Raw genomic sequence first — 57671 nt, forward strand, 5'->3', positions numbered from 1 at the left:
CCAGGCGATGGACCGTCAGGGCTTCGCGCGGGACCAGCACCACGAGCGACCGTCCTGCACCGCAAGAGTCCACAAGCGCACGGGTACCGAAAGGGGGGGCCTTGAGTTCAAGGACCGTGCAGCTGATGACCCATCCCCTGGCGTTCACGGGGCTGGTTCGGCCCCACTGTGCGGTGATCTCACCTCGACGCTGGCGTCTGAGGCTTCGACGTCGGGCACCACTGACCGGCCGACCGTGCGGTCATTGGTGGGGCTCGGGGAGGAGATGACCGTATGGGGAGGCCGGGCGGACAGCGAGGTCAGGCGCGCCCCAACGAGGGCATGAGGTGCAGCGCGTTGGCGCGGTTGATGCCGCGACGTCGGCGGTCCGTCAGGACGGGGTCGGTCTCGATGGCCGGCACTGTGAAGGCGGTGATGATGTCGGCGGAGGCAGCCGGCCAGTCGGTGCCGAAGAGGATCCGGTCGGCACCCGCGGTGGACACCAGAGTGCCTGCGGGGGCCATCGGGCCCGCCGTGTCGTAGTAGAAGCGGTGGAGATAGTCCTGCACACGGGCAGCATCGAGGGGTGGGGTACAGAAGTCGCCGAAAGCCTTCACCCGGGTGGCGATCTGGGGGAGGAAGCCGCCGGCGTGCGGCAGGACGACCGACAGATGCGGGTAGCGGTCGAGGGTCTTGCTACGGATCAGATTGACAGCGGCACGCGTAGTATCCAGCAGGAAATCGCACATGAAGTTCGGAATTCCGGGGACCGTGGGACTGCCGGGTGGTCCGCTCGGGAGGTCGAGCGGGTGCGTGAAGAGGACCGTGGCGCGTTCGTCGAGTTGCGCGAAGAGGCTGTCGTATGAGGGATCACCGAGATAGACACCGTTGTAGTTCGCCTTCACACTCACCCCAACGGCGCCGAGCTCGTCAAAGGCGTGTCGGAGAGCCCACGTGGTCACTTCGGGATGGTCCAGGACGGCAGGGCCGAGGACAGCGAAACGTCCCGGGTGTGCGGCGATCAAATCTGACAGCGCCTCGAAGACAACGGTGAGGCCTTCTCTGGCCTGCGCCGCGGAGCGGTATCGGTCCTGCATGGTCGGGTTGAGTACCGCGGTTGCGATTCCCACCCGGTCCATCAGCGCCAGGGTGGAGTCCAGATCCCAACGTGCCCACCACGGCAACTCCTTGCGCACCACGAGGCCCTCGCGCTCGGCCCAGTCCACCCATGCCGGAGCGGTGAAATGGTGGTGGACGTCAATCCTCGCCCGGCTGGCATCATCACCGCTCCATCCGCCCTGCACCGCCGATTCCTCACGGGCCAGAGCACTGGACCCGCTCGTGGCAGCGGCGGCCGTCGCTGCTCCACCGGCGATGAGCAGGCCGCGCCGGGTCATCGCCTGGTTCGATACCGACATCTGCGTACTCCATCCGTAACGCGAACGAGTTCTCCGTCCCACGATGGCCCGGCTGCGGGCCCAAGATCACCACGGCGTGCCCTGTCGGGGGTTGTTTCCCTCCGACGGACGCAGTCCGGACGGAGGGCCTCGCCAGTGCCTCCGGCGTCCGGTTTCGCGGGAAAGGAGGCCGGCAGCCCAGATCTCGTGGCCGTCATCGCGGAGGTCGAGCAGGTCGCGTCGCTTGCCGGCAGGCCGTCCTCCTCGTCGAAGACATGTCCAAGGGCTGTCCCGCAATGGGGACGCCTGCTCGACGTAAGGTCTGCGCGACGGCGCACTCAGCGCCGCTGCCTCGGCCACAGGGAGTGCCTCGTCGGACCCAGACCCACCTGTTGTTTCTGCTACCTGATCATCGATTTTGATCAGATGGTCCGAAGTCGCCGATGAGCGGCCTGTCCCCCTGTCCGTCGATTCTCTTGAGCGTTCGCTCAAACACGGGATAGGGTGCCGTTTGAGCGAACGCTCAAACAGCCAGGGGAGCGGATATCGGCTTGTACGTGGAAACAGTGATCGACGCCGATATGGACGTTCTCTGGGAGCGGACCCAGAATCCGGCGCGGCACCAGTCCTGGGACCTGAGGTTCACATCGATCTCCTACCTGCCGCGCACCGAAGGGGAGCCGCAGCGCTTCCGCTACGCGACCCGGCTGCTGCCCCTCCTGTGGATCGCCGGCACGGGAGTCAGCGCGGGCGAGCGGCAACGGCCCGACGGCACGCGCGTTTCGGCGCTGCGCTTCGCTTCGGGTCACCCGCTCTCGCTGCTGGCCGAGGGCAGCGGCTACTGGCGCTACGTCCCCGGCCCTACCGGGGTCCGCTTCCTGACCGGCTACGACTACCGCCCGCGCTGGGGCCGTTGTGGTGCCCTCGCCGATCGGCTGGTCTTCCGTCCGCTCATGGGCTGGGCCACCGCCTGGTCGTTCGACCGGCTGCGGCTGTGGTGCGAACGCGGGATCCACCCGCGCGCCGCCCTCGGCCGCGCCCTCGGGGAGTGCGCCGCGCGCCTGGCCCTGCCCCTCGCCGCCCTGGTCGCCTCTCCCGCCGCCCTGGTCGCCTCTCCCGCCGCCCCGCTCGCCCTCGCGGCGGGCATCGCAGTACTCGCAGTCCTGCTGCCCCCGCTGCCCGGCACTCCCGCCGCACGCCGTTGCCGGCGCACCCCGTCCGGGCGCGTCGGCCCACCCCGACTGCTCACCACCCTGGAGCCCTCGTGCCCTCGATCTTCCACACGCACATGGGAGCCGACTTCGGTCGTCTGCACCCCGAGATCCGGCGCCGCTTCTCCGTCGGGCTCGACAACGGCGAAGCCTGTGTCGGGCGCGGAACGATGGAGCGGATCCGCCACGGGGCCCTCTTCGTGAAGCCCTTCCTCCGGCTCGGCGGGACGCGCAACATCCTCGTCCCGCGCGAAGGGCGCGACGTGCCCTTCGTCATCGAGAACTTTCCCTACGCGGACTCCTTCGGCCGCGAAACCGTCACCTTCGTGCGAACCTTCCAGCTGCCTGACGGCCCCCACCGCTTCGACGCCACGATGGTCCTCAGCCCCGAACGCGACTGCGTTCTCGACTACCTCGGCACCCACCAGCACCTCGCCAGCGACCTCCGCATGAGCGCCGAATCCGACGGCTCGCTCCTCATCCGCTCCGGCGAGCACCGCTTCCGTGAGGGCCCCGTCGATGTCCGCGTCCCGTCCCTGATCGGAGGCGAAGCCGAAGTCCGCGAGTCGTTCGACGAGAGCACCGGCAGCTTCCGTATCCGGGTGCGGGTGACCAACCGGCACTTCGGCTTCCTCTTCGGCTACGAGGGCTCCTTCACCGCCGAGTACGTCGACGTGGGCGGGCGCGAACCCCGCGCCGACCTGCGGCCCGTCCGCGAGGAGGCTCGTGCGTGAGTGCGTCCGGCGGGGCCACCCGCCTCAAACTCCTCGACGGAGCCTTGCGCACCCTGGTCGAACAGGGCATTGCCAAGACCTCGGCCCGCTCCATCGCGACCACTGCAGGGGTCAACCAGGCGCTGATCTTCTACCACTTCGGTTCCGTCGACGAGCTCCTTGCCGCCGCCTGCGTCCACGGCGCCGAACAGCGCGTCTCCCGCTACCGTGAGAGGCTCGCCACCCTGGACTCCCTCACGGAGCTCCTGGCCTTCGCCCGCGCGATGCACGCCGAGGAACGAGCGGCCGGACAGGTGGCAGTCCTTGGCCAGCTGTTGGCCGCCGGTCAGACCACGCCCGCTCTCGCGGCCGCGACCTCAGCAGGGCTCGCGCTGTGGATCGACGAACTGGAGGCTGTTCTGACCCGGCTGCTCGTCGCGACCCCCCTGGCCGCCTTCGCGGACCCTGCCGGGCTGGCCCGTGCCGCGGCCGCTTCCTTCGTCGGCATCGAACTGTACGAGGGCGTCGACCCCGAGGGTGCCGGCCGTGCCCTGGATTCCCTCGAGCAGCTCGCCGTCCTCGCCCAGTCCCTGCAAGAACTCGGCCCCCTGTCCCAACGGGCCATCACCTACGGACTGCGCCACCACACCCGAGGCTGAGACCGCAGGACATGACGCCGGCGGGCTCTGGCCATTGTTCGGATTGGGTGAGTGGGCCCGGACCGGATCTCAACCCCGGTTTTCAAGGCCGAAGCCCTCAGCATCGCGGGGGTCAGGAGACCTCACTGCGATCCGGGAGGCGGCTCACGCCCTACGGGGCGAGCCGCCGGACCGGGTTCGGATCAGGATGCCGGTGCAGCCGCCAGAAGGTCGGCGGGGATGCCGGCCTTGTCAGGGGCGTAGAAGTTCCTGATCTCGGCTTCCCAGGCATCCACGCCGATCCGGTCGGCGTCATCGGGACGGAGTGCCTCGAAGAGGGCTTGGATGTTCGGCAGGTCGAAGCCGACCCCCCGCAGCATCCCGGTGAACACCGGCCGGGTGACGCTCCCGCTGCCGTCCAGGTCACCGAGACGGGCGAAGCCGGCTGCGAACTGGTCGATCGCCCCGCTGAAGCGCTCCGGTGACAGGACACACGCCTGGTATTCGGCGTAGGTGATCCGGCCGTCCTGATCGGTGTCGAGCTCACCGGCCAGCGTGTCCCAGTAGCGCGTGAAGCCGGCTCGCATGGCCTGCTTCGGTGCTTCGTCGGCTCCGGGCACGGCTGCGGCGACCCGGCTGCTCATCAGATCGAAGTCGTCGGATTCCAGGACCCCGTTGCCGTCGGCGTCGAACAGGGTGAACACGAGTTTCACACGGTTGACCGCTTCGTTGCGCATGGGCTCATACCTTTCGTCAGTTCGGGAGACGGGGCGGCCGTGCCGGTCGCGTCGTACGGCGTGCGACGCGACCGGCGACATACCGGTGAGTCGCCGACAGGTGCGGCGAACACCGTGCGGGACGGGGATGTCGCGTCTGCGGTGGGCCGGTCGCACGGCTTTCGAGCTGTCACTCTGCGGGCTGCGGGATCCGAAGTCCTGGGTAGGGCCAGCCGGTCAGCAGAAAGAGTGAACATGATGCCGATCCGGCATGAACGGACCTTCTCACCGCGCAGCGGGCGTGTCGTCCCGCGCCTCTTCGAGAAGGTCGGCGGCCCTTCTCGGGGTGCCGGCCCGGACTGCTGGAGACCACGCGTACCGCGCTGCCCGGCCCGCCACGCCCCACACATCGCGCGGGGCAAGGGCGGGAGCCCATGGATCCGGCGTGCACGGCGCACTGGACACACCAACAGCACCCCGTTCGGTCTCCGCGCGCCCTACCGGTGGTCACGAGGCGCCCTCAATGATGAGCAGACCGCAAGTCATCCAAGCGACTCCGCACACCTGCTCACGGACAGGCGGATGTGTGGGGGAAGGAGTGCGCGTTGTTGCTTCTCATCTCCCCGGACGGCGTCGAGGAAGCCCTCGACTGTGCGAAGGCGGCGGAGCACCTTGACATCGTGGACGTCAAGAAGCCCGACGAGGGCTCGCTCGGTGCGAACTTCCCCTGGGTCATCAGGGAGATCCGCGACGCGGTCCCGGCGGACAAACCGGTGTCCGCGACCGTCGGAGACGTGCCGTACAAGCCCGGCACAGTGGCCCAGGCGGCACTCGGCGCCGCTGTCTCCGGAGCCACCTACATCAAGGTCGGCCTCTACGGATGCACGACGCCCGACCAGGCCATCGACGTCATGCGAGCGGTCGTCCGGGCAGTGAAGGACCATCGGCCGGACGCCTTCGTCGTCGCCTCGGGGTATGCCGATGCCCACCGGGTCGGCTGCGTCAACCCGCTCGCACTGCCCGACATCGCCCTGCGCTCCGGCTCCGACGCGGCCATGCTCGACACCGCGGTCAAGGACGGGACACGGTTGTTCGACCACGTTCCGCCGGAGGTCTGCGCGGAGTTCGTGCGGCGCTCCCACGACGCCGGTCTCCTCGCCGCCCTCGCGGGCAGCGTCAAGGCGGAAGACCTCGGTGTGCTGACGCGTATCGGCACGGACATCGTGGGGGTGCGGGGGGCGGTCTGCGAAGGCGGTGACCGCAACACCGGAAGGATTCAGCCGGAGCTGGTCGCCGCCTTCCGGGCAGAGATGGACCGGCACGCCCGAGAACACACCGCCGCCGCCCCGGCTGCGGGCTGACCGTCGGCATGGCCACGCATCAGCCCGGGCACGTCCGACAGCACACGGGCACACCCGTGATCCCAGGTGGGCGTTTCGCCGTCCTCGATCCGGCAACCGGCGAGGCCTTCGGCGAGGCTCCCGACCAGCGTCCGGACGAGCTGGACGCCATCGTCGGCCGTGCCCAGGAGGCATGGCGCCACTGGCGGGCCGACCCCGCCGCCCGCACCACCGCACTGCTCGCGGCAGCCGACGCCGTGGAGGCGGCCGGGGCGGACATCGCCCCTCTGCTCACCCGTGAACAGGGCAAACCGCTGGCCGAGTCGCACCAGGAGATCGCCCGCACGGCGGCCCGCCTCCGCTACTTCGCCGAGACGGCCCCGCAGCCGGAGCCCATCACCGACGGCAGGCCGGTACACAGCGAGGTCCGCTGGCGCCCCCTCGGGCCCGTGGCCGCGATCGTCCCGTGGAACTTCCCCCTCCAACTCGCGTCCGCCAAGTTCGCGCCCGCGCTCGCCGCGGGCAACACGATGGTGCTCAAGCCGTCCCCCTTCACCCCCCTCGCCACACGGCTGCTGGGATCCGTCCTCTCCGCTGCCCTTCCCGAGGACGTACTGACGATCGTCACCGGTCATGAGCCCCTCGGCGCCCGCCTCGCATCCCATCCGGGGATCCGACACGTGACCTTCACCGGTTCGATTTCCACCGGACGGGCCGTCGCGGAGGGCGCGGCGGCCTCACTCGCGCGCGTCACCCTGGAGCTGGGCGGCAACGACGCCGCCATCCTGCTGGACGACGTGGACGTGGAAGAGATCGCCGACCGGCTGTTCTGGGCGGCGTTCCGCAACTGCGGGCAGGTCTGCATGGCGGTCAAGCGTGTCTACGCACCGGCCCGCCTCTACTCCCAGGTGGTCGAGGCCCTCGCGCAGCGTGCGAAGGCCGCCGTCGTCGGAGCCGGCCTCGACCCCGGCACGCAGCTGGGTCCCGTCAACAACGCCCCCCAACTGGCCAGGGTGGAGCGCTACACCGCCCAGGCACTGGCAGACGGCGCCCGAGCCGTGGCCGGGGGGCACCGGCTGGACCGGCCGGGCTACTTCTTCGCCCCGACGATCCTGGCGGATGTCCCCGCCCGGAGCCCGGTGGTGACACAGGAACAGTTCGGCCCCGTCCTGCCGGTGCTGCCGTACGGCCACCTCGACGAAGCCGTCGAGGCAGCCAACGACACCGGCTTCGGACTGGGCGGCTCGGTGTGGGGGACCGACCTCGACCGGGCCGGGGAGGTGGCCGACCGGCTGGAGTGCGGAACGGCATGGATCAACCACCACGCCGAACTGTCCCTCGCCCAGCCCTTCGCCGGCGCCAAGGACAGCGGGGTCGGCGTCGCGGGCGGGCCATGGGGGCTCTACGGCAACCTCAGACCCTTCGTCGTGCACCGCCCGCAGGAGGTGTGACGATGAGATTCGGCGCAGCGGTACTGCGTTCGTACGAAGGCCGGTTCGCCCTGGAGGAGGTCCTCCTGCACACAGGACCGGCCGACGGCGAGATCCTGGTCAGGATCGCAGGCTGCGGGGTGTGCCGGACCGATCTCGCGGTCCGGCACTCTGCGGGGCGCTCCCCGCTGCCGGCGGTCCTCGGGCACGAAGGCGCCGGTGTCGTGGTGGAGACGGGCGACCCGCACACCGGCCTCAGCAGGGGTGACCACGTCGTGCTGAGCTTCGACTCCTGCGGCCACTGCCGGAACTGCCTGGCCGCGGCCCCCGGCTACTGCGACTCCTTCGCCTCGCTCAACCTCTTCGGAGGGCGTACGGAGAACGCCGCGCGGCTGACCGACCTGGCCGGCGACGAACTGGCCCCCCGGTGGTTCGCCCAGTCCTCGTTCGCCGAGTACGCGCTCGTCCCCGCCCGCAACGCCGTGCGGGTCGATCCCACGCTGCCCGTCGAACTGCTCGGACCGCTCGGCTGCGGCTTCCTCACCGGTGCCGGAGCGGTCCTCAACTCCTTCGCCGCCGGGCCCGGCGACACCCTCGCCGTCCTCGGCGCAGGAGCGGTGGGCCTGGCCGCAGTGATGGCGGCCACAGCCTCCGGGGCGAAGACCGTGGCCGTCGACCGGCACCCCGAGCGTCTGGCTCTTGCCGAACGATTCGGCGCGACTCCGCTGTACGCCACCACACCCGACCTGCCCGGCCGCATCAGGCGACTGACCGACGGCGGCGCGTGCTACGCGCTGGACACCACGGCCTCGGCCCGGCTGATCAACGACGCACTCCTGGCTCTGCGCCCGACCGGGCATCTCGGTCTGGTGGCACGGCTGCACACCACGTTGCCGCTCGAACCGGGAGCGCTGGACCGAGGCAGGAGGATCTCCCACATCTGCGAGGGGGACGCGGTACCGGGACTGCTGATCCCGCGCCTGATCGGGCTGTGGCAGGCCGGGCGGTTTCCCTTCGACGAGCTGATCCGCACCTATCCGCTCGCCGACATCAACGAGGCCGAACACGACTGCGAAGCCGGCCGCGTGGTCAAACCCGTCGTGATCCCGGAGGGGAGGAGCGGGTGACGGAGACGTACGACGCCCTCCGCCTTCCCGCACCGGCCCGCACCGGCCCGCACCGGCCCGCACCGGCCCGCACCGGCCCGCACCGGCCCGCACCGGCCCGCACCGGCCCGCACCGGCCCGCACCGGCCCGCACCGGCCCGCACCGGCCCGCACCGGCCCGCACCGGCCCGCATCGGCCCGCATCGACCCGCACCGACCCGCACCGCCCGTCGTCCGACGGAGCCCGGTCCCCACTCGCCAACGGAGGAAACGTGGTCGGCACAACGCATCGCAACACCGGCGTGGAAGGCGTGGAAGGAGGTGTAGGGGTGACCGCTCTCCTGGTCGCCGCCGCACGGGCGATCGAGACCTACCGTCACGACGCCCTGGCCCGGGACGTCTATGCGGAGCACTTCGTGCGCGCCGCACCGGCGTCCGCCGGCTGGCCGGTCCGCATGCACCAGGTACCGGACGGCGACGCGAACCCCTTGTGGGGACGATTCGCACGCTACTTCGGACTGCGTACGAGGGTCCTCGACGACTTCCTCCTCCAGTCGGTGTCCACGGATGGCGCCCGCCAAGTCGTGCTGCTCGGAGCAGGGTTGGACTCACGGGCCTTCCGGCTCGAGTGGCCTCCCGGATGCGTGGTCTACGAGGTCGACAGGGAAGGAGTCCTGGCGTTCAAACAGAAGGTGCTCGACGGTCTGTCGGCCACCCCGAGGGCCGTGCGCGTACCCCTTCCCATCGATCTCCGCGCCGACTGGGTCGGAGCACTCGCCGATGCCGGCTTCGACCGGGCCGCACCGAGTGTCTGGCTGGCCGAGGGGTTGCTGTTCTACCTGCCGCCCGACGCCGAGACGTCCCTCATCGACAGGGTGGACCGACTGAGCACCGAAGGGAGCGCCTTGGCCTACGAGGTCAAGCTCGACAAGGACCTGCTGGAATACCGCGACAGCCCTCTCTACACCTCGACGACAGAGCAGATCGGCATCGACCTGCTCAACCTGTTCGACAGGGAACCGCGGCCCGACTCCGACGCCGATCTGACGAGCAGGGGCTGGTCCACATCGGTCCACACCCCCTACGACTTCACCCGTCGGCACGGCCGCGGCCCATTGCCCGAGGAGAACGACGCCCTGGCGGGGAACCGGTGGGTGTTCGCGAACAAAGCCCGAACATGACGCCGCGCCCGGGCCTCGCGCCCGGGTCCGACATGGCGCCGGTCCTGGCCCCGCCGGGGTGCGTATCGCGTCGGGACCGATCCCTCGCGGCCGGAGCTGGATGAGCGGCTGGGGACCAGCCTTCGGCCCTGCTCCCGCGTACGCAGGCCGACCCGACGGGACCAAGGCCCATCGGAGCGACTCGTCCGGTGTCCGAGCGCCGTCGAGCCCCGGACCCGCCCGTTCAGCAGGCCCTGCGCCAGGTCCCCAGCTCCCACTTCTTGCGCATGGAGGAGAGACCCAGCCGGCGGGACTCCGGGCAGAACCGGTGAGTCGGCTCGGTGTACTCGACGTGAAAGACCGCCTTGCCGGCCTCGATGAACGGCGTGAGCCGCGCGCACTCGCCGTACTGCGCGCACTGCTCGTTGACCGCGAAGTCGAAGACGTCCACCAGGTGCGGGATCTGCGGCAGGTCGTTCTTGAGGCCCACCGCCAGGCCGCGTTCGTGGGCGATGTCGGCGATCATGCGGTTGTACTTCAGCTGGTCCCGCGCGGTGAGCGGGAAGCCGGTGTCGTCGGCGTACCCCTCCACCAGGTCGGGCTCCACCGCGTCGAACCCCTTCTCCCGGCACATGTCGAACCGCCGTTCCATGATCGGCCGCAGCAGGGAGATCCGGCGGATGTCGAGCCAGCGTTCGCCCTGCCAGCCGTTCGGCCCGCCCAGCACCGAGCGGGGGAACGCGTCCGCGTCGGGCCGGTAGTCCTCCCAGGCGCCCACGTTGATGTAGCAGATCACCTTGCGGCCGTCGCGGTGGAGCCGGGCGACGTCCGCGGCGTCGTTCTCGAAGCCGTCGATGTCGTAGACCGGCACGTCTGCTGCCGCGGCGTCGACCTTCCCGTCGAGCTGCCACTGCCAGGCCAGCCCCGGTCCGGGCTGCCACCGCTCCTGCCGCGGCCCGTCCGCCGCCGAGTCCCGGCTGCCGCCCGTATCGGTACAGCCGGTCAGTGCGGGCGTCGCCGAGACCGCCAGCACGGTCAGCAGGGCCGTCCACGCCCGAGCCCTTCGCCTCACCGCTCCGCTCCGCTCAGTACCGGTGTCAGCCGGGACCACGGGTTGGGTGGTTCACCGGTGACCGGGCCGGACACGGCGGCGCCACGCTCGTGAGCGGTGCGCACGGCCAGCGGGGCCAGTGCCTCGGGCACGCCGTACACCAGATGGCAGAAGCGGTCGGGTGCATGGCGCGCCGTCCAGTCAGGCCTGCTGAACGCCGACACGTAGGTGGACCAGGGGCCCTCGAAGGTGACTACGAGATCGGCGATCCGGGCGTAGCCGGGCGCCGGGTACACGCCCGGGTTGATGACCACGGGGGAGGCACCCTGCCCCCGCAGGGCCCGGACCAGCTTCCGGTAGGCGGGCAGGGCGTCCTCGGCCGCGCTGACCCGGTCCAGGAAGAGGCCGTCGGTCGCGTACCACTCCCGGTGCCGGGCGGCATCGGCGGTGACGTCCGCGGCGGGCCGGGTGCCGTAGTCGGTATCCACGTAGCCGAGCAGCCGGGCGCCCGCTCCGCGCAGTGCGCCCGCTGCGGAGACGAAGGCGGGATCGGGGCTGCCGCCCGGTCCGTCCGCGGGATTGAGCACGACCGCGTAGGTGCGGTCGGCTGCCGCGATGAGCCGGTGCCAGGCCCCCGGGTCCACGGTCGGGTGGACGTACAGCGGGATCAGCAGGCTCACGACGGCAGTTCGCCTTCCTCGCGTGGGAACGGGGGGTGGGCGCCGGCCGACCACAGTGCCGCCAGCGACTCCCGGAGCGTGTACGAGGGGCTCCAGTCGAGGGCCGTCCGGGCGGCTGAGACGTCGGAGCACTGCCAGGAGACCTGCTCCGAGCGGGCGGAGCCGGCACCCTGTTCCTCGATGCGGCCGCGAAAGGCCGCGAGGTCCGCGAGCGTGCGCACCAGGTGGCGCACCGGTACGGCGTCGCCGCCGCTGATGTTGAGCACGCGGGGGAGTGGACCGGGCGCGGTCACCGCCCGCTCCACCGCCCGTGCCACATCGCGTGCGTCGACGAAGTCGCGGTACGCCGACAGGTCCCCGAGGCGGAGTACCGCGTCCGGGTCCGAACCCGCCTCCCGCAGCAGCCGGGTGACCCGTCCGGGCAGCCCGGCGGGTGGCGCCCCGGGTCCCACCGGGTTCCCGACCCGCAGGACGAGTGCGTCCAGGGCGGAGGTCGTGACGGTGACCGTGCCGGCCAGTTTCGTGGCCCCGTAGGCGGTGAGCGGGCGGGTGGCCGCCGACTCCGGCGTCGGGACCCGGCCGGCCCCCGGGCCGTACTCGGCAGCCGAACCGAGATGGACCAGCCGGGCTGCGGGGCAGGCCAGGGCCATCGCCGCGCAGAGCACGGCCGGTCCCCGGGCGTTGGCCTCCGCCAGTGTCACCGCGCTGCCTCCGGTCGCGCCGGCGCAGTTGACCACGGCGTCCGGCGCCACCGACGCCAGGGTCTTCGCGAGCCGGTCGGTGGAGTCGGTGGCGAGGTCGAGGGGGACGTCGGCGGCGGGGGACCGGCCGCCGCCGAGGACCCGCGCGCCCCGGAGGACGCCGAGCCGCTCGGCGACGTGGGCCCCCAGATAGCCGGTGGAACCCAGAACGAGAATGCGCATGCGGTGCTCAGGCTCCCTTGAGTAGCAGGGACTTGCGGCTGGTGAACTCCGCGTTGGCACGGTCGTAGTCGTCGGGACGGCCGATGTCCAGCCAGTAGCCGTCGAAATCGTAGGCATGCGGCGGGTTGCCGGAACCCAGCAGGTCCAGCACCAACTCGTCGAAGCCCAGTGGCAGTCCGGGGGTGTACCCGTCGAGTGTGGCCCGGGTCAGTCCGTAGACCCCCATGGAAACGCGGTAGTCCATGCTCGGCTTCTCGGTGAAACCGACGACCTTGCTCGCGTCGGTGGTCAGCACCCCGAAGTCGATGCGTACCTGGCGCGCGTACGTGGCGATCGTCAGAGGTGCTTCGGAAGCCTGGTGGCGGCGCAGGACGTCGGCGTAGTCGAGGTCCGTGAGGATGTCCCCGTTCATCACGAGGAAGTGTTCCGGCAGCCGCTCCCGCATCGTGAGCAGCGGGCCCATCGTCCCCAGGGGGGACTCCTCGGTGGCGTAGTCGACTTCCAGCCCCCACTGGGAGCCGTCGCCGACGTAGGCCCGGATGATCTCGCCGAGGTGGCCTATGGCGATGGTGACGCCGGTGAAGCCGGCCGAGGCGAGCTGACGCAGGACGATCTCGAGGATTGCGTGCTGGTCGCCGATGGGCACCAGCGGCTTGGGCAGTGCCGTGGTGTAGGGCCGCAGCCGGACGCCCTTGCCTCCGGCCATGATCACTGCGTACATGGTCTTCCCCCTTGCTCGACGTGCCCGATGTGGTCAGATGTTGTAGATGCCGGTCTTGTAGCGGGCGAGGTTGGCCGGCTCCCGGAAGAACTCCACGGTGTGCGCGAGGCCCTCCTCCAGGTCGTGCGCCGGACTCCAGCCGGTCGCCGCGCGCAGCCGGTCCGCGTCCGCGACCAGCCGCATCACCTCGGAGTTGGCGGGCCGCAGCCGCTGCGTGTCCTCGCGGACGTCGAGCGCGGTCTCCATCACCTTGCCGATGAGGGTGACCAGGTCACCGACGGAGATCTCGCCGCCGGTCCCGGCGTTGAAGGTGCGGCCCACGACCTGCTCGGCGGGTGCGGAGCCGACCGCCAGGAACGCCTGAGCCGTGTCCTTGACGAAGGTGAAGTCTCGGGTGGGACGCAGGTCGCCCAGGGTTATGGTCCGCTCCCCGGCCGCGACCTGGCCGATGACGGTCGGGATCACGGCACGCATGGACTGCCGCGGCCCGAAGGTGTTGAACGGCCGCAGCGTCACCACCGGGGTGTCGAAACTGGCGTGGTAGCTGTCGGCCAGCCGGTCCCCGCCCGCCTTCGAAGCGGCATAGGGCGACTGGGTGTTGATGGGGTGGTCCTCGGTGATCGGCACGGTCTGCGCGGTGCCGTACGTCTCGCTGGTGGAGGTGTGCACCAGCCGGGGTGTGCCCGCGGCCCGTACCGCCTCCAGCACGTTCAGTGTGCCGGTGACGTTGGTGTCCACGTAGCTGTGGGGCGCCCGGTAGGAGTACGGGATGGCGATGAGGGCGGCCAGGTGGTAGACGCTGTCGGCGCCTTCGACCAGGTGGCGGACGGAGCCGGGGTCCCGGACGTCGCCCAGGACGATCTCGACCTGGTCCAGGACATCGGGGGAGAGGGTCTCCAGCCAGCCGTACGACGAGAAGGAGTTGTACTGCGCCATGGCCCTCACCCGGTGCCCGGAGGCAACGAGCGCCTCGGTGAGGTGGGAACCGATGAAGCCCTCGGCTCCGGTGACGGCGGCGAGCGGTGGGGCGGTCAAGGTGGTGTCCTTCCGGTGGGCGGTGCGGGCCTTGGGCGGCCCGGGACGACGGATGACTGTGCGGGTGGGACGTGTGCGGTCGGTGGAGCGGCGTCAGCCGTGGGCGGCAGGGCGGCCCAGCTGCCGTACGGCCACCGCGGTGAGGCAGAGCACGGCTCCGCCGCAGCACAGCGGCAGCGCCGCGGCGCCCGGTGGGGCGCCGGTCAGCATCACCGCGCCGGCGAACACCGCCGCGGTGAGACACAGGGCCGCCGGCGGCCAAGCGGTGCCGAAGGCCTGCAGCAGCAGGGAGATCCACAGCGCGCCGGCGAGCAGCAGAAGGGTGACGGGATCGGCGCCCACGAGCAGCGCCGCCGGCGCGATCGGGCCGAGGTACACCAGCAGGCAGCCGGCGAGAACGACCGCGGAACGGGCCCGGAACCCCCGGGGTGTCCTCGTGGACCGCAGAGCCGCCACCGACAGCCCGCGGTAGCGGTACAGCAGCCACTCGGCCGGCCCCATGCTCAGGGTCAGCACGATCACCCCCCAGGGATGGTCCCGGCCCGCCAGGAACACCAGTGACCCGGCGGCCAGTCCGAACAGCCCGTACGGCAGCGACGGCCACAGGCCCGGACGTGTGGCACCGGGCGCCGCCGCGGCCGTGCGGGTGTCCCGCAGCGCCCACCCGGCCGCGGCGACCGTGCCGAGGAGAGACAGCAGCGGCAGACCGGCCCGGAGCACCGTCCCCGGTTCCCACCACAGAAGCGCCGCACCGCCGGCGGTGACCGGCACGAGGACCGCCAGCAGGAGCCGCTCACGGCCCAGTACGAGCAGCACACCGGCCGCCGCGAGGTACGCCGACTGGGCCACGACGGCCAGGGCGGTCACGCCCGGACCCGAGAGCGCGGCTCCGGCGGCGGTCGCCGCGGCAGCGCCCAGCGGCGCTCCCTTCGCCAGGGTGCGGCCCGCCTCCAGGCGCCCGCTCGCCAGACGTACGTAGGCCCGGTGGCCCAGTGCCTGGTTCCAGGCCCAGGAGATCAGCCCGGCCACCACCAGGGCCCGCACGGTGCCGTCCGTCGGGAGCAGTCGCCCGGCGAGCGCGTAGGCGAGGCCGGGCAGTGCGAAGAGCAGCCCTCGCACGGCGCAGCGCAGATGGTCCGGCCGCCAGGGATCGGCGGGCCGCGGCGGTTCCGGGAACGTCCGCGGTATGCGCTGGTACAACGCCGTCGCCAGCGAGAACAGGTCGGCGTGCCCGTACTTCTGCTGGATCATCTCGCCGGTGAGGCCCTCGGACTCCAGCAGGGCGGCGACCTCGTAGGGGTGGACCGCGGGCGCGATGCTGTCGGCCAGTTCGGCGGCGAGCCCGTCCACAGCGTCGCGGCGCGCCCCGTGGCCGGGCAGGACCAGGGACGGCGCGTGCCGGCCGGTGACGCGCAGCGCGAGAGTACGGTCGTCGGCGAGGCGCAGGGCCAGAGTGTCCTGCTCCGCGCCGCCCGGCTCCAGCGACATGGGTCCGCTCATCCGGCCGCGCTCCTCACCGGTGACCCGCCCGCCATGGCCGGCGCGCGTTCCTCGGCGGCCGCGGGCGTGCTCCGGCCGCCGGACACCGCCAGCTCCAGGTAGATGGAGCGGAAGGTGTCGATGGTCTGCCGCAGGGTGAACTGCTCGATCACCCTGAGCCGGGCCGCCTCGCCCATCGTCCGGCGCCGCTCGGCGTCGGCCAGCAGCTCCAGCGCCGCGGCGGCCATCGCGGCCGGATCGCGGGGCGGCACCACGAGGCCGGTGTCGCCGACGGCCTCCCGGACGCCGCCCACATCGGTGGAGACGGTCACCCGCCCGCAGGACATGGCCTCGATCAGGGTGAAGGGGAAACCCTCGCTGATACTGGAGAGCATCACGACGTTGCCCGCCGCGTAGGCGTCCTTGATGTCCTCGACCCGTCCCTCGAAGGTGACCGCGTCGGCGTGGCCCAGCTCCGCGGCCAGTGCCTGGCACCGGTCCCGGTACGCCTCCCCGCCGCGCGGCGTGCCGCCGAACAGGCGCAGCCGTGCGGCGGGAACCCGTGCCCGTACGAGGGCGAACGCACGGATCAGGGTCTCCAGGTCCTTGATCGGGTCGACCCGGCCGGCCCAGCTGAGCACGGGGTCGGCCGGTTCGGGGCCGGCGGGCGGGAACGCGGCGGGGTCCACCCCGTTGTAGACCGTCCGGATCGCGTCCGGCGCCGCACCGCCGCGCTCCTCCCAGAGCCGGTTGTAGCGGTTGCCCGGGGTGATCAGGGCGGCCCGCCGGTACGTCTCCTCGGCCAGCAGCCGGAAGAAGCCCAGCACGAGCGCCTTCACGGGCCACCTGTAGGGAGCGGTCCGGTATCCGAGGTAGCGCTCGCGCAGGTAGACGCCGTGCTCGGTGAGCAGCAGCGGCACACCGTGCCGGTCGAGCGCGGCGAGGCCCGGCAGGACCGCCACCCCGCCGCTGACCGCGTGTGCCACACCCCCCTCGGGGAGCGGCGCGGCCAGAGGCCGCAGCGCGTGCTCCAGCAGCGTGGTCGCGGTCACCGCGTCCTGGAGGTTCGGCCGGGCCTCGCGGACCGCGAGCCCGGGCCGGTTCCACAGGGCGGTCAGGATGCCGATGGCCCGGTCCCCGCGCAGGAACGGACTGAGCCGGCCGTCCTCGGCGGCCCGCGCGAGCGCGTACAGGGCAGGGCCGAAGCCGTCCTCGGCGCGCGGGTCGAGCAGTGCGGTCACGAACCGCTCGTAGGACTCGGCGAGCCGCGCGAGGTGGTGCCCGCGCGGGGCGCGCCCCTCCGGGGCGGGACCCCACATGGGGACGGAGACGATGCGGCCGACGTGGGCCGGGACGTCCCAGACGACCGGCTCGCGGCCGGTGCCGGTGACGGCGGTGACGTCGAAGGCGATGTCGGGCATGCCGGTGACGAGTTGGTCGCACCAGACGCTCACACCGCCGTGACTGTGCGGGTAGGTGCCTTCGGTGAGCAGGGTGACACGCGACACGCCGGGGTGTCGCGCGGCGTGGGGAAAGTGCATCAAGGTGCTCCACGGCCGGGGAGTGGGGATGTGCCGGGCCCGGCGGTCGCGGGCCCGGCCCGGCCGCCGCACCGGCGGCCGGGACAGGAAGGACGTACGCCTGTCAGCGCTCCGCGCCGTAGGGGACCTGCTGCTCGACGCCGGCCGGCACGTCGGTCCGGGGTGCGGCGGACGTCGGGGCGGGCGTGCCGCCCGGCTCGACCGCTGCGGCCGGCGCACCGGCGGACGCGGGGAGGTCCAGGGTGTACGGCAGGCCGTCGGCCGAGGCCCAGCCGGAGAGCGAGCCGGCGTAGGCGGCCCCGAAGCCCGTGCCGTCGTGCTGCGTACCGGTGGGCATGGTGGCCGTGAGTGCCACTCCGACAGGCGTCCGCACGGTCACGCGGTCGCCGATCCGGTAGGCGGTGACCTGGTCCGCGTCGAGGGCGGCCCGCCAGAGGGCCCGGCGCTGCATCTCGACGCCGATGTCCTTCATGCGGAGATTCACCACGGGTGTGTCATCGGTGTACAGGGCGTCGTAGGCGCCGAGCACACCGTCGAGCACCGGATAGGCGATGCGGTCCTCGGCGAGGTTCGACTGGTGGATGAAGTGGGGCTTGGGGTCATTGGTGAGGACGTGCGTCAGCGCGATCCGGGTCTCCAGCGGCACGATGTGCTCGGTGTAGCCGGTGGCGGTGTCCAGCGGCGCGGCCAGGCAGGTGGAGGTGGCGGGGTTGTCCTCGCAGATACCGCTGCCGCCCTGGGCGCGGGCCGTGTAGATCCAGTTGTACTCGTCGACCTGTTCGGCGGCCCGCCCGGCGTTGTAGAAGACGTTCATCGGGTAGCGGGAGACGGTCGTGGCGGTGCCGACCTTGCGCTGGACGGGGTCACGTGAGTTGTCCGAGCCCAGCCACTCGATGCCCGTGTCGGCGAGGGCGGGCCCCAAGTTCGGGTTGTCCTCCGGCTGCTGCGGTGTCACCTTCAGGCCGGAGTGCTCCCCGGTGACCAACTCCGAACTCTGGAGCGGGAGTCCGGCCGATTCGCCCCACGCCTCGTTCGTCGCGATCTCGTCGGCGATCTCGTTCCGGCTGACCCACCGGGTGGAGCCGTCCGCGTTCCTCGCGCACGTCCAGGGCACCACGGCGGTGTTCTGCACGCAGCCCAGGAAGCCGTGGGTGTAGGTGTGGTTGATCCATCGGAACTGGTCGCGCTCGGCCACCAGCTTGTCGGCGAGGGAGTCCTGGCCGCCGTTGTCCTCGCGGTGGTCCACCGTGCCGGAGGCGTTGTAGGCGAAGTCGAGGGTGAATTCGCGGCTGTTCTGCCAACTTGTGGCGTGGTCGACATCGGCCGGGACCATGCGGATCGGGTTCGGAGTGCCCTCACCCGGCTGGCAGTCCACGTCGCCGGGCGTGCAGTTGAGTGCCGAGTCCCAGCGGTCGTCGGCGGCGAAGACGTCGTCGACGTGGACCGCGAAGTAGTTGCGGTCGGCGCCGAGGTGCACCCCGCCGGTCATCCACTCCACGATCCCCCGGGCCAGCAGCCGGTACTGCTGCTGGTACCGGTTGTAGACGAAGGTGACGACCAGTTCGCGCCGCCCGTCGTGCCGGTACTCGCCCACCAGGGAGCCCATCGTCGGCCTGCCCGGGATGGCGGCCTGGACGTACGGGACGAAGTCGGCGCCGGCCACCGGCGTCGAGAGGTAGGCGTAGGACTCGCCCACGGTGGGGGAGTTGTCCTCGAACGGGACCGCTCCCTCCAGGTAGCCGAAGGGCCCGGCCCTCCCGGCCTGGGTCACCTCGGCCCGTACCCCGTCGACGCTGCCGGCGTATCCCGTTCCGACCGCCGCGTTGAGCCCCACCTGTGGACGCGCGTAGGTGTAGGCGTCGACCTGTGGGATCGAGTACTTCTGCTCGTACGCCACGAGGGCTGCCATCTCGGCGGATCCCGTCGGGAACGGGTTGTCGTTGGGCAGGACGACGGCCTGGTACTTGGCGCGCGGTCGGCCGTCGACCGTGTCCGCGAGGAAGCCCGGGTCGATCACGTCCCGGCCGGTGTCCGCCAGGTCCACCTCGGTGTACGGCGTTCCGGCGTTCTCCAGTTCGGCGGCGATGGCCTCGGTCGACGGCCCTCCGTCGCTCACGACCAGCACACGCAGATCGACGCGAGGTGCCGGATCGTCCGCCCGGGCCGTGGCCGCCGGCAGTCCGATCGTTGCCATCAGTGTGCCCACTAAGAGCGCGGTGGTGCGAATGGTCCGCTTCATGCGGTGGAAACCCCTCCCCAGGGCAGGGGAGGTCGGGCTCCTGTCGGAGCCTGCCCCACCCCCAATGCCACGCCGTCGCCCCCTGAGACGCCGGTCGTCGACGCATCCGTCGTGTGTCACATAGTGAGGTCTGTGTGGAGCTTTTGTGTGGCTGCTGGGCAACTTGACGGAAAAGCATATGTGTCCATCAATGCGACAAGGCAGTCGTCGTGGGTGCTGGTGGTGCCGCTGATCGCCGGGGGTGGGGCCTGTTGTAGGCCCGTGTGCTGCTGGGGCAGGTGAACTGCGGAACGCGGGCCGCCGGATGTGGCGGAGGTGAGACACCAGTGGTCTCGACCAATGTGCCTGCCGGTGTGGAGCTGGATCAAGTCATTCCGGAGGCGGCATGCCGACGGCGGCCGACATGGAGCACACGTCGGCCGCCGTCTTCGTCCGTGAGGCCCCCGCTCAGCGGGGTCGTGCGCCGCTCGGAGTGCGCAGGGCTTCGGTCACGCGCACAGCACGCGGGTCTCGGGCGTGTGGACCGGCCCGCCGCTGAGGCTGGTGCTGTCGCTGAACTCGGCGTAGAAGTAGGAGTAGAAGCCGATGTTGCCGTTGCAGCCGGAGTCGGCGGCGACCTGCAGGGTCAGCGTGACGGTACGGCTCTGACCGGGCGGGACGGTGGTGCCGTAGTTGCCGCCGAGGTTCGCCGGCCCGGTGCCCGAACACGGGACGGCGCCGGTGCCCGTCGCCAGGCTGCAGCCGGTGAAGCTGTACTTGAGGTCGGGGCGCTGGGTGGTCAGCCAGGTCGGGTCGATGGTCTGGTAGACGAACCAGATGTCGTACGTCTGATTGTTCTTGATCGTCATCGACAGGTTCACTGCACCGCCGGGCGTGGTGGTGGCGGCGTCGGTGCTGAACGATAGCTCGGCCGGGGCCGGGTCGGCAGCGCTCGCGGAGGGCGCCAGGCCGAGGAGGGTGAAGGCGAGAGCGATGATCGTGGCGAGACCGAGGCGTCTCGTGCGAGTGAATCTCATGGGCCGGGAGACTAAGCACGGCCTCGATACGCCGTCTGCACCCTGAGGCACGCCGCGCCCACCCTGCGGCTGGAAGTGGTCAGACGGTGAAGGTGGTGTGCGGCTGCCTGCACACGGTGGCCGCACGGCTGTTTCCGCATGCCACCACGTGAGGTGGTGTGGGTACCGGGAGTGGCCATGTGCCGCCCCGTCGGGAGGCGGTGGCTGTGAGACCAATGGCGAATTCCGGGTGGCTCGCACAGGCATCGCCGTGAGGCCGCCCGTGCCGTGGGGCCCATGCGGGCGCTCGACGTCACGGTGCGGGGTGGGCGACGGACTACCCGTGTGGTCGCCGCGGCCGCGCTCAAGCCGCGGCCGCGGCGACGCAGAACTCGTTGCCCTCCGGGTCGGCCATCACGATGTGGTGCCCCTCGAACTCCTCCAGGACGGCCCCGCCCGCCTTCACCAGCCGCTCGGACTCCGCCCTGATCCGGTCCCACTTCTCACTGTCGCTGCCGTGTCCCGGCACCCGGACGTCGATGTGGAGTCGGTTCTTCGCGGTCTTCGGTTCGGGGACCTCGAGGATGGAGAGCCGGGGCCCCGAGCCGTCGGGGTCGCAGAGCCACGCGCCGCCGTCCGCGGAGTCGTCGTCCGGAAGGTCGAACTGAGCGAGCCACTCCTCGCGGGTTCCGAACGGGGCGGGCGGCGGCTCGTCCGCGTACCCCAGGGTGGTCTTCCAGAACTCGGCGAGGAGCTTCGCGTCCGCGCAATCAAGGGTGAGATCGATTCTTGCTGCCATGGCGGGACCGTACTGCGCTCCTGCGGGGAACCCTGCCAGACTCGCTGTGGCCGACACTTCTGCGGGAGCTGCCGGCCACAGCGGTGCTCAGGCGCGTCGTCAGTGCCGGCCCCGTCGCGGTGGCACGTGGGCCGTGGCCCCGTCGTCCTGCTGTAACGGAACGGGCCCGGGCCCGGCATCGCCTCGGACGCCGGTGCGACCGGCTGACTGCCCAGGGAGGATGACGCGGAGCAGAGGGCCGGTGAGAGCGGTGGTGGTCACGGCCATCACCACCATCAGCGAGTAGAGCTTGTTGTCCAGCACGCCGATCTCCAGGCCCACTCCGAGGACCACCAGCTCGGTGAGTCCACGGGTGTTCAGCAGGGCTCCGAGGGCCGCCGACTGGCGGCCGTCGAGACCACCCATCCGTGCTCCGGCGTAGGCGCCGAGGAACTTCCCGCCGATCGCCACGGCCATGATCGCGGCGAGTTCGCCGAGGTCCGACACGCTCAGCCGGGAGAGGTCGACCTTGAGCCCGGACAGCACGAAGTACACGGGCAGGAGGAGCAGCCCGCACAAGGGCTCGATGCGATCCATCACGCCGTCGCGCAGCTTCCCCTGCGTGCCGCGCGGCATCACGGCGCCGAACAGGAACGCTCCGAAGACGTAGTGCATGCCCAGCCACTCCGTGCAGGCCGCCGAGAGCAGCAGCCCGCCCAGGACCAGAGCCACGAAGTTCCGCCCGGCAGCGGGCCCGCCCGGCTCCCGGGGGCCCAGCACGCTCGCCCGGCGAAGCAGGGGACGGACGACGGTGACCATCAGCACGACGTAGGGGACCAGCAGCGCCAGCCGCCATTCGAGCTGTCCGCCCGTGGCGACTGCGACGACGACGGCGAGCAGGGCCCAGGCCATCACGTCCGCGATCGCCGCGCAGGCCAGTGCGGTGGTCCCGAGCTTGGTCGCCGCCAGTCCGCGGTCGGCGATGATCCGGGCCAGTACGGGGAAGGCCGTCACGGCCATGGCCACCGCGAAGAACAGCACGAACCCGATGGGCTCGCCCTGGTGGTGCGAGGGCATCAACGGCCAGGCCAGGGCGGCGCCGAGAGCGAGCGGCAGCAGCGTCGAGCACAGCGACGTCGAGAGTGTGGCCCGTCCCCTGCCGCGGAGCAGACCGACATCCAGTTCCATGCCGACGAGGAACATGAAGAGCGCCACGCCCACTGCGGCGAGTGCGCCGAGCAGGGACCGTATGTCGTCGGGGAAGAGCGTCCTGGAGAGCTCCTCGCCCAGCAGCGTGGGTCCCAGCATCACGCCGGCCAGGATCTCGCCGATGACCGCGGGCTGCCCGAACCTGCGGGCCAGTGCGCCCATCGCACGTGCCAGACCGAGTATGAGAGCCAGGTCGAGGAGGAGATACACCGTCTGCGAGGCGGTCATGAGCGTCCGCCTGTCCCGGTGGGCCGGCGGACGGCTTCCACGAAGGAGCGACACGTGGCCGATCGGCGGGGCGCTGTTTCCGGAAGGTCGGACCGGCTGAGCACGACGGGACTCCCTGAGGGTCGTACCGGGCTTCGGGTGGGTCGTGACCTCGCGTCACGGAGCGGGCCGTGTCGGCACGCTGGTACGGGCGGGCGGCTCCGCCGCCGTACCCGCTCCGGGCGGCGCCTGCCGGACGCCTCCTCGTGTGTCAGTGGGAGGTGCCGCTCTCCAGGCGAAAGGCGAGGTCGAGCCAGGCCGCGGCACAGGACCGGGCCAGCCGACTCACGCTCACGGCGCAGTGGGCGGGCACCTGTTCGAGCGCGACCGGGATCTCGCCCGGAATCACCGTGCTGGAGCCGAGCCAGCGCAGCAGAGCCCTGCCGGACTCGGTGTAGCGCAGGGACGGGTCCTGGCGCAGGCGCTGGAGGACCTCCTGCATCCCTTGGCCTTCCTGCGCCTCCGGCACCCCCTGTGCCTCCTCAGTGACCGCATGGCCGGGGACACGTGGTGGCATGGCAGTGGGTGAGGGGTCGGCCGGCGGGGTGGGAGCGAACCCGAGGGCCTTCTCGCGCACGCTGTCGGGCAGTGGGTCCTTGCCCTGGCTGATCCGTTCCCTGACGTCGTGCGCGGTGCCGACCGAGATGCCGGCCTCGCTGGCGATCTCCCGCAGTGAGGCCTCCGGCCGGAGGGCGATGACCCGGCTCGCCGCCAGACGGCCGTTCGCCGTGTTCACGGGCCGACGCCTGCCGTCCTGGCCGATGCGGACGTCGGAGGACGAGGAGGCGCCCATCTCGACCCGCAGGCTCGCCACTGTCTTGGTGGCGAGCCCGGCGATCGTCGCGATGGCCCGGTCGGACAACTGCGGGTGTGTACGGAACATACGCTCCGCGGCGGCCCGCCGGTCGGCACGGGTCAGGGGCAGGCCGTGCTGGACGTTGAGCCTGACGGAATGCAGGAACGCCTGGTCGGAATCACCGTCGTAGAACTGCACGCGCACGTGTTCCTGGCCTTTGAGGCGCGCGGCCAGCAGGCGATGCATTCCATCGATGACCCGTAGGGAATTGCGGTCCACCAGCAGAGGCGGAAGGCTTTCGAGGACATCGACCAGGGCTTGCACATGGTCCTCGTCCAGGCCCGCTGTCCTAGGGGAATCGGCAGGAAGAAGGACACTCGTGGCGACGAGTTCGACATGACCTGTCGGTGGTTCCTTCTTATCCGGCAGAGTGGAACGGGGCAAATCCATCCGGCCGGCCGTGTATTCCTCGAGTGAGGATATGCGCCGTGGGGACGCGGAGTGCGCGTTGAACATCTACGGTCCGTTCCGTCAGTCGAGTATCGGTGGGGGATCGATACGGGCAACTACAGGGGACGCGCTGGTCAGAAATGGGAAACACCTTGGGGACAAGGGTGTTCTGCGATGTGGGAAGTGCCGTGTGGAACCGGGAAGCGGGAGTAATATCCGCGTCTGGTGGTGGAGGAGGGGAGGGAGGGGCGTCTGAAGCGGGCTCAGACTAACAAGGCTCCATGGGGGCTGCAACGGTTCCCCACCAGCTGGTTATTTATGGCGAGTTGACGCCCATTTGTCAGGGCCGGGAGTAGGCTTTTCCGGGGGCCATCCGGCGGAAGGCGGCCTCGGTGCGCGTAACGCGCGCGATCGCCGTGACGTCCTGTGCTCGAACCCCGCACTCACGCGCTCGTCACCCTCGTCCATGTGAGCAGGCGCGACACCCTGGCTCGGATCGGCATGGACTCCGCATATGCGCCGGTCCTGCCCATTTCGCCGGTGCTGCCGCCCCCTGGGGCGCCGCCGGGCCGCAGTACCCGACCCGGCGTGACCGGTGAGCTCCTGGCCGACGGCAGGCCACGGACCGCGAGCCCGACGGCAGGCCCCGGACCGTGAGCCCGAGGCAGACGCCGGACCGCGAGCCCGACCGGGGCCGTGGGAGGCGTTGCCCGCCGGATGTCCTCCTTCGTGCAGGCCCCCGCCTCCTGTGGCTGTGCGCCGCGCACGTCATGCGTGGGCGCGAGCGGATGCCGCCACATGGTGGCTCAGCCAGGAGAGCAGGGGGGCCAGCTCCTCTGCGGCATCGACCACCTGGTCGACGGCGGCGGGGGTGAGCGCGACGTCGTCCCCGGCCGGCGGCGCAGCGGCCAGTAGTGAGCGGTGCCGCAACAGCCGGGCTCGGGGATGATCGGCGGGCAGACCGCTCGGCATGCGTTTCATCAGGTCGCCGGTGAGCCCGTATCCCCGTGCCCCCAAGCTGCCCGTCAGGGCGGCGAGCCGGGCGCCGCTGCTCTCGGCGACCACCGCTGCCCGGTAGCGCGGGACCTGCCCCGGGTCCGGGTAGTGCCAACCTGCCTTGAGGTGCAGGCCGTCGAGGTCGAAGCGGAGCCCGATCTCGACCTGGCGGGCGATCCGGATCACCGCACCCTGGTGCTGCCACCACCAGGACTCCTTGCGGAAACCCCAGACGGAGAAGTCGTCGAGGGCGGGGACCGCGTCGGCCACGTCGTTCAGCAGCGCGATCATGGGTTGCCGGACGTGGAGTTCCCTCTCCTTGCGGAGGCTCTCGCGCAACTGGCGCGGAGGATCTCCCTCCAGCCGCAGCAGTACATCGAACGCCTGTTCCGTCCATCCGTTGAAGGCTCCGGTCATCCGCGGATCCTAACGGCCGGTCCGCGCCGAGGCCGTCGCCACCCGACCGCGTCCGGCCCGGAGGGCCGGCCGCCGTGTGACGTCCGCTCGAAGAGATCGGCGCCTTGATGTTTACCGGGTGCCCGGGTAACCCTGTGTCGGCGCGTTCCGGATGTTCGTCACCGGTCCTGTTCGACTGAGGACATCACCCGGTTGAACACCGCCTTTACTTGAGCGGGACCTCGATTGTCCGATGTACCCGGCCGATGTCGCGGGGTGTGGCCCCGGAGTTCGTGCCCAAGCACTTTGGAATTCTGCTGTCCCATCCGCACGCCCAGAACGACTGATCGAGTCGTCACCGCGTGTCGGCGTAATGCCGCTATCAGTTCGCAGGCGCCCAGGCACTGGAGGAACCGTGAGCGAGGGTGTGTCGCACAAGAGTCAGGACGAGCTCTATTTCGTCGTCCGCAACCACGAGGAGCAGTATTCGATCTGGCGCAGCGACAAGCAGGTGCCGGAAGGCTGGGAAACGCAGGGAGGGCCCGCCGGCAAGGAGGAATGTCTGAGTCGGATCGAGGAGCTCTGGACCGACATGCGCCCGGCGAGCTTGCGCGCTGCCATGGCCGCCACCGAGAACGGGAATTCCTGATTTCCCCCTCTCCTGTTGAGTGTTTCCGGCATCGAATCGACGACAGTGGTCGGAGTTCTTCACATGGGACATTCACGTTCTTCACACATACCCGGCACCGCGCGGGACGCCCGTGCCTTCGTGCACTCCTTGGTGCGCGAGAGCGCGCTGGCCCGGCCCGACGCGGTCGCCCTGACGGACGGGGCCGGTTCACGGGTCACCTACCGGGAGCTGCTCGAGAGGTGGGAGCGTCTCGCCACCGCGCTGCGGGAGTGGGGAGTCGGCCCTGAAGTCCCGGTGGCGGTCAGGCTGGAGAGATCGCCCGACCTCGTCGTCGCGATGCTGGCGATCCTCGAGGCCGGCGGCGTCTACGCGCCGATCGACGACTCGTGCCCCGCCGGGCGGTTCGCCGCCATCGTCGAGGACCTGGGTGCTCCGGTGCTGGTCACCGACCGGGAGACACCCGCGGAGGTGAGACGCCTGGTCGGCCGGATCGTGCACCCACGTGACCTGCCCGATCAGGCCGCGCCCCGAGCGCTGGTGACCCCGCCCGCCCTGCACCCCGACAACCTGGCGTACGCCATGAGTACGTCGGGGTCCACAGGACGGCCCAAAGGCGTGGGGATGACGCACCGGGGGCTGAACCGGCTGATCCGCTGGCAGGCGGCGGACGGTCCGGCCGGTCTGGCGACGGTGAGCTTCACCTCGACCGGCTTCGACGTCACCTTCCAGGAGGTGCTCGGCACGCTCGCCACCGGCGGCCGCCTGTGCCTGGTGTCCGAGGAGTCCAGACGCGACCCCGAGCAGCTCTTGGCCGTCCTCGAGAAGGAGGGCATCGAGCGTGTCTTCCTGCCGTACGTGGCACTCGGGCAACTGGCCCTGGCTGCACGGCGTACGGGCCGGGTCCCCGGCTCGCTCAAGCACGTGGTGACCGCGGGGGAGCACCTGGTGATCACGGACGCGATCGCCGAGTTCTTCGACGCGCTGCCGCACTGCCGGCTCGACAACCACTACGGCCCTACCGAGACCCATCTGGTCACCAGCCTGACCCTGGACGAGGACCGCGGGGCCTGGCCGCGGACGCCACCGATCGGGCGGGAAGTCGACGAGGCGGACGTCCACCTGCTCGGGCCGGGCCTCACGCCCGTGGCGCCGGGAGAGCCCGGTGAGATCCATGTCGGGGGCGCGGCCCTTGCGCGCGGCTACCTGAACGCGCCCGCCCTGACCGCCGACCGTTTCCTGCCGGATCCCTTCAGCCCCGAACCCGGCGCCCGTATGTACCGCACCGGGGACCTCGCCCGGCTGGACGGTGACGGCCTGCTGCACTTCCTCGGCCGCGCCGACGACCAGATGAAGGTCCGCGGCTACCGGGTCGAACCCGCCGAGGTGGAGCTGGCCCTGTCCCGCTGCCCGGGCGTGCGGGAGGCGGCGGTCGGGCAGCGCACGCTCGCCGACGGGATCAGGGTGCTGGCCGCCTACGTGGTGGCGGAGGAGGGAGTGCGACCGTCGGTCTCCCGACTCTCCGCAGCCCTGAAGCAGTCGCTGCCCGGCTACATGGTCCCGGCGCGGTACGCCTTCATCGACGCGATGCCGCTGAGCCCCACGGGGAAGGCCGACCGCAGGAAGCTGGCCGAGGTGCCGCTGCCCGGGCCGGCGGACCGCGGAGTGACGGAGCCGGACGGTGCCACCCTTGCCGACGCGGTGGCCGCCGTATGGCAACGGGTCCTCGGTCACGACGAGTTCGAGCACGACGAGGACTTCTTCGACGTCGGCGGCGACTCGCTGCTCGCCGCCTGGGTGGTCACCGAGCTCAGCCAACTGGCCGGCCGGGAGATCGAACTCTCGGTGATCCTGCGGAACACCACCGTCGAGGAGCTCGCCGCGTTCCTGGCGGCCGGGCCCGCGACCTCGCCGACGCGCAGGCCGGCGTCCGAACTCATCACGCTCAAGACCGGATCCGCGGGCAATGTGCTCTATCTCTTCCACCCGCTCGGCGGTGAACTGCTCACCTACCGGGAGCTGGCCCGGCGCATGGAGTCACCGGTGCGGGTGCTCGGTGTCCGGTGGGCCGCGGGGCCGGCCGAGCCGGGCCACGAGCCCTCCCTCGAGGAGATGGCACGCGCCCACCACGAGCAGCTGCGCGCCGTACAGAGCGAGGGGCCGTACCTGTTGGCCGGCTGGTCCTTCGGCGGCGTGCTGGCGCTCGAAGTAGGGAGGCTGTTGCGGGAGTCGGGCCAGGAGGTGGCCTTCCTCGGCCTCATCGACGCCAACCCCGTGCTCGACCCGCTGAGCGGTCTTCCACCGGTCGAGACGTCCTACCTGACGCTGCTCGGCCAGGTACTCGAGGAAGTGGACCGGCGCGCCGCGGACGGAGAGGACTCGGTCGACATCGCGGAGTTCTCCTCGGACCGGGACTGGGTCGGGCTGATGGGCGGAGCGCCCGCCGCAGGCGTCAAGGCCGCTCACCTGCGCCGCAGTCTGGCGATGGCCCGCCAGAGCATGGGCGCCCTGGTGACGTACACCGCCCGGCGCTACGAGGGCGACACGGACCTGTTCCAGGCCGGGGCCACCGGCCCCGGGATGCGCGCCCAGCTGGAGGCCGGGCTGCGTGGCGTCGTCGACGGCAGCGTGCGGGTGCACGAGGTGCCCGGCGATCACACCGGGATTCTCGCCTCCCCGCACGTCACGGTGCTCGCCGAGGCGATCGACGCGGTTCTGGAAAACATCGGGAAGGGGAACGACAGCGATGGATCTTGAGGCAGAACGCCGCCAGTTCGACGAGAAGGGCTTCATGGGGCCCTTCAAACTCTGGGAGCCCGACGTCATGACGGCGTGGTGGAAGGAGCAGCGGGCCTACCTGCTCGATCCCGCCAACAAGAGTCGGGCCGTCTTCGACAACCCGGTCAACTACGACCGGCACCTGGACGTTCCCGGCCTCGGTTCGCTGATCAGCGAACCCGCCATCGTGGAACGGATGCAGAGCGTCATCGGACCCGACGTGCTGTGCTGGCGCACGGAGTTCTTCCCCAAGAACCCCGGCGAGTCCGGCACCGGATGGCACCAGGTCGAGACCTACGCCATTGGTGAGGCCGAGAAGGGGATGCTCGAGCCCGGCGAGCGCACCGAAGGAGTTCCCATGGAACTCACGGCGTGGGTGGCCTTCACCGAGGCGACCAAGGAGAACGGCTGCCTGAAGATGATCCCGGGCAGTCACCGCAGCTGGAAGTACGACGAGACCGCGCCGATCTCCTGGAACGGAACCGGGAAGGACAACACCTTCTTCGGCTACGACTACGGCGAACTGCGGATCGACAAGGACTGGAACCCCGACGAGGAGGAGGTCGTCCACCATGAGATGGCCCCGGGTGAAGTGGTCCTCTTCACCGCCCGCTGCATCCACGGCTCCAATCCGAACAACAGTCGCCGGCAGCGCATGGGCTTCTCGGTCCGGGTGGTCCCGCCCACGGTCCGGGTCTACGGCGGCATGACCGAGTTCGACGAATTCGGTCACCACTTCGATCTTTCCCGGCACGGCAGCGTCCTCCTCGCCGGGCAGGACGACTACGGCCTCAACACCATGAGGACCACCAACGCCTGGGACGAGCCCTTCACCACGCGTCCGAGGAGTGCCTGATGGTCGACACACAACTGGCCGGACGAGTCGAGATCGACTCCGCGGCGGTCACCGAGGACCTCGCCCGAGCTGCCAACCTCCGCTTCTCCGAGGCCTACAGCGACTACCTCTGCGGAGGCCTCTGGAAGAGCCTGATGCTGTTCGCCACCGGCGGTGAGGGCGGCGACGGGCTGATCACCAACTACGACCACTCGCGGAAGTCCGGGGTCACCGCCTTCGGCGAGCAGCTGCCGTACCTGCGGCAGCTGGTGGAGCGCAACTTCCACCTGGAGAACCTGAACTTCGCGCGCATCGCCGAGATGACCAACAGCGTCACCGTCCCGCACCGCGACCTGCTGGAGCTCGAGGACATCCCGCAGGAGGCGCGCAACGCCCACCGCATGCACATCCCGCTGGACACCAACGAGGGCGCCCTCTTCACCGAGGACAACGTCGTGTACAGGATGGCCCTCGGCGACGTCTGGTTCTTCGACGCGTCGAAGGTGCACGGGGCCGCGGCCCTGACGACCCGCAGCCGCACCCACCTGATCCTGGACTTCACCGACGCCGCCGACGCGGCCGACGTCGTGAAGTTCCCCCTGGAACCCACCGGACGGATACCGGAGGACCGGGTCAGCAAGCGGGCCTCGCTCACGGACGGCGAACTGCAGGCGCTGTACCGGCTGTCCGACGTCGTCGATCTCGAGAACTACCGCGACGTCTTCGGCCTCGTCATCAAGAAGCACTACCGCAGGGACGGCGGTGACGACTTCGTGTGGCGCACGCTGACGGAGATCGGGCGCCGGTGCCCCGACCCGGCAGTGCGCTCGAAGATCCAGGAGGAGCAGCGCTTCTTCCTGATGGAACGTGCCACCCCCACCCCCGACGGAGGCTCATCATGACGACCGAGGACACTGCCACCTCCTTGGCCGGCCGGCTGGCCGGCAACGAGGTGCACGCGCGCTTCGCCGACCACGACTTCTTCAAGCAGGTCCACTCCAGGACGCTCGCACACGAACAGGTGGAGACCTACCTGGGCCAGTGGTGGTACCCGCTCCACTACTTCACGACGTTCCTGGCGCGCTGCATAGCGGTGCTGCCGGACATCGAGTCCAAGAGCGCCATCACCCGCATCCTCAGCCAGGAGGCCGGAGCCGGGTCCGCGCACGGCGCCCACGAAGTGATCTACGCAAGGAGCATGGAGAAGGCCGGCTACGACCGGGAGAAGGTCACCGGATCCGCGCCGTTCCCGGAGACCGCCGACCTGGTCGCCTGCTACGAGCGTCTCTCCGGCGAGCGGTTCAGCGCCCTGGGCGGCATATACGCGACCGAGGTGACGGACCTGCTGATGGTGTCCAGCATCGGAGACGCCGTCACCCGGGAGTCGGGCACCACCAGGAACGCGTGGGTGGACATCCACGTCGCCCAGGAACCGGACCACGTCGAGGAGGCCAACCACGCCCTGCTCGACGGCTTCTCCCCGGAGGACGAACAGACCGTGCTGAAGGCGGCGGAGGAGATGTGGGACTGCTGGACCGCCTTCTTCGACCGCCTCAGCGTGGAGACGGGCGTGGCGGCCCCGTCGGGCAGGCGCCGCGATGAGTGACGTCCGCGCGTCGTACCTCCGGTTCCCCGGGTGGACGCAGCCCTTCTGGACCTGGGCGACGGGGCGGGCCCTGCCCCACCAGAAGCCGCTGATCCGGCACACGTGGGCCAGCTACACCGCGGTGACCCTGGTGGTCTTCCTCGGCGGGCTCGCCCTGTCCGCGGCGGCCGTGTCGGCACGGTTCGACCTGTGGGGACTCGCGCTGGTGGCCGGCTGGGTCCTGACCCTGCAGGGTGCGCGCACGATGATCCTGGTCATCGCGCACCAGGCCCTGCACCGCAAGTACTCCGGTAACCGGGCCCGGGACAGGTTCTTCGGCGAGCTGGTCACGGTGCTGAACGTCTACAACACCTTCCAGGAGTTCAAGGAGGAACACTTCGACAACCACCACCGGCGGTCGGTCTTCGCCACCGTGGAGGACCCGCCGGTGCAGTTCCTCTTCCGGTTCGGATTCCTGCCGTCGATGACACGGAACCAGCTGTGGCGCAGGACGCTCGTCGTCTTCGTCCTCCCGCGCTTCTACGCCGTCACCATCGGCGGGAGGGTGCGCTCCAACCTGACCACCGGAACCTGGCGGCGGGCCGGCTTCGTCCTCTGGGCGGGTCTCTGGCTCTCGCTGCCCTTCTGGCTGCCGCACGGGACTTCGGTGCTGCTGCTCGCCTTCGTGCTGCCGGTGATCTTCTTCTCGCAGCTCAGCGCGCTCCTCGACCGCCTCGGCGAACACGCCTGGCTGACCCCCTCCGACCCCGGCTACGACAACCGCTTCTACACGGTGCCCGCGACCTCGGCCCGGTACTGCGGCGCGCCCGTCCCCGAACGGGGCCTGCGGCTCGGACGGGCCGCGGTCGCCTGGGCCGGCTGGCTGCTGAGCTTCCTCTTGTACCACCTGCCCAGCAGGCTCATGGTCATCGTGGGTGACCTGCCGAACCACGACTATCACCACCGTTATCCGACGACCGCCTCGTGGACCACCGCGGCCTACGCGCGACAGCGCGACATCGACAGCGGTGACTACGGGCCTCCGTACACCGAGGTGTGGGGCATGTTCCGCGCCGTGGACGGCATGTTCCGGACCATGAGTGAGGTGCCCCGCGATGGAGACCTGGTTGGTTGACGCCTTCGCCGACGCCGAGTTCCGGGGCAATCCGGCCGGCGTGGTGCTCTGCCCGGACGGCCACCCCACGGCCGGCCGGATGCAGGAGGCCGCCCGTACGGCAGGGCTGCCGACCCTCGCCTTCCTGCACCCCCTGGCCAAGGGGCACTACCGGGTGCGGTGGTTCACCCCGGGCAAGGAGCTCAACATCTGCGGTCACGCCACCGTGGCGAGCGCCTGCTACCTGCACGAGGTGGGCGGGGTGGACGACACTCTCCCGCTGGTGTTCGAGACCGGTGCGGGGCCGCTCTACACCCACCGGGCGGGCGACGAGTTCGCCATCGACCTGCCGGTGATGCACACCAGGCCGATCGCCGCGCCCCCCGGTCTCCAGAAGGCGCTCGGGGTGGAGCTGACGTCGTGCGAGCGTGCCGAGGACGACATCCTCGTCGAAGTCGGGTCGGTGGAGGAGGTCGCCGGCCTCCAGCCCGACTTCGAGGCGCTCGCGGAGATCGACTGCCGCGGGCACGTGGTGACCGCCCGCGGCGGGAAGGGCGGCGCGGACTTCGTGTCCCGTACGTTCTTCCCCGCCCTCGGGGTCGACGAGGACCAGGTCTGTGTGTCCGCGCACTGCAAGCTGGCACCGTACTGGGCCCGGCGCCTCGGCAAGGAGACGATGTCGGCCCTGCAACTGTCCGAACGCGGTGGCCGCCTCTCGGTGACCCTCGCCGGGGACCGGGTGCTCGTGGCAGGACCCGCAGCCGTCCGGCGGCGCCTGGACGACCTCCCGTGAGCTCCGCCCGGGGGCGCCGGCCGGCTGGGTGTCCGGCCGGCCTGCGCCCCCGGGCCACCGACCCGATCAGCCGCAACCACTCGCCGAACCGTTGCGCCTGTCCGCCGCCGCTTGTCGGGCGACCGCCTCGGCGGCCGCCCGGCACCGGCCCGCCGGTACACGCCGGTTCCGTACCGCAGAAGTGTCCATCGACCACCGGAGCGGAAGTGCCCATCCGCCACCAGAGCAAGGACGGATCCAGACGTTGATCGTTGTCTCGCCGCCCCGCATGGCAGACAGAATTCCCGCCGTGCTGCGCCAGAAGAACTTCCGTAATTTCTGGACCGCGCAGACCGTCTCCTACATGGGGGACCAGGTCACGTCCATCGTCCTGCCCCTGATCGCGGTGATGGCGCTCGACGCCTCGGCAGCGGACATGGGAATGCTCGTGACGCTGCAGCAGCTGCCGCTCCTGCTGTTCTCCCTGCACGCCGGCGCCTGGGTGGACCGGCGCGGCCGTCGCCGCGCCACGATGATCGCGGCGAACCTGGCGAGCGCGGCAGCCGTGGCCACCGTTCCCCTCGCCTACTTCACCGACGCGCTGACGCTGCTGCACCTGTACGTCGTCTCCTTCGTGATCGGCACCCTGGCAGTGGTGTTCAGCGTCGCGGTGCCCGGTCTCTTCGCCTCTCTGGTCCCCCGCGAGCAGTACCTGAGCGCCACCTCGCTGAGCAGGGCCAGCTACTCCTTCTCCTTCGTCGCGGGGCCCAGCGTCGGCGGCGTCATCGTGCAGATCCTCTCCGCCCCCTTCGCGCTGCTCCTGGACGTCTTCTCCTTCCTCGTCGCCGCGGTGATGCTGCGCACGGTGTCGGTCGAGGAGACCAAGAAGGAGGAGACCGAGTCCCAGCGCGGCATCCGTGAGGCGCTGCGCTTCCTCGGCAGGTCGGCCGTACTGCGCGCCAAGATCCTCTCCGGCACCGCCCTCAACTTCTTCTACACCGTCTACTCCACGCTGCTGATCCTCTTCGCCGCGCGCGACCTGGGCCTTTCGGCCGGGCTGGTCGGGGCCGTGATCAGCGTCGGCGCGGTGGGCGCGCTGATCGGCTCCGCCATCACCGGCAAGGTCTCCGCGCGCCTGGGGCTCGGCCCCACCTATCTCATCGGCTGCCTGATCTTCCCGGCCGCGCTCGTCCTGACTCCGCTGGCGCACGGTCCCCAGTGGATCGTCGTCACCATGCTGGTGATCGGTGAGTTCGCCTCCGCCCTCGGACTGATGCTGTTCGACATCAGCGGTGCCACGCTCCAGCAGGCGATCACTCCGGACCGGCTCCGGTCCCGGATGCAGGGCGCGCAGATGGCCATCAGTTACGGCGTCCGTCCGGTCGGCGCGCTGGTGGCCGGTGGTATGGGCACCCTCATCGGGGTCCGCCCCACCCTCTGGTTCGCGGTCGTCGGAGGTCTCCTGAGCGTGCTGTTCCTGTTCTGGTCACCCCTCAGGCGCGTCCACGACCTGCCCGACGAGGCCGAGTGAAACGGTCGCCGGGCCGCTGCCGCGGTCCGGAACACCGACAAACCCCTGCGCTGCCCATGCCTGAACGAAGGAGTGCCCCGTGGTGGTTCAGCAGTACGCGCCGACGGATCCGGGCCTGAGGCTGACGGACCCCACCCTGTACGCGCACGGGGATCCGCACGCGGTCTGGGCCGGACTGCGCCGCGACTGCCCGGTCTCGTGGCACGACGAGCCGGGCCACGAGGGCTTCTGGGCGGTGACGACCTATGCCGAGGGGCTCGACGTCCTGACCGACTCCCGGCGCTTCAGCTCGACCCGGGGCACCTTCCTGCGCCCCAACCTCTCCGACCCGTTCCCGGGCGGCGGCCGGATGATGACCCTCACCGACCCGCCACGGCACGGCGTGCTGCGCGGGGTGCTGGGCCGGCTCTTCACGCCGCGGGCCTCCCGCTCCTTCCAGGACCGGGCCAAGGAGGTCGCCCACCGCCTGATCGGTTCGGTCACCGACGCCGGGACCTGCGACTTCGTCAACGACGTGGCGGCCCGGTACCCGCTGGCAGTGACCGCGGAGCTCCTCGGCGTGGCACCGGGCGACGTGGATCGCGTCGCCTCGTACACCAGCACGGCAGCCGACAACATCGTGGACATCGACGGCAGCACCGCGCAGCAGGCCCACCTCGAGGTCCTGCAGTACTACTCCGAGGTCCTGGAGGTCCGCCGCAGCAGTCCCGGCGACGACGTGGTCTCGGCCTTCGCCCTGGCCCAGGCCGAAGGGCTGGACATCAGCGACGAGGAGATCATCCTCACCTGCGACAACCTGGTGGTGGCAGCGGGCGAGACGACCAGACAGGTCACCGGTGCCGGTCTGCTCGCACTGCTGGACGCCCCGGAGCAGGCCGAGGCGCTGCGACGCGGGGAGATCAGTCACCGGCGAGCGGTCGAGGAACTGCTCCGCTGGTCGGCGCCGGTGAACCACATCATGCGCACGGCCGTCACCGACACAGAGATCGCCGGGGTGCCCATCCGCGCGGGCCAGGCGGTCAGCGTCTGGCTCCCGTCGCTCAACCGGGACGAGAGCGTCTTCGAGCGGCCGATGGAGTTCCTGCTCGATCGTCACCCCAACCGGCACGCCAGCTTCGGCGGCGGCGGCCACTTCTGCATAGGAGCCCCGCTCGCCCGGCTGATGATCTCCGCGCTGCTCGACGAGCTGGTGGACGAGCGCATCGAGATCGCACTCGCCGGCCCGCCCCGGCGGATCCCGTCCTACATCACCGGCGGCCTGGACCGGCTGCCCGTCACCGTCACGTCGCGCTGATCACATCCCGTCGTGCGGGAAAGACGGACGGATAATTCCGGTGCTCTTTCCCCCGGGGCGGGAGATGAAGACCGTTCCATTCCAGTGTTCAGGGGTGAATGCTTCCCGTGGACCGATTCGCCTAATGTTATTTCGGCGCCGAAATCCGGAGGATGGTCGATGAATACCCGGAAGACCACGGTGTTTTCCGTCGGACGGAGGCTGAAATGAAGCTGACTTCCAGTCAGGTGCACACATATCAGGAGCAGGGATTCGTCGTCCTGCGCGCTCTGTTCGACGCCGAGGAGGTCGAGTCGCTCCGGGCGTCCTTCGCCCGCGACTCCCGGGCACCCGGCCCGCACCGTGTCCGGGAGGACGGAACCGACGAGCTCAGGGCCGTCTACGCCTCGCACCAGAGGCAGCCCGAATTCGCCTCACTGATCCGCTCGCCGCGACTGCTCGGGCCGGCCCGCCAACTGGTCGGTCCCGAGGTGTACATGTACCAGTTCAAGATCAACAGCAAGCCGGCCTTCAGCGGCGGCGGCTGGTCGTGGCACCAGGACTTCATCGCCTGGCACGCTGCGGACAACCTTCCCGAGCCCCGGCTGCTCAACGTCGCGCTCTTCCTGGACGACGCCACCGAGCACAACGGGCCGGTCATCTTCCTGCCGGGATCGCACCGGCGCGGCGCCGGGGGAGCACCATCCCCGGGCGAGCCGGCTCTCTCCGGGGAACACGTCGACCCCGACGAGATCTCGCTCGGCCGCGACGAGATGCGCGAGCTCGTCGCCCGGCACGGGATGGAGAGCGCCAAGGGGCCCGCAGGTTCCGTGGTGCTCTTCCACCCGGAGATCGTGCACGGCTCCGCCACCAACATGTCGCCCCTGCCACGGCGTCTGCTGATCGCCACGTACAACGACGTCCGCAACCAGCCGCGCCCGACGAAGCGGGTACGCCCCGAATACCTGGTGGGCCGTGACACCCGGACCCTCCAGTCCACCGACGAGTCCCGAACCATCGTGGACGGAGATCTCATTCCATGACCGACCTGACCAGCCGTGCCGTCGTGCTCGAGCGCTTCGGGGCACCCCTCGCCCTACGGGACTTCCCCCTGCCCGCGGCCCCGCCCGGCGGCATGGTCGTCGCCTCCCGGTACGGCGGGGTCTGCGGCACCGACCTGCACCTCCAGCAGGGGCACCTGGACGTGCCCGTCCCGCTGGTCCTCGGCCACGAGGGCCTCGGCACCGTGTACGAGCTCGGAGAGGGCGTCGGCCACGACACCGGGGGCACGCCGCTCGCGGCGGGCGACCGGGTCATGTGGGCCTCGTCGATCGCGTGCGGGACCTGCGTGCCCTGCTCCGCCCACCTGGAGCCCACCCTGTGCGAGCGGCGCAGGACGTACGGCGTGAACCGGTCCGTCACCGAGGACGCCCCGCTGGCCGGATCCTGGGCCGAACACATCGAGCTGGCCGCGGGCACCACCGTGATCAGGCTGCCGGACGGGACCGAACCGCTCACCGCCATGTCGCTCGCCTGCGCGGGCCCGACCATGGCGCACGCCTTCGAACGCAGGCCGGTGCGGCTCGGTGAGACCGTCGTCGTCCAGGGCAGCGGACCGGTGGGCCTCGCCGCCGCCGCAATGGCCCAACTGGGCGGTGCGGGACGGGTGATCCTGGCCGGCGGCCCGGCCGAACGGCTGAGTCTGGCCGCGGACCTCGGGATCGGCACCGCCCACGTGGACGTCGTCGGTGCCGCGGACCAGGAGGACGCGCTCGCCGAGGTCCTCGAACTGACGGGTGGGCGCGGAGCGGACCTGGTCGTCGAGTGTGCGGGGGTGCCAGCCGCCGTCGGCCAGGGCCTCCGGCTGGCCCGGCGGGGCGGCTCCTACCTGGTCGTCGGCCAGTACACCGACAGCGGCGACACCCTGATCAACCCCCACCAGATCGTTCACCGGCAGCTGGACGTAGTGGGGTCGTGGGCTTTCACCGGTGCCCATCTCGCCCGGTACGTGGGCCTCCTGCCCGCGCTGGCCGCGAGGTTCGACCTGGCACGTCTGGTCACCACCTATCCGCTGGAGGACTTCGCCTCCGCACTGCGGGACGTGGCGAACGGCACGGCTCTCAAGGCAGTGATCGTCAGCTAGGCACTGCCGGCCCGGGTACCGGCCCACCGGCCGGCTGCCGGAATCCCTGCGGACACGTGGAGAGTACTGATGAACGGCAACCGCACCGCACCGGCACAAGCGGCCTCGCTCGACTACTGGCTCACGACCTTCGCCGGTCTCGCGGAGCAGCACGACCTGCCCACCGACCGGCCGCACCCCGCGGTGCCCGACGGCGTCCTCGCGTGTGCGGAGCACGCGCCGGATCCGCGGACGGGGGCGGTCGCCGCCGAGCTCGCCCGCTCCGCGGGCGTGCCGGTCGCCGCCGTCCACGAGGCCGCCGTCGCCGCGCTGGTCCACCGTCTCGGCGCCGGCACCGACATACCGCTGGCGGTGACGAACACCGGAGACGGGGCCACCGGAGGCCGTGCCGTCGGAGAGGGGCGCGCAGTTCTCCGGATCGACGTCTCCGGCCGACCGTCCTTCCGCGAGCTGGTGGCACGGGTGGGAGCCCGCCGGGCCGAGGCACGACAGCACTCCGCCGTCGCCTTCGACGAGGTCCGGGACGCGGTCAACAGGGCCAGATCCGCACCGGGCCGGCCCCTCTTCCAGGTGGGCGTCTCCACCACGGACACGGTGCCCCCCACCGCGGCGGAGCTGTGGTTCGGCATCAGCGAGGAGGGCCCTGCCCGCCTGCACTACGCCCGCCGGCTCTTCGAGCCCACCACCGCCCACCGGTTCCTGCGCAACCTCGACCAGTTGCTCACCGCGGCCCTCGCCGATCCCGACGAACCGGTGCACCGGCTCGACATCCTCGACGACGACCAGCGCGACTACCTGCTGCACACCGTCAACGACACGTCCAGAGAACTGCCCGACACCACCTTCGGCGAGTGGTTCGAGGAGCAGGTCGAGCGGACCCCCGGCGCCATGGCGGTCCGCTGCGACCGGGCGACCTGGACCTACGCGGAGCTGAATGCGCGGGCCAACCGGCTCGCGAGGACGCTCGCCGCCCGCGGCGCGGGCCCGGAGCAGGTCGTGGCCGTGCTGCTGCCCCGTTCCGACCAATTGATCATCGCGTTCCTCGCCGTACTGAAGGCGGGGGCGGTCTACATGCCGGCCGACCCCGGGCTCCCGGAGGCACGGCTGCGGACCATGCTCGCCGACGCCGCCCCCGCCCTGGTCGTCACCGACTCCGCTACCCGGCGCCTCGTGCCCGAGGACATACCGGCCGCGGCCTGCCTCGAGGTCGACACCAGCCCGGACATCGACCGGCAGCCCGACACCGCACCGCAGGTCGCCGGACTCACCGGCGACAGCCCCGTCTACCTCCTCTACACGTCCGGCTCGACCGGCACGCCCAAGGGCATCTCGATGGGCGCCGAGGCGATCGTCAACCTCATCGCCTGGAACATGCACCACCTGCCGGCGGGCCCCGGCCACATCACCGCCCACTTCGCGGCGCTCGGCTTCGACCCGACCATCCAGGAGTTCCTCGGCACACTGCTCGCCGGCGGCACCCTGGTCGTCCCGCCGGAGGAACTGCGCCGCGACCCGGCGGAGTTCGTGCACTGGCTCAGGGAGCACGGGATAACCGACCTGTACGCGCCCACGGTGATGATCGAGGCCATGTACCGGGCCGCCGTGGCCCAGGGCGTCGACCTGCCGGAACTGCGGCAGATCGCCCAGGGCGGCGAACCCCTGGTCCTGAGCGAGACCGCCAGGAACTTCCACGCCGCGCTGCCCCGGCGCCTCTACAACCTCTACGGCCCCACGGAGACCCACGCGGCCACCGCCCTCCTGATGCCCGACGACGTGGCCGACTGGCCGGAGCCGACTCCCATCGGCGGGGCCGTGTGGAACACCCGGCTCCACGTCCTCGACGAGAACCTGGCCCTGGTGCCGCCCGGCGTTCCCGGTGAGCTGTACATCGCGGGCATCTGCCTGGCCCGCGGCTACCACCGCCGCCCGGCCCAGACCGCCGGGCGCTTCCTGCCCAACCCGTTCGGACCGCCGGGCAGCCGCATGTACCGCAGCGGCGACGTGGTCCGGTGGCGGGCCGACAGCCACCTCGAATTCCTCGGCCGCACCGACCACCAGCTCAAGATCCGTGGCATGCGCGTGGAACTGGGTGAGGTGGAGGCGGCGATCCGGCAGACGCCGCAGGTCCTGGACGCGGCGGTGGTCGCGGCGGGCACGGGCAGCCGGCAGCGACTCGACGCCTATCTGGTGCCCGCTCCCGGCGCCGTCGACGTCGTCGCCGCCACCCGGGCATTGCTCGCCCGCACCGTACCCTCTCCGATGATCCCCGCCACCTTCACCCTGCTGGACGCGCTGCCGGTGAACTCCAACGGCAAACTCGACCGCCTCGGGCTCCCGGCCCCGCACGTGGTGTCCAGCAGGCTGCCCGAGACGGAGCAGGAGCACGCCCTGTGCCGGATCGCGGAGCAGGTGCTCCAGTGCGGTCAGGTCGGGGTGGACGACAACTTCTTCGAACTAGGCGGCAATTCCCTGCTCGGCTCGGAACTCGCCGCCCGGGTCCGCGTGGACCTCGGTCTCGCCCTGGGCGTCGACGTCATCCTGCGGTGCCCGACCGTGTCCGAGTGGGCCAAGTCGCTCACCGCCGCGGGCGAGGAACGTCCCGAGCTGCACCGCGCGGTGCCCAGACCGGCGGAGGTGAGGGCTTCCTACGCCCAGCAGAACCTCTGGCTGGTCGACCAGTTGGAGGGCCCCGGTCCCCGCTACAACGAACCGTTCGCCCTGCGCCTGACCGGACGGCTCGACCGCCAGGCCCTCGACGCGGCGCTGAACGACGTGGTCGCGCGCCACGAGGCACTGCGCACCGTGCTGACCGTGACCGCTGAGGGCGAGCCCCGGCAGGAGGTCACCGATCCGGCGGAGGGCGGGATCGGCCTGCCGCTGAGCGACGTCACCGTGGGCGGGCTGCAGTCCGCCCTGCGGGAGACGCTCGCACAGCCCTTCGACCTGGCCGGGGACCTGCCGATCCGGGCCCGCCTGCTGAGCGTCACGGACCTGCCGGACGAGACCCACGTCCTGCTCGTGGTCGTGCACCACGTGGCGTGCGACGGGGCGTCCATCGCCCCGTTCTGGCGGGACCTGGCCGCCGCCTTCAACTCCCGTACCGAGCGGTCGGAACCGGCCGCCGCGACGGCTCCGCTCGCGGTGCAGTACGCCGACTACGCGCTCTGGCAGCGCGAGCTGCTCGACCCGGACCGGGACCCCTACAGCCTGGTCAAACGTCAGTCCGCCTACTGGGCGACGGCACTCGCGGGCATCCCCGAGGTCATCGCCGTACCCACCGACCGGCCGAGGCCCGACGTCCGAAGCGTACGGGGAGGCGCCGTCCCGCTCGCCCTGCCGGCCGACGCCCATGCCCGGCTCGCGGCCTTCGCCAGGAGCCGCCGCACCACCGTGTTCACCGTGGTGCACGCGGCGGTGACCGCACTCCTGGACAAGCTCGGCGCGGGCCCCGACATCGCCGTCGGCGCGGTGGTCGCGGGCCGTTCCGACCGAGCCCTCGACGACATGGTCGGCTTCTTCGCCAACACCGTCGTGCTGCGGGTGCGCACGGACGGTGCCCCGAGCTTCGACGCGCTGGTCGAGCGGGCCAGGCAGACCGACCTCGCGGCCTTCGCCCATCAGGAACTCCCCTTCGAACAGGTCGTCGACGTGGTGAGCCCGGTCAGGAACCTGGCCCACGCGCCGCTCGTCCAGGTCATGCTCGCCTTCCAGGTGCGGCCGGCCCTGCCGCCCGTCCTGGCCGGCCTCGGCACGACGTTCCAGAAGGTCGACACCGGCATCGCCAAGTTCGACCTCTGCTTCGACGTCGCCGAGACGTTCGGGCCCGACGACGCGCCCACGGGACTCGAGGGCTCCATCAGTTTTCCCCTGGACATCTTCGACGAGTCGACCGTGAACCGCTTCGCGGAGCTGCTGACGCACCTCCTGCGGGAGGCGCCCGGCCGCTCCGACGAGACCCCCGACCCGCTGCTGGACGACGTGTCCCCCGGCCGACCCACCCACCCAGCCACCGGCGAAAGGCGGCCGACGTGCTGACCTCCCAGGACGTGGACACCTACAGGGAACGCGGCTACCTCCTGCTGCCCGGCCGCTTCGACGCGGCCGAGACCGACCTCCTGCTCTCCGAGGCCCGCAGGCTCGCCGGACTGGACATCCCGCAACGCATCATGGAGAGCGACGGCACCCAGGTGAGGTCGGTCTACGCCGTCCACCACCACAGCGACGCCTTCGAGCGGTTCACCCGCGACGCCCGCACCCTCGAGCCCGCGCGCACCCTCCTCGACGGCGACGTCTACATCCACCAGACGCAGCTCAACCCCAAGGCCCCCTTCGTGGGCGACGTCTGGGAATGGCACCAGGACTACCTCTACTGGGAGCGCGACGACGGCATGGCCGAGCCGAGGGCCCTCAACGTCGCCGTCTTCCTCGACGAGGTCAACGAGTTCAACGGGCCGGTCTTCGTCATGCCGGGCTCGCACCGGCTCTCGCTCGACGAGGAGACGAGGACCGTGCGGGGCGGCTGGGAGAACACGCTCAACGCCGACTTCCGCCACAAGATCACCCCGGAGGCGCTGGGTGACCTCGCGGACACCTACGGCCTGGAATCGGTCCGAGGCAAGCCGGGAACGGTGTGCGTCTTCGACGGCCGGCTGCTGCACTGCTCCCCGCCCAACCTGTCCGGCCACCCGCGCACCGTGATCTTCATCCGCTACAACAGTGTGCACAATCCGCTGCGGCCGGTACCCGACCCCCGCCCCGAGTGGCTCGCCAACCGGGACCCGAGCCCCCTGGAAGTGCTCACCCGTCCCTTCTCCGCGCCCGTCGCGCGCTGAGCACCCGGAACGGAGAGACGCCAGTGGCGGACGACAGCGACTACGACATCCTCGAACGGGCCCTGGAGGTCGACCTGACCGACGAGAAGCTCTATGCGAGCGAGCTCCCCGAACAGGTGTGGCGCACGCTTCGCGCCTACGGGAAACCCGTACGCTCCCACGGTCTGCGGGACCACTGGGCCGTGACCCGCTACCGGCACATCGAGGAGGTCTACCGGCAGGGCGACGCGTTCTCGTCCGAGATGGGCATGCACCTCGGCGAGAAGGAGTCGGACACCCTGGCCGGCCCGGCGGCCGGTGGCATGTCCCTGCTGGTGACGGACAATCCCGCGCACGCCGAGATGCGACGGGCGCTCGCCGCCGCCTTCACCCCGCGCCTCATGCGGAAGCTGAAGGACAGCACGCTCGACATCGCCCGGACCCTGGTCGCCCGGGCGCTCGACGAGAAGTCCGCGGACTTCGTCGACGCGGTCGCCGCTCCGCTGCCGGCCATCGTCATCTGCGACCTGCTCGGCGTCCCGGAGAGCGACCGCGACCACGTCCTGCGGCTCACCAGGTCGGCGTTCAGCGGCTCGGGCTATGCCACCTCGAACTCCCAACTCGCCGCGCACGCCGAGCTTTTCAGCTACAGCGACCACCTCATCCAGGAGAAGCGCCGCAACCCGGGCGAAGACGTGGCGACCGTGCTGGCCAACGCCACCATGTACGGCAGGCCGATGGACCGCGAGATCGCCGTGATGAACTGTCACGACTTGATCGCCGGTGGGAACGAGACCACCCGGCACACCTCGGGCGCCGCCGCGCTGACCATGGTCACCCATCGGGAGGCATGGCAGGGGCTGCGCGAGGGCTCCACCGACGTGGCCGGCGCCACCGAGGAACTGCTCCGCTTCGAGGCCCCGGTCAGCCACGTGATGCGGGTCCTGCTGGAGGACACCGAGATCGGCGGCGTCACCCTGCGCCGGGGCGAGTACGTCACCCTCTGGCTGCGGTCGGCCAACCGGGACGAGAACGTCTTCGACGGGCCCGAGGAACTGCGCTTCGACCGCAAGGGCAGTGGGCACCTGGCGTTCGGGCACGGCGCGCACTACTGCATCGCCGCGGTGCTGGCGCGGATCGAGGTCGAGGCGATCGTCACGGCCCTGTGCGAGCAGGTGGCCGACGCCGAGCTCGCCGGAGTGCCCCAGCGCCTGGAATCGAACTTCTTCCGCGGCTACCGGACGGTCCCGCTGGCGCTCACCCGCCGCTGACGGCACACGTCGGGCGTTCCGTCCGGCCAACTACGACAGAGCTGGAGTACAAGGTGTCCGTGGACCTGGACCATCGTCAGACACGCGGGTCGGCAGCCGCGACGCGGCAGGAACCCCGCACACTGCCCGGCTGGAGTCCGGCCGAGGCCTCCGAGGGCACGGTCGCCCGCGCCGTACGGCTCGCGCGTGCGGTACCGGTCGAAGACGTCGACCACGCGCTCCACCTGCTGATGGGCCGCCACCCCGCCCTCCGCGCCGACGGCGACCTGCCTGCGGTCCGGGCCCGGGCGGAGGACGCCGAAACGGAGGAGGCCGCCCTGGAAAGCGCCGAGGCGCACGCCGGGGCGACGTGGGACCTCACCGCGGGCCCGCTCCTGCGCGGCTGCCGGATACGGATCGGCCGGGACGCCACCCTGCTCACGCTGGCCGCCCCGCGGGCGGTCTGCGACGAGTCGTCGATGACCGTTCTGTGGCACGAGTTCCGCACGCTGTGCGCGGGCGGGGCCCTGCCCGAGGCGTCCGCCCCCGACCCGAGGCGCGCCCCGCTCACCACCGACTCCCCCGAGCGGCAGCGCGTCTACTGGAACAGCCGGCTGGACACCGGCCTGCCCGTGCCCCGCTTCGGCATCGAGAGTCCGCAGCGGACCGGCGGACCGGGCGGGCGCGGCGGGGTCGCCTTCACGGTGCCGGCCGACGTCCGCGTGGCCGTGGAGGAGCTGGCCCGGCGCTCGGCGACCGCGACAGACTCGGTGCTGCTCGCGGCGTTCCTGGCCACGCTCCACCGCTACGTACGGGAGGAACAGATCCTCGTCGGTGTCCCGGTCGAGAGCCGTGCCGCTCCCGCCGGCAGCGGCGCCGTCGGAAGCTTCGTCAACACGGTCCCCCTGCTGGTCGCGATCGAGCGAGGTCTGCGTTTCGGCGAGCTCCTGGAGCTGGCCCACACCACCCTCGAGGAGGCCCGCCGACGGGCGGACCTGCCGCTCACCGAGATCCTGGCCGGGAGAGGGGGTTCCGAGGCCTCGCCCCTCCGCGTCCAGTTCGTTCCGCCCGGCCCCGCCCCCGAGCGGACGGCGGGTGGGGCCCGGCACGGCGATACCGGGGCGAGGGAGCTGCCGCTGCGGGTGACGAGTGCCGCGGCCGGTGTCTCGTTCCGCCTCGCACACGCGGACGGCACCTGGACCGGAGTCCTCGAGTACGGCACGGCCGAGGCCGGGGCCGGCGCCGCCCGGGGATGGGCCGAGTCCTTCACCACGCTGCTGGCCCACGCGGCCGCCTGCCCCGACGCCGGGCTCGATGCACTCGAGATGCTTCAGGCCGACCGGCTCGAGCACGCGGTCGCGGCGATCAACAGCGGGTTCGAGACCTATGAAGGGCTGCGCCCCGTGCACGCGGCGTTCGAGGAGATCGCCCGCAGCAGGCCGGAGCTCACCGCCGTCGAGTCCGGTTCCGGGTCGGTCGGCTACGGGGAGCTCGACCGGCGGGCCAACCTCCTCGCCCACCGGCTGATCGCCCAGGGGCTCGGCCCCGAGCGGACCGCCGGCGTCCTCGTCGAACGCTCGGTCGACCTGATCGTGGCACTGCTGGCCGTCTGGAAGACCGGCGCAGCCATGGTGCCGCTCGACCCGCGGATGCCGGACAAGCGGGTGTCGTTCATCGCCGGTGACGCCCGGCTCACCACCATCGTCACCCAGGAGCGGTACAGGACCCGGCTCGCCGGGCAACAGGTCCCCCTCGTCACGGTGCCGACCGAGGGCGGCGCCGACGCCCCCGCCGATCCCGGTGTGCGGATGGAGAACACCGCGTACGTCTACTACACGTCCGGGTCGACCGGGCAGCCCAAGGGCGTGGTGCTCGACCACCGGACCGCGGCCGTGCGCCTGGAGTGGCTGGGCCGCAGATACGGGCTCGCCGCCGGGGACAGGGTCGTGCACAAGACGCCCCTGATCTTCGACGTGGCCGTCTGGGAGATCGTCGGACCGCTCAGTGCGGGCGCCACGCTCCTCCTCGCCGACCCGGACGCGGAGTCGGACGTGGCCCACCTCAGCGAGCTGCTCACCACCGAGAACACCGTCTTCACCCACTTCGTGCCCTCCATGCTGGACGCCTACCTGCGCCACGCGCCCGCGGCCGAATACCCCTCCCTGCGCTGGGTCCAGCTCTCCGGTGAGGCGGTGTCGGCGCGGCTCCTCGAACAGTTCGCCGGGCACTTCTCCGCCGAGTGCCACAACCTGTACGGACAGACGGAGACCTCGGAGGTCGCCGCATGGGAGGGACAGGCCGTCGCCGGTGACGGAAGTGTGCCGCTCGGCCGGCAGATCGGCGTCTACCGCCTGTTCGTCCTCGACGAGGCGCTGCGCCCGGTCCCGCCCGGGGTGACCGGCGAACTCTGCGTCGCCGGGGTGGGCGGGCTGGCCCGCGGATACCTGGGCCGCCCCGGCACCACGGCGGACCGCTTCGTACCCCACCCCCACCCGGTCACGCCGGGGGAGCGGCTGTACCGGACCGGGGACCTCGCCTCGTTCGACGAGGACGGGCTGCTCATGTACCGGGGCCGGGCCGACGAACAGACCAAGATCCGCGGCTGCCGGGTGGAGACCGGAGAGGTGGAGGCCGTCCTCTCACAGGGCGGCGCCGACTGTGCGGTCGTCGCACGGCCGGACGAGGAGGGGGCTGCGGAGCTCGTCGCCTATGTGGTGGGTGACCGTTCCACCGTCGAGACCCTGGCCGCGCACGCCCAGGAGTACCTGCCGGGATACATGCTGCCGAGCGTCTACGTCGCGCTCGACGCGCTTCCGCTGGGAGCGTCCGGGAAGCTCGACCGGCGCGGTCTGCCCGCCCCCACCGCGGACGACCGCGCGGCGCGGCGGACCGTGTCGGAACCGCCGCTGACCGCGCTGGAGGAGCAGATCGCCGAGCTGTGGCAGATCGTGCTGCGCATCGACCGGCCTGGCCGCGACGACAACTTCTTCACCGTGGGCGGCAACTCGCTGAAGTCGCTGCAGATCCTCAACCGGATCAACGCCGCCTTCCACATCAAGTTCACGGTGCGCGACTTCTTCGCCGGTCCGACGATCAGCCGGATGGCCGCCACGGTGAATCGCCTGCTGCGGGAGATGATCGCCGCGATGTCGGAGGACGACGCGGCGGTCCTGCTGGCCGAGCTGAAGGAGACCCAGGCGCGATGACCCCCACCGAATCCGCCCAGGACCGTCTGCTGAGGCAGCTGCTGGCAGGAGCGCCGTCCGGGGCGGTGAACACACGGATCCCCCGGGTGCCCCCCGGCACCCGGGTCCCGCTCACACCTGCCCAACGCCGGATCTGGTTCTTCTCCCAGCTCTACGCGACGAGTAACGAGTACAACGTCTTCGACCTCGTGCACGTCGACCGGACCCCCGACGAGGACCGGCTACGGGCCGCGCTACGGACCCTGGTGGAGCGCCATGTCTCCCTGCGCCTGCGGCTGTTCGAGGTGCACGGCGAACCCGTGCAGGAGGACTGCGGCGCCTACGACCCCGAGGTGACCTGGTACGACGTCTCCGGATACCCGGAGGACGAGGCCGAGGCCCGCGCCACCGACATCGCCAACGAGTGCTCGCGCGAGGTGCTGCGACCGGAGAAGCCGCCGCTGTGGCGGTTCTCGGTGATCCGGCTGCCGCGGGGCCGGGCCGCCTTCGTCCTCGGCTTCCACCACGTCATCGCCGACCACTGGTCCTGGACCCAGCTCGTCGAGGAGCTCACCGGGCTGCTCGCCGGTACCGGCCAGGAGGCTCCCGAGGGCCCCGACTTCCTCGACTACGCGGCCTGGCTGCACGACAACCACGACGAGCGGCGCGCCGAGGACGATCTCGCGTACTGGACCGAGAAGCTGGGCGGGCCGCTGCCCGTCCTCGGCCTCCCGGCGGACCGGCCGAGGCCGAAGGTGTCCTCGCGCGCGGGGCACAGCGTCCCGGTGCGCGTCTCCCGGGACGTGCTGGACGAGGCACGACGGGTGGCGCGGGAGCACGACACCACGCTCTACGTCGTCATGCTCGCCGCCTACCACGTGTTCCTCGGGAGGCTCAGCGGCCAGCGCGACCTGGTCGTCGGCGGCGTCTTCGCCGGCCGTGACCAGCCCTTCTCGGAGCGGATCTTCGGCTGCTTCGTGAAGTCGGTCGCCCTGCGCACCGAACTCGCCGAGCGCTCCACCTTCAGCGCCGCCGTCCGTGCCGTGCACCGGACCGTGCTGGAGGCCCAGGACCACCAGTACGTCCCCTACGACGACATCGTGGCCCGCCTGGGCGTGCCGCGCGACCTCGGTGTCGACCCCGTGTTCCAGGCCCAGTTCTCACTCCAGGACGCGGACCCGCTGGATGCCGACGGGTTCGAGACCGACCCGAGCGGCCTCGCCGAGTACGGGACCGCCAAATGGGACATGGCCCTCGTCCTCACCGGGACGGCGCAGGGCCTCAGCGGGCTCATGGAGTGCTCGGCGGACCTGTTCGACAAGACGACCGTCACCCGGTTCGCCGCCATGTACGGGCTCCTGCTCGGGCAGCTGGTGCGGGCCCCCGGGGCCGCGGCCGCGAGCCACCCGCTGATCACCGACGGCGAGCGGGACCAGATCCTCTACGGTCTCAACGCCTACGAACGCCCCGCGCACACCTACCGCTCCCTCGCCGAGCCGTTCGAGGAGCAGGTGCGCCTGCGCCCGGACGCCACCGCCCTGGTCGGCGACGAGGGAACCATGACCTACCGCCGACTCAACGACGAGGCCAACCGCCTGGCCCACCACCTCGCCGCCCGTGGCGTCGGTCCCGGCACCAGGGTCGCCCTGTGCACACACCGCGGCTTCGCCATGGTGGTCGCCCTCTACGCGGTGGCCAAGTCCGGCGGCACCTACGTGCCACTCGACCCGGAACTCCCCGACGCCAGGCTCCGGTTCATGCTGGAGGACACCGGCCCGAGCACGGTGCTCACCGCCGGCACCGCCGGCGCGCGCGTCCCCGGGGGCCCCTGGTCGGTGATCTCCCTGGACGACTCCGCCCCCTGGGCCGACATGCCCACCACCGACCCCGAACGCGCGCTGCCGCACCAGGCCTCCCACCTGCTCTTCACCTCGGGATCCACCGGCCGCCCCAAGGCCGTCGCCTCGGACGCCGCCGGATCCGTCGCGGACATCCTCTGGATGCAGCGGCACTATCCCTACCGGCCGGGAGACACCGCCCTCCTGAAGACCTCCTACGGATTCGACGTCTCGCTCTGGGAGATCTGCTGGCCCCTCTACGTGGGCGCCAGAGTCGCCGTCTGCCGCCCCGGCGAGCACTGGGACGTCCACTACCTGGCCCGCATGATCGACGAGTACGAGGTCACCACCGCCTATGTGATCCCCACCCAGCTCCAGGTGTTCCTCGACGAGTGGGCCGAGGGGCAGTGCTCGTCGCTCCGGTGGATGATCTCCGGCGGGGAGCCGGTCACCCCCAGGCTGCGTGACGCCTGCCATTCCCGACTGGGCGCCCACCTGGTCAACGGCTACGGGCCCACCGAGGCCGGCCGGGTCACCGACATGGTCGTTCCCCGCGAACCGGGCAACCCGGTCGTCCCGCTCGGGCGCCCCTCCAGCAACTTCCGGCTGTACGTTCTCGACGAGGACCTGGACGTGGTGCCCGTCGGGGTGCCGGGTGAAGCCTTCATCGCCGCCGAAGTAGGTCTCTCCCAGGGCTACTTCAACCGCCCGGCCCTCACCGCCGAGCGATTTCTGCCGGACCCCTACGGTCCGCCCGGAACGCGCATGTACCGCAGCGGAGACGTGTGCCGCTACCGCGACGACGGCGTCCTCGAACACCTCGGCCGCATCGGCGACCAGGTGAAGATCCGCGGCATGCGCATCGAGCCGTCCGAACTGGAAGCCGTCCTGGCCGAGCAGGAGGGCGTCGACCGGTGCGTGGTGCTGGTGGTCACCGAAGGCGAGGAACAGCAGCTCGCCGCCTTCGTGGTGCCCGAGGGCGGCGTCGAGCTCGACCCCGCGGAGATCGGGGAACAGGCGGCGCGCATGCTGCCCAGGTACATGGTCCCCACGTCCATCCACGTCGTGGACGCCATCACCACCAACGTCAACGGCAAGCCCGATCGAGAGGCGCTGCTCGCCCACCGGACCGGCCGGGCAGGAACTCCGGGCGGGCCGTCCGACGAGGTCCCCTCCTACGTCGACGGCGTCGAGGAGCGGATGGCCGCCATCTTCCGGCGGATCCTGGGCGTGGACCACGTCGCCGCCGCCGAGAGCTTCTTCACCCTGGGCGGCCACTCGCTGCTGGTCTTCCGGCTGATCGCGGCGTGCACCGAGGAGTTCGGGACGGAACTGGGCGTGGCCGAGATCTTCGCCGCACCCACGGTCAGGGACCTCGCGGCCCGTGTCCGCGACCCGCGGGCCGCCGCCGGCGGGTCCCTGGTGCCGCTCGCCCCGCGCGCCGGGGCGCCCACCCTGGTCTTCGTCCACGCGGCGAGCGGGTCCGTGCTGCCCTTCCGCGAACTCGCCGAGGACCTGGGCGAGGACTTCTCGGTCCACGCCCTGCAGGCGCCGGGGCCCGACACCCCCGGGGCCTCGTCCGTGGAGGAGCTGGCCCTGCGGTACCTGGACGAACTCGAGCCGGTGCGCGGGCTCAGCCCGGTGTTCCTGGTGGGCTGGTCCATGGGCGGGTCCATAGCAGTGGAGATGGCCCGTGAGGCCGAACGCCGCGGGGCCCCGGTCGACGCGACGGTCATGCTGGACAGCTGGCCCCCGCCGGCGTGCTGCACCACCCCCGCCGAACAGGAGCGGACCCGCAGGGCGATCGAGGACCTGGACATCGGTGCCGCGGAGGGCGTCGACCTGGGTTCACTCGACCAGGACCTCGCGCGGGTCACCGAGCGCAACCGGCTGGCACTGCTCGCCCACCGGCCCGAGCCCTACGCGGGCCGGGTCCACCTCCTGCGGGCGGACGAGCCGCTCCCTGTCACCACGGTCGTCCCCACGCCCGACGAGGACGAGGGGGCCTGGCGGAACGTGGTCGGGGACCTGGTGCGCGAGAAGATCCCCGGCAACCATCTGACGCTGCTGCGCGGCGACAACACCGCCGGTCTCGCGCGGCGCCTGCGGCGGATCACCTCGGGGAGTCTGGTCTTCGACGAGATCTGAGGGGACGCGGAAGGGCGACCGGGCCGGGGACCGTCATGGTCCCCGGCCCGGTCGCGAGCCGAACCGGAGTGCGGTGGGCCCGCACCGCCCGGCGCGGGCCCACCGCGCCGTCGTCAGATGCCGCCCGGTACCGGCCCGTCGACATGCCGGCGGATCAGGGCCAGGATCTCCGCTCCCTCCGTGGCGGGGAAGAAGTGTCCGCCGGGAACGACGTACGCCTGGAAGCCCGCGGTGCTCCACCGTGCCCAGCGCAGACTCTCGGACAGCGGGGCGAAGGTGTCCTCGGCACCCACCAGTGCCAGGACGGGCACGTCGACGGGCTCGATGTCGCCCTCGGCCCTGGCACAGGACTCGACGACCTCCAGATCGGCGCGCAGACACGGCAGGAACTCACCCCGGCTGAGCGGGTCCTCGAGGACCTGATCCGGTGTGCCGCCCCAGGCCGCCATCGCGGCCAGCAGATCGTCGTCGCTCATGGCCGCGATGTCCCCCACCACCCGGTCGGGGGGCGTGGACGCCGCCGTCACCAGGAGCCGCGCCCGGCCCGACCGCACCCGCATGAGCACCTGATGAGCGATCAGGGCTCCCGCACTGTGCCCGAGGACAACGAACGGCCGGTCACCGTAGGCGTCGACCGCCGCGGCGATGGCGTCGGCGAGCGGAGCCACCCTGCGGTAGGGCGGCTCGTCGATCCGGTCCTCACGGCCCGGCGCGTGAACCACCACGACCTCGACGCCCTCGGGCGCGTCCGCGGCCCAGGTATGGAAGAGGGAGGGACCGGCGCCCGCCGGTGGCAGAACGAAGACCACGAGTCCGTCAGTGGCGGCCGTCAGCCGTTTCAGCCGCACTCCGCCTCCGGGCTCCCGCTCCCCTCCCGGCATCTCCTCCCACACCGCCGGGCGTTGCCCGGTCCCTTCCTCCAGGCGCCGCAGGAGTCCCTCCTTGTTACCGCGCAGCAGAGCCAGAACCTCCGGGGTCATCGCGTCCCTGGGTGCGTCGAAGTGCAGACGGCCCTCCTTCGCCCAGATGCGTACGTTGTTGCTGCGGAGATCCTGCAGCAGCTGGTCGATCACGACCGATCACGCCCCTGTCCCATGTCCGGACCGCGCCGAGCGACGCGCGTCCCCTCTCGGTTCAGCGTGGCCCGGTGGTCTCGCCGGCGCACGCCCGACGAGACGGACACAGCCGGGTACCAGCGGCGCGGTCCGGGAATCAGGTGTTCAACTGAGGAAGTACATCAGTTGGAATGCCGCCCGGTGGTGCGCGGACGCACTCGATTGACGGGCCCATGAGGGCTGCTTACGGTGGGCGGGATTGCAGTTCCGGCCCGTCGTAGGCATCGCGCCGAAAGGTATCGGCACAGGGGAATTCCCCTGTCTCCTCCGTTCCCCGGATCGCGTGAACCACCGGACTCTTCCGGATGCCACCGGCCGATTGCCGCCCAGACCGTCCCAGGCCGCCCGCTCGCGCCGGCCGATTCCGCGTGCCAGAAGGGCTCTGCCATGACTGGATCGCCGCAGGAGACCGACGCCCACCGACTGCTCGACGAACTGCGCGCCGACGGTGTGAGGTTGTGGGTGCACGGTGACCGTCTGCGGTACCGGTCGGACGAAGGGCTGAGCGCCGGCCGGATGGCCGCGTTGCGCGGTGCCAAGGAACAGATCACCGAGTTGCTGCTGGCGGAGGCGACCGACGGCGCGGCGGGGTCCGGCCCCGCCCCGCGTGTACGACCGGCCGCCGCGGTCGGCCTCGCCGGGCGGGAGCGTCCTTCCGAAGTGCCGCTCTCCGTAGGACAGGAGGGCCTGTGGTTCCTCGACCGGACCGGTGAGACGGGGGCCGCCTACCACGAGCAGTCGGCCGTGCGCCTGGGCGGCGCCCTGGACGAGGCGGCCCTGCACGGGGCGCTGACCGAGCTGGTCCGCCGCCACGAGGCGCTGCGCACCCACTACGCCGATGTCGACGGGGTTCCCCGGCAGATGGTCGAACCCGCCACCGCCCCCGTTCTCCAGAGGCACGACCTGACCGGAGTACCTGCCGACGAGCGCGACGAGGCGTTGCGCGCGGTGCTGCGCACGGCCGCCGCGGCCCACCTCGACCTGGCGGCCCGGTGCCCCATGTCGCTCCAGCTCGTGCGAACCGGCGAGCAGGAGCACGTGATCGCCGTCACGGCCCATCACATCATGATCGACGGGACCTCCTTCGACATCCTCTTCCGTGAACTCGGCGTCCTCTACGACGCGTTCCGCAGGGGTGAGCCCTCACCGCTGCCCGAGCCCCTGGCCCAGTACGCCGACTACGCCCTCTGGCAGCGCGAGACGCTGCGCGGTGAGCGGCTGCGTGAACTCCTCGACTACTGGACCGGCCGTCTCGAAGGTGCCCCCGCCGCTCTGGACATGCCCTTCGACCGCACGCGTCCCGCGACCCCGGGATTCCGGGGCGACGTGGTGCGCTTCAGCCTGCCCGCACCCCTCGTCGAGTCCCTCGCCGCCCTCGGCCACCGCAACCACGCGACCACTTTCATGGTGCTGCTGGCGGCCTACCAGACACTGCTGTCCCGCTGGTGCGGTGAGGACGACATCAGCGTCGGTCTGCCCGTGGACGGCCGGAACCACCCCGACGCCGAGCACCTCGTCGGCTACTTCCTCAACACCCTCGTGCTCCGCTCCGACCTCGGCGGCCGTCCCACTTTCGAGGAACTCGTACGCCAGGTCCGGAGCAACCTCATCGACGCCTACGAACACCGGGATCTCCCCTTCGGGCGCCTCGTCCAGGAAGTCGCCTCCGGCGGCAGGACCGACCACCAGCCCTTGTTCCAGGCGCTCTTCACCTATCTCGCGGAGAGCGAGCTCAGCATGGGCGACCTCGACCTCGAGCGTGTGCACCTGACGGAGAGCACCGCGAAGTTCGACCTTTCCCTGCTGCTCTCCGAGACACCTTCGGGCCGGATAGAAGGTGGCTTCGAGTTCTCCACGGATTTGTTTGATCGGGTTTCTGTGGAGCGGTTGGTGGGTTTGTTTGTGGTGTTGTTGGAGGGGGTGGTGGGTGATGTGGGTGTGGGGGTTCATGAGGTGGGTGTTTTGGATGGTGTGGGTCGGGGGGAGTTGGTGTTGTTCGGTGGGGGTGGTGGTGTTGTTGGTGGTGGGGTTGTTGGTTTGCATGAGTTGTTTGAGCGGCGGGTGGTGGAGTGTCGGGATGCGGTGGCGGTGGTGTGTGGTGGGGTGAGTGTGAGTTATGGGGAGTTGGATGGTTGGGCTAATGCGGTTGCTTTGAGGTTGGTGGAGTTGGGGGTGGGGGTTGATTGTTTGGTGGGTTTGTGTGTGTCGCGTGGGGTGGGGATGGTGGTGGGGATGTTGGCGGTGTTGAAGGCGGGGGGTGGTTATGTGCCTTTGGATCCTGGTTATCCGGAGGCGCGGTTGCGGCATATGGCGGTGGATAGTGGTGTGGGTGTGGTGGTGTGTGATTCGTCTGTGGTGGGGGTGGTTGGTGGGTTGGTTTCCGGGGGTGTGGGTGTGGTGTGTGTGGATGAGGGGGTGTTTCGTTCGGGGTCGGTTGTGGGGCCTGGTGTGGGGGTGTTTTCGGGGGGTGCGGCGTATTGCATTTATACGTCGGGTTCGACGGGTGTGCCGAAGGGGGTGGTGTTGTCGCATGGGAGTGCGGTGGCTTTTGTGGAGTGGGCGGTCGGTGTTTTTGGTGGTGTGAGTGGGGGGTTGTTGTCGCGGGTTCTGGCGTCGACTTCCATGTGTTTTGACTTGTCGGTTTTTGAGGTGTTCGCGCCGTTGGCTGTGGGTGGGTCGGTGGTAGTGGTTCGTGATGTTCTGGAGTTGGCGGAGCGGGCGGTGGTGCCGGTTCCTTCGTTGATTAATTCGGTGCCGTCGGCGGTGGAGGCGTTGGTGGGGGCGTCGGCTTTTCCGGTGGGTGTGGGTGCGGTGAATGTGGCGGGGGAGGTGTTGCGTTCGTCGGTGGTGGATGCGGTGCGTGGGGTGGATGCGGGGGTGCGGGTTTTCAATTTGTATGGTCCGACGGAGGACACGACGTATTCGACGTGGTGTGAGGTGGGTGGGGGTGGTCGGATTACGGTGGGCCGGCCGATTTCGGGGACGCAGGTTTATGTGTGTGACCGGTGGGGTGAGTTGGTGCCGGTGGGTGTGGTGGGGGAGGTGTTTTTGGGTGGTGCGGGTCAGGCGCGGGGGTATTTGGGTCGGCCGGGTCTGACGGCGGAGAGGTTTGTGCCGGATCCGTTCGGTGTGGGGGGTGGTCGGCTGTATCGGACGGGGGATCTGGGGCGGTGGTGTCCGGATGGTGAGTTGGAGTTCCGGGGCCGGGTCGATCATCAGGTGAAGGTGCGTGGTTTCCGGATCGAGTTGGGTGAGATCGAGGCGGTTCTCGACCGGTCGGGTCTGGTGGGTGAGGCGGTCGTCACTGTGGACGAGGCCGGCCCGGCCGGTGGCACCCTCGTCGCCCACCTCGTCCCCGGCCCCGGGCCGTCGTCGGAGGAGTCCCAGTTCCTCGCTGCCGTCGGACGTGAACTACGGGCGGCGCTTCCGGGTTACATGGTGCCGTCGGTGCTGATGGTGCTGGAGGCGCTGCCCCGCACGCCGAACGGGAAGGTCGACCGGGCCGCACTGCCCCGCCCCGGCGTCACCGGTCGGGCTGGGGAGTACACGGCCCCGCGCACCCCGGCGGAGGAGGTCCTGACCGGTATCTGGCAGGACGTCCTGCACGTGGACCGCATCGGCGTGCACGACAACTTCTTCGACCTCGGCGGCCACTCGCTCCTCGTCACCCGGCTCGTCGCCCGCGTACGCCGGGTGTTGCGAGCGGACGTGCGGCTCCGTGACGTCTTCAACGCACCCACCGTGGCCGAACTGGCGAAGACGGTGGAGACGGCCGGTCGTGTCAGTGAGGACGCCCTGACCGCGGGCGCGGGGGACGAACCGCTGGTCGCCTCGTACGCGCAGCAGCGGATGTGGTTCCTGAACCGGATGAACCCGGACAGCGGCCTCTACAACATCGCGGCGGCCTGGCGGCTCGACGGCGAGCTGGACGTCGACGCCCTGGAGCGCGCGCTGAACGCCATCATCCGCCGGCACCAGGTCCTCAGGACGGTCTTTCCCGAGCGGGGTGGCACGCCGCAGCCGGTCGTGCAGGACTTCGTCCGTCGGCGGCTGCCCCTGATCGACGTATCGACGGCCCCGGATCCGGAGGCCCGCGGTGAAGAGGCGGTCGCCGCGGAGGCCGAGCTGCCGTTCGACCTGGCCGAGGGGCCGCTGACCCGGATCGGTCTGGTGCGGCTGGCTCCCCGCCGGCACATCCTGATGGTCAGCATGCACCACATCCTCGGCGACGACTGGTCACTCGAGGTGCTGCTCACCGAGCTGTCCGCCCTCTACAGCGGCTTCGTCGAGGGCCGGCCGGCGGCCCTTCCCGAACTGCCCGTCCAGTACGCCGACTTCGCACGGTGGCAGAACCGCATGCTGGAGGACCGCGAGCTCGAGGAGCACCTCGCCTTCTGGCGTACCTACCTCGACGGCGCCGAGCACGCGCTCGACCTGCCCACCGACCACCCCCGGCCCCCGATGCCGAGCCACAACGGGGGGACGGCGTCGTTCACCCTCACTCCCGAACTCAGCGACGCGCTGCGCGAGATCAGCCGCGAGTTCGACGCCACGGTCTTCATGACCGTCGCCACCGCCTTCAACATCCTGCTGCACCGCTACAGCGGCCAGGACGACTTCTGCGTCGGATACGCGGTCGGCAACAGGGACCGGCTGGAGACCGAGAACCTCATCGGCCTCTTCGTCAACACGCTGGTCCTGCGTTCCCGACTGTCGCCCGGGGACACCTTCGCGTCTCAGCTCCGGCAAGTCCGCGCGTCCATGCTGCGTGCCGACGTTCACCGTGATCTGCCGTTCGAGAAGCTGGTCGAGGAGATCCAGCCCGTCCGCGACCTCTCCCGGCACCCCCTCTTCCAGGTGACCTACAGCTACACCACGACGCACGGGTCGAAGACGGGCCACGGCACCTCGGTGCCCGGTTTCGGTAACCGGGACATCACCCTCCCCGGCCTGGACATCGGCTTCTACGAGCGTGACTCCAGGACAGCCAAATTCGATCTGGCCTTCTTCCTCTCCGAGACCGGACCCGGAAACGGTCTCGAGGGCGAGATCGAGTTCTCCACGGATTTGTTTGATCGGGTTTCTGTGGAGCGGTTGGTGGGTTTGTTTGTGGTGTTGTTGGAGGGGGTGGTGGGTGATGTGGGTGTGGGGGTTCATGAGGTGGGTGTTTTGGATGGTGTGGGTCGGGGGGAGTTGGTGTTGTTCGGTGGGGGTGGTGGTGTTGTTGGTGGTGGGGTTGTTGGTTTGCATGAGTTGTTTGAGCGGCGGGTGGTGGAGTGTCGGGATGCGGTGGCGGTGGTGTGTGGTGGGGTGAGTGTGAGTTATGGGGAGTTGGATGGTTGGGCTAATGCGGTTGCTTTGAGGTTGGTGGAGTTGGGGGTGGGGGTTGATTGTTTGGTGGGTTTGTGTGTGTCGCGTG

The 57671-nt window shown here is 70.8% G+C and carries 39 protein-coding genes and 1 pseudogene (1 of these 40 cut by a window edge); 24 read left to right on the forward strand and 16 right to left on the reverse strand.

Annotated features, from left to right (window positions below; genetic code table 11):
* Positions 1-299: 299 nt before the first annotated feature.
* Entirely contained in the window at positions 300-1397 is a 1098-nt protein-coding gene (locus tag OG927_RS31235; protein WP_330321169.1) for an amidohydrolase family protein, read from the reverse strand.
* A 524-nt stretch (positions 1398-1921) separates the two neighbouring features.
* Between OG927_RS31235 and OG927_RS31240 the strand changes: the two are divergent.
* From OG927_RS31240 to OG927_RS31250, 3 genes and pseudogenes are all read left to right on the forward strand, one after another.
* A pseudogene (locus OG927_RS31240) lies at positions 1922-2635 on the forward strand (hypothetical protein); the annotation flags it as partial.
* 5 nt (positions 2636-2640) lie between these two features.
* Positions 2641-3321, forward strand: a complete 681-nt coding sequence (locus OG927_RS31245) for a DUF4166 domain-containing protein (protein WP_056799757.1) — start codon at positions 2641-2643, stop codon at positions 3319-3321.
* Complete coding sequence (locus OG927_RS31250) at positions 3318-3959, forward strand: TetR/AcrR family transcriptional regulator (protein ID WP_124280287.1); 642 nt, start codon at positions 3318-3320, stop codon at positions 3957-3959. Before OG927_RS31245 ends, OG927_RS31250 begins: the two co-directional genes overlap by 4 nt.
* A gap of 182 nt (positions 3960-4141) precedes the next feature.
* Here OG927_RS31250 and OG927_RS31255 read toward each other — a convergent pair whose 3' ends face one another.
* Complete coding sequence (locus tag OG927_RS31255; protein ID WP_124280286.1) at positions 4142-4675, reverse strand: EF-hand domain-containing protein; 534 nt, start codon at positions 4673-4675, stop codon at positions 4142-4144.
* A 584-nt stretch (positions 4676-5259) separates the two neighbouring features.
* Here OG927_RS31255 and OG927_RS31260 point away from each other — a divergent pair.
* From OG927_RS31260 to OG927_RS31275, 4 genes are all read left to right on the forward strand, one after another.
* A complete protein-coding gene (locus OG927_RS31260; RefSeq protein WP_124280285.1) occupies positions 5260-6015 on the forward strand; it encodes a (5-formylfuran-3-yl)methyl phosphate synthase in 756 nt (251 codons plus the stop codon).
* Between the two features lie 8 nt (positions 6016-6023).
* Entirely contained in the window at positions 6024-7445 is a 1422-nt protein-coding gene (locus OG927_RS31265) for an aldehyde dehydrogenase family protein (RefSeq protein ID WP_206431709.1), read from the forward strand.
* A gap of 2 nt (positions 7446-7447) precedes the next feature.
* Positions 7448-8551 (forward strand): NAD(P)-dependent alcohol dehydrogenase, encoded by a 1104-nt coding sequence (locus OG927_RS31270; RefSeq protein ID WP_056799745.1) that lies wholly within the window; start codon positions 7448-7450, stop codon positions 8549-8551.
* A gap of 251 nt (positions 8552-8802) precedes the next feature.
* A complete protein-coding gene (locus OG927_RS31275) occupies positions 8803-9711 on the forward strand; it encodes a class I SAM-dependent methyltransferase (protein ID WP_124280284.1) in 909 nt (302 codons plus the stop codon).
* Positions 9712-9934: 223 nt separating this feature from the next.
* Here the strand turns inward: OG927_RS31275 and OG927_RS31280 are convergent, their stop codons facing one another.
* The 13 genes from OG927_RS31280 to OG927_RS31340 form a co-directional block, all read right to left on the reverse strand.
* Entirely contained in the window at positions 9935-10762 is an 828-nt protein-coding gene (locus tag OG927_RS31280; protein WP_124280283.1) for an endo alpha-1,4 polygalactosaminidase, read from the reverse strand.
* On the reverse strand, positions 10759-11421 hold the full coding sequence (locus OG927_RS31285; RefSeq protein ID WP_056799736.1) for a spherulation-specific family 4 protein: 663 nt from the start codon (positions 11419-11421) through the stop codon (positions 10759-10761). Before OG927_RS31285 ends, OG927_RS31280 begins: the two co-directional genes overlap by 4 nt.
* Positions 11418-12344, reverse strand: coding sequence for an NAD-dependent epimerase/dehydratase family protein (locus OG927_RS31290; protein WP_056799733.1), 927 nt, complete (start codon positions 12342-12344; stop codon positions 11418-11420). Before OG927_RS31290 ends, OG927_RS31285 begins: the two co-directional genes overlap by 4 nt.
* 7 nt (positions 12345-12351) lie before the next feature.
* Positions 12352-13065 carry a nucleotidyltransferase family protein gene (locus OG927_RS31295; protein ID WP_056799730.1) on the reverse strand — a complete coding sequence of 238 codons (714 nt, stop codon included), beginning with the start codon at positions 13063-13065 and terminating at the stop codon, positions 12352-12354.
* A 33-nt stretch (positions 13066-13098) separates the two neighbouring features.
* The gene (locus OG927_RS31300) at positions 13099-14100 is read right to left on the reverse strand and encodes an SDR family NAD(P)-dependent oxidoreductase (protein WP_056799726.1); all 1002 of its coding nucleotides are present in this window, start codon (positions 14098-14100) and stop codon (positions 13099-13101) included.
* A 93-nt stretch (positions 14101-14193) separates the two neighbouring features.
* Positions 14194-15600: a hypothetical protein gene (locus OG927_RS31305; RefSeq protein ID WP_330321170.1), complete on the reverse strand. Its 1407-nt coding sequence runs from the start codon at positions 15598-15600 to the stop codon at positions 14194-14196.
* Positions 15597-17120 carry a GT4 family glycosyltransferase PelF gene (pelF, locus tag OG927_RS31310; protein ID WP_056799720.1) on the reverse strand — a complete coding sequence of 508 codons (1524 nt, stop codon included), beginning with the start codon at positions 17118-17120 and terminating at the stop codon, positions 15597-15599. Before pelF ends, OG927_RS31305 begins: the two co-directional genes overlap by 4 nt.
* Positions 17121-17223: 103 nt before the next feature.
* On the reverse strand, positions 17224-19359 hold the full coding sequence (locus OG927_RS31315) for a hypothetical protein (protein ID WP_330321171.1): 2136 nt from the start codon (positions 19357-19359) through the stop codon (positions 17224-17226).
* Between the two features lie 488 nt (positions 19360-19847).
* A complete protein-coding gene (locus OG927_RS31320) occupies positions 19848-20375 on the reverse strand; it encodes a hypothetical protein (RefSeq protein WP_056799715.1) in 528 nt (175 codons plus the stop codon).
* Positions 20376-20718: 343 nt separating this feature from the next.
* The gene (locus tag OG927_RS31325) at positions 20719-21153 is read right to left on the reverse strand and encodes a VOC family protein (RefSeq protein WP_056799713.1); all 435 of its coding nucleotides are present in this window, start codon (positions 21151-21153) and stop codon (positions 20719-20721) included.
* Between the two features lie 99 nt (positions 21154-21252).
* Positions 21253-22569, reverse strand: a complete 1317-nt coding sequence (locus OG927_RS31330) for a cation:proton antiporter (RefSeq protein ID WP_063887978.1) — start codon at positions 22567-22569, stop codon at positions 21253-21255.
* Between the two features lie 250 nt (positions 22570-22819).
* A complete protein-coding gene (locus OG927_RS31335; RefSeq protein ID WP_330321172.1) occupies positions 22820-23602 on the reverse strand; it encodes a hypothetical protein in 783 nt (260 codons plus the stop codon).
* Positions 23603-24622: 1020 nt separating this feature from the next.
* Positions 24623-25267 carry a DUF2461 family protein gene (locus OG927_RS31340; protein WP_124280277.1) on the reverse strand — a complete coding sequence of 215 codons (645 nt, stop codon included), beginning with the start codon at positions 25265-25267 and terminating at the stop codon, positions 24623-24625.
* 394 nt (positions 25268-25661) lie between these two features.
* On the opposite strand from OG927_RS31340, the gene OG927_RS31345 reads away from it, so the two are divergent.
* The 16 genes from OG927_RS31345 (at position 25662) to OG927_RS31420 (ending at position 51137) form a co-directional block, all read left to right on the forward strand.
* Positions 25662-25895 (forward strand): MbtH family protein, encoded by a 234-nt coding sequence (locus OG927_RS31345; protein WP_330321173.1) that lies wholly within the window; start codon positions 25662-25664, stop codon positions 25893-25895.
* Positions 25896-25958: 63 nt separating this feature from the next.
* Positions 25959-28631 carry an amino acid adenylation domain-containing protein gene (locus OG927_RS31350; protein ID WP_124280276.1) on the forward strand — a complete coding sequence of 891 codons (2673 nt, stop codon included), beginning with the start codon at positions 25959-25961 and terminating at the stop codon, positions 28629-28631.
* A complete protein-coding gene (locus OG927_RS31355) occupies positions 28621-29508 on the forward strand; it encodes a chlorinating enzyme (RefSeq protein ID WP_056799702.1) in 888 nt (295 codons plus the stop codon). Before OG927_RS31350 ends, OG927_RS31355 begins: the two co-directional genes overlap by 11 nt.
* Positions 29508-30389 carry an aspartyl/asparaginyl beta-hydroxylase domain-containing protein gene (locus tag OG927_RS31360; protein WP_056799697.1) on the forward strand — a complete coding sequence of 294 codons (882 nt, stop codon included), beginning with the start codon at positions 29508-29510 and terminating at the stop codon, positions 30387-30389. The genes OG927_RS31355 and OG927_RS31360 overlap by 1 nt, the downstream gene beginning before the upstream one ends.
* Positions 30386-31093, forward strand: a complete 708-nt coding sequence (locus OG927_RS31365) for a TenA family transcriptional regulator (protein WP_056799694.1) — start codon at positions 30386-30388, stop codon at positions 31091-31093. The genes OG927_RS31360 and OG927_RS31365 overlap by 4 nt, the downstream gene beginning before the upstream one ends.
* Positions 31086-32207, forward strand: coding sequence for a fatty acid desaturase (locus OG927_RS31370; protein ID WP_124280275.1), 1122 nt, complete (start codon positions 31086-31088; stop codon positions 32205-32207). The genes OG927_RS31365 and OG927_RS31370 overlap by 8 nt, the downstream gene beginning before the upstream one ends.
* Positions 32188-32979, forward strand: a complete 792-nt coding sequence (locus tag OG927_RS31375; protein ID WP_330321174.1) for a PhzF family phenazine biosynthesis protein — start codon at positions 32188-32190, stop codon at positions 32977-32979. The genes OG927_RS31370 and OG927_RS31375 overlap by 20 nt, the downstream gene beginning before the upstream one ends.
* Before the next feature lie 268 nt (positions 32980-33247).
* Complete coding sequence (locus OG927_RS31380) at positions 33248-34489, forward strand: MFS transporter (protein ID WP_063887977.1); 1242 nt, start codon at positions 33248-33250, stop codon at positions 34487-34489.
* Positions 34490-34568: 79 nt separating this feature from the next.
* Positions 34569-35783 carry a cytochrome P450 gene (locus OG927_RS31385; protein ID WP_330321175.1) on the forward strand — a complete coding sequence of 405 codons (1215 nt, stop codon included), beginning with the start codon at positions 34569-34571 and terminating at the stop codon, positions 35781-35783.
* Positions 35784-35989: 206 nt separating this feature from the next.
* A complete protein-coding gene (locus OG927_RS31390; protein ID WP_056799677.1) occupies positions 35990-36805 on the forward strand; it encodes a phytanoyl-CoA dioxygenase family protein in 816 nt (271 codons plus the stop codon).
* Positions 36802-37905 (forward strand): zinc-binding dehydrogenase, encoded by a 1104-nt coding sequence (locus OG927_RS31395; protein ID WP_056799675.1) that lies wholly within the window; start codon positions 36802-36804, stop codon positions 37903-37905. Before OG927_RS31390 ends, OG927_RS31395 begins: the two co-directional genes overlap by 4 nt.
* Positions 37906-37974: 69 nt before the next feature.
* Positions 37975-41940, forward strand: a complete 3966-nt coding sequence (locus OG927_RS31400; RefSeq protein WP_330321176.1) for an amino acid adenylation domain-containing protein — start codon at positions 37975-37977, stop codon at positions 41938-41940.
* A complete protein-coding gene (locus OG927_RS31405; protein WP_056799671.1) occupies positions 41934-42737 on the forward strand; it encodes a phytanoyl-CoA dioxygenase family protein in 804 nt (267 codons plus the stop codon). Before OG927_RS31400 ends, OG927_RS31405 begins: the two co-directional genes overlap by 7 nt.
* A 23-nt stretch (positions 42738-42760) precedes the next feature.
* The gene (locus OG927_RS31410) at positions 42761-43987 is read left to right on the forward strand and encodes a cytochrome P450 (protein WP_330321177.1); all 1227 of its coding nucleotides are present in this window, start codon (positions 42761-42763) and stop codon (positions 43985-43987) included.
* A 53-nt stretch (positions 43988-44040) separates the two neighbouring features.
* A complete protein-coding gene (locus OG927_RS31415) occupies positions 44041-47172 on the forward strand; it encodes a non-ribosomal peptide synthetase (protein WP_330321178.1) in 3132 nt (1043 codons plus the stop codon).
* Positions 47169-51137: a non-ribosomal peptide synthetase gene (locus OG927_RS31420; protein ID WP_330321179.1), complete on the forward strand. Its 3969-nt coding sequence runs from the start codon at positions 47169-47171 to the stop codon at positions 51135-51137. The genes OG927_RS31415 and OG927_RS31420 overlap by 4 nt, the downstream gene beginning before the upstream one ends.
* A gap of 113 nt (positions 51138-51250) precedes the next feature.
* Here OG927_RS31420 and OG927_RS31425 read toward each other — a convergent pair whose 3' ends face one another.
* Positions 51251-52210: an alpha/beta fold hydrolase gene (locus tag OG927_RS31425; RefSeq protein WP_330321180.1), complete on the reverse strand. Its 960-nt coding sequence runs from the start codon at positions 52208-52210 to the stop codon at positions 51251-51253.
* Positions 52211-52639: 429 nt separating this feature from the next.
* On the opposite strand from OG927_RS31425, the gene OG927_RS31430 reads away from it, so the two are divergent.
* On the forward strand, positions 52640-57671 hold the 5' portion of the coding sequence (locus tag OG927_RS31430; RefSeq protein WP_330321181.1) for an amino acid adenylation domain-containing protein. 1574 nt of this gene lie beyond the right edge of the window; only the first 5032 of its 6606 coding nucleotides appear in the window; its start codon is at positions 52640-52642; its stop codon lies off the right edge, out of view.

The organism is Streptomyces clavifer (assembly GCF_036345975.1).
GTDB lineage: Bacteria > Actinomycetota > Actinomycetes > Streptomycetales > Streptomycetaceae > Streptomyces > Streptomyces clavifer.

Bases quoted from the DNA above. Each gene is read 5' to 3' on its own strand.
- OG927_RS31235 (WP_330321169.1), bottom strand. From the start codon at position 1,397: ATGTCGGTATCGAACCAGGCGATGACCCGGCGCGGCCTGCTCATCGCC.
- OG927_RS31255 (WP_124280286.1), bottom strand. From the start codon at position 4,675: ATGCGCAACGAAGCGGTCAACCGTGTGAAACTCGTGTTCACCCTGTTC.
- OG927_RS31265 (WP_206431709.1), top strand. From the start codon at position 6,024: ATGGCCACGCATCAGCCCGGGCACGTCCGACAGCACACGGGCACACCC.
- OG927_RS31270 (WP_056799745.1), top strand. From the start codon at position 7,448: ATGAGATTCGGCGCAGCGGTACTGCGTTCGTACGAAGGCCGGTTCGCC.
- OG927_RS31290 (WP_056799733.1), bottom strand. From the start codon at position 12,344: ATGCGCATTCTCGTTCTGGGTTCCACCGGCTATCTGGGGGCCCACGTC.
- OG927_RS31295 (WP_056799730.1), bottom strand. From the start codon at position 13,065: ATGTACGCAGTGATCATGGCCGGAGGCAAGGGCGTCCGGCTGCGGCCC.
- OG927_RS31305 (WP_330321170.1), bottom strand. From the start codon at position 15,600: ATGAGCGGACCCATGTCGCTGGAGCCGGGCGGCGCGGAGCAGGACACT.
- pelF (WP_056799720.1), bottom strand. From the start codon at position 17,120: ATGCACTTTCCCCACGCCGCGCGACACCCCGGCGTGTCGCGTGTCACC.
- OG927_RS31315 (WP_330321171.1), bottom strand. From the start codon at position 19,359: ATGAAGCGGACCATTCGCACCACCGCGCTCTTAGTGGGCACACTGATG.
- OG927_RS31320 (WP_056799715.1), bottom strand. From the start codon at position 20,375: ATGAGATTCACTCGCACGAGACGCCTCGGTCTCGCCACGATCATCGCT.
- OG927_RS31325 (WP_056799713.1), bottom strand. From the start codon at position 21,153: ATGGCAGCAAGAATCGATCTCACCCTTGATTGCGCGGACGCGAAGCTC.
- OG927_RS31330 (WP_063887978.1), bottom strand. From the start codon at position 22,569: ATGACCGCCTCGCAGACGGTGTATCTCCTCCTCGACCTGGCTCTCATA.
- OG927_RS31340 (WP_124280277.1), bottom strand. From the start codon at position 25,267: ATGACCGGAGCCTTCAACGGATGGACGGAACAGGCGTTCGATGTACTG.
- OG927_RS31350 (WP_124280276.1), top strand. From the start codon at position 25,959: ATGGGACATTCACGTTCTTCACACATACCCGGCACCGCGCGGGACGCC.
- OG927_RS31355 (WP_056799702.1), top strand. From the start codon at position 28,621: ATGGATCTTGAGGCAGAACGCCGCCAGTTCGACGAGAAGGGCTTCATG.
- OG927_RS31360 (WP_056799697.1), top strand. From the start codon at position 29,508: ATGGTCGACACACAACTGGCCGGACGAGTCGAGATCGACTCCGCGGCG.
- OG927_RS31365 (WP_056799694.1), top strand. From the start codon at position 30,386: ATGACGACCGAGGACACTGCCACCTCCTTGGCCGGCCGGCTGGCCGGC.
- OG927_RS31370 (WP_124280275.1), top strand. From the start codon at position 31,086: ATGAGTGACGTCCGCGCGTCGTACCTCCGGTTCCCCGGGTGGACGCAG.
- OG927_RS31375 (WP_330321174.1), top strand. From the start codon at position 32,188: ATGGAGACCTGGTTGGTTGACGCCTTCGCCGACGCCGAGTTCCGGGGC.
- OG927_RS31380 (WP_063887977.1), top strand. From the start codon at position 33,248: ATGGCAGACAGAATTCCCGCCGTGCTGCGCCAGAAGAACTTCCGTAAT.
- OG927_RS31390 (WP_056799677.1), top strand. From the start codon at position 35,990: ATGAAGCTGACTTCCAGTCAGGTGCACACATATCAGGAGCAGGGATTC.
- OG927_RS31395 (WP_056799675.1), top strand. From the start codon at position 36,802: ATGACCGACCTGACCAGCCGTGCCGTCGTGCTCGAGCGCTTCGGGGCA.
- OG927_RS31400 (WP_330321176.1), top strand. From the start codon at position 37,975: ATGAACGGCAACCGCACCGCACCGGCACAAGCGGCCTCGCTCGACTAC.
- OG927_RS31420 (WP_330321179.1), top strand. From the start codon at position 47,169: ATGACCCCCACCGAATCCGCCCAGGACCGTCTGCTGAGGCAGCTGCTG.